This window comes from Methylobacterium sp. D54C (assembly GCF_053345595.1).
This window is the reverse complement of the sequence record NZ_JBKFAK010000010.1, coordinates 113,882-170,251: the sequence shown is the minus strand read 5'-3', so window position 1 is coordinate 170,251 and position 56,370 is coordinate 113,882. Positions and strand designations below refer to the sequence as shown.

The 56,370-nt window shown below is 72.3% G+C and carries 52 protein-coding genes (1 of these 52 running past the window's edge); 22 read left to right on the top strand and 30 right to left on the bottom strand.

From position 1 onward, the window contains the following. Positions 1-33: 33 nt before the first annotated feature. From ACLBYB_RS20020 to ACLBYB_RS20010, 3 genes are all read left to right on the top strand, one after another. On the top strand, positions 34-1,014 hold the full coding sequence (locus tag ACLBYB_RS20020; protein ID WP_447699770.1) for a hydroxyacid dehydrogenase: 981 nt from the start codon (positions 34-36) through the stop codon (positions 1,012-1,014). 369 nt (positions 1,015-1,383) lie between these two features. Then, positions 1,384-3,729: an Orn/Lys/Arg family decarboxylase gene (locus ACLBYB_RS20015; RefSeq protein ID WP_091979049.1), complete on the top strand. Its 2,346-nt coding sequence runs from the start codon at positions 1,384-1,386 to the stop codon at positions 3,727-3,729. After that, positions 3,729-4,307, top strand: coding sequence for a GNAT family N-acetyltransferase (locus ACLBYB_RS20010; RefSeq protein WP_020093947.1), 579 nt, complete (start codon positions 3,729-3,731; stop codon positions 4,305-4,307). Before ACLBYB_RS20015 ends, ACLBYB_RS20010 begins: the two co-directional genes overlap by 1 nt. Before the next feature lie 164 nt (positions 4,308-4,471). Here ACLBYB_RS20010 and ACLBYB_RS20005 read toward each other — a convergent pair whose 3' ends face one another. From ACLBYB_RS20005 to ACLBYB_RS19995, 3 genes are read right to left on the bottom strand one after another with little or no spacing between them, the layout of a single operon-like run. Further along, entirely contained in the window at positions 4,472-5,044 is a 573-nt protein-coding gene (locus ACLBYB_RS20005) for a YceI family protein (protein WP_447699769.1), read from the bottom strand. After that, positions 5,041-5,646 (bottom strand): cytochrome b, encoded by a 606-nt coding sequence (locus tag ACLBYB_RS20000; protein WP_447699768.1) that lies wholly within the window; start codon positions 5,644-5,646, stop codon positions 5,041-5,043. The genes ACLBYB_RS20005 and ACLBYB_RS20000 overlap by 4 nt, the downstream gene beginning before the upstream one ends. A 16-nt stretch (positions 5,647-5,662) precedes the next feature. After that, positions 5,663-6,283 (bottom strand): YceI family protein, encoded by a 621-nt coding sequence (locus ACLBYB_RS19995; protein ID WP_447699767.1) that lies wholly within the window; start codon positions 6,281-6,283, stop codon positions 5,663-5,665. A gap of 101 nt (positions 6,284-6,384) precedes the next feature. On the opposite strand from ACLBYB_RS19995, the gene ACLBYB_RS19990 reads away from it, so the two are divergent. Further along, positions 6,385-7,341 carry a LysR family transcriptional regulator gene (locus tag ACLBYB_RS19990; RefSeq protein WP_447699766.1) on the top strand — a complete coding sequence of 319 codons (957 nt, stop codon included), beginning with the start codon at positions 6,385-6,387 and terminating at the stop codon, positions 7,339-7,341. A gap of 177 nt (positions 7,342-7,518) precedes the next feature. After that, positions 7,519-7,881 (top strand): hypothetical protein, encoded by a 363-nt coding sequence (locus tag ACLBYB_RS19985; protein WP_042670121.1) that lies wholly within the window; start codon positions 7,519-7,521, stop codon positions 7,879-7,881. A 15-nt stretch (positions 7,882-7,896) separates the two neighbouring features. Here the strand turns inward: ACLBYB_RS19985 and ACLBYB_RS19980 are convergent, their stop codons facing one another. The 3 genes from ACLBYB_RS19980 to ACLBYB_RS19970 form a co-directional block, all read right to left on the bottom strand. Then, a complete protein-coding gene (locus ACLBYB_RS19980; protein ID WP_447699765.1) occupies positions 7,897-8,328 on the bottom strand; it encodes a hypothetical protein in 432 nt (143 codons plus the stop codon). Between the two features lie 473 nt (positions 8,329-8,801). Next, on the bottom strand, positions 8,802-9,008 hold the full coding sequence (locus ACLBYB_RS19975; RefSeq protein ID WP_042670101.1) for a hypothetical protein: 207 nt from the start codon (positions 9,006-9,008) through the stop codon (positions 8,802-8,804). Between the two features lie 98 nt (positions 9,009-9,106). Then, on the bottom strand, positions 9,107-9,892 hold the full coding sequence (locus tag ACLBYB_RS19970; RefSeq protein WP_026605050.1) for a spermidine synthase: 786 nt from the start codon (positions 9,890-9,892) through the stop codon (positions 9,107-9,109). 152 nt (positions 9,893-10,044) lie between these two features. Between ACLBYB_RS19970 and ACLBYB_RS19965 the strand changes: the two genes are divergently transcribed. Further along, positions 10,045-10,296: a hypothetical protein gene (locus tag ACLBYB_RS19965; RefSeq protein ID WP_020093955.1), complete on the top strand. Its 252-nt coding sequence runs from the start codon at positions 10,045-10,047 to the stop codon at positions 10,294-10,296. 52 nt (positions 10,297-10,348) lie between these two features. Here the strand turns inward: ACLBYB_RS19965 and ACLBYB_RS19960 are convergent, their stop codons facing one another. The 3 genes from ACLBYB_RS19960 to ACLBYB_RS19950 all read right to left on the bottom strand — a co-directional run bounded on the left by ACLBYB_RS19960 (position 10,349) and on the right by ACLBYB_RS19950 (position 12,555). Beyond that, positions 10,349-10,804 (bottom strand): SRPBCC domain-containing protein, encoded by a 456-nt coding sequence (locus ACLBYB_RS19960; protein WP_042670097.1) that lies wholly within the window; start codon positions 10,802-10,804, stop codon positions 10,349-10,351. Between the two features lie 128 nt (positions 10,805-10,932). Beyond that, on the bottom strand, positions 10,933-11,226 hold the full coding sequence (locus tag ACLBYB_RS19955) for a hypothetical protein (protein WP_020093957.1): 294 nt from the start codon (positions 11,224-11,226) through the stop codon (positions 10,933-10,935). Positions 11,227-11,268: 42 nt separating this feature from the next. Next, positions 11,269-12,555, bottom strand: coding sequence for a Zn-dependent hydrolase (locus ACLBYB_RS19950; RefSeq protein ID WP_447699764.1), 1,287 nt, complete (start codon positions 12,553-12,555; stop codon positions 11,269-11,271). A 471-nt stretch (positions 12,556-13,026) separates the two neighbouring features. Here ACLBYB_RS19950 and ACLBYB_RS19945 point away from each other — a divergent pair, with 471 nt between their 5' ends. Next, a complete protein-coding gene (locus ACLBYB_RS19945) occupies positions 13,027-13,617 on the top strand; it encodes a PAS domain-containing protein (RefSeq protein WP_056533759.1) in 591 nt (196 codons plus the stop codon). Positions 13,618-13,684: 67 nt separating this feature from the next. Here ACLBYB_RS19945 and ACLBYB_RS19940 read toward each other — a convergent pair whose 3' ends face one another. Further along, positions 13,685-14,119 carry a GlcG/HbpS family heme-binding protein gene (locus ACLBYB_RS19940; protein ID WP_012321309.1) on the bottom strand — a complete coding sequence of 145 codons (435 nt, stop codon included), beginning with the start codon at positions 14,117-14,119 and terminating at the stop codon, positions 13,685-13,687. A 116-nt stretch (positions 14,120-14,235) separates the two neighbouring features. Next, positions 14,236-17,541 carry a DEAD/DEAH box helicase gene (locus ACLBYB_RS19935; RefSeq protein ID WP_447699763.1) on the bottom strand — a complete coding sequence of 1,102 codons (3,306 nt, stop codon included), beginning with the start codon at positions 17,539-17,541 and terminating at the stop codon, positions 14,236-14,238. A gap of 321 nt (positions 17,542-17,862) precedes the next feature. Here ACLBYB_RS19935 and ACLBYB_RS19930 point away from each other — a divergent pair, with 321 nt between their 5' ends. Both ACLBYB_RS19930 and ACLBYB_RS19925 read left to right on the top strand, forming a co-directional pair. After that, positions 17,863-20,721: a PAS domain-containing protein gene (locus ACLBYB_RS19930; protein ID WP_447699762.1), complete on the top strand. Its 2,859-nt coding sequence runs from the start codon at positions 17,863-17,865 to the stop codon at positions 20,719-20,721. A 100-nt stretch (positions 20,722-20,821) separates the two neighbouring features. Then, the gene (locus ACLBYB_RS19925) at positions 20,822-21,127 is read left to right on the top strand and encodes a hypothetical protein (protein ID WP_056533754.1); all 306 of its coding nucleotides are present in this window, start codon (positions 20,822-20,824) and stop codon (positions 21,125-21,127) included. A gap of 171 nt (positions 21,128-21,298) precedes the next feature. Here ACLBYB_RS19925 and ACLBYB_RS19920 read toward each other — a convergent pair whose 3' ends face one another. Continuing rightward, entirely contained in the window at positions 21,299-22,378 is a 1,080-nt protein-coding gene (locus ACLBYB_RS19920; RefSeq protein WP_447699761.1) for a DUF2891 domain-containing protein, read from the bottom strand. Between the two features lie 159 nt (positions 22,379-22,537). Here ACLBYB_RS19920 and ACLBYB_RS19915 point away from each other — a divergent pair, with 159 nt between their 5' ends. Beyond that, entirely contained in the window at positions 22,538-23,323 is a 786-nt protein-coding gene (locus ACLBYB_RS19915; RefSeq protein WP_447699760.1) for a CDP-diacylglycerol diphosphatase, read from the top strand. Positions 23,324-23,333: 10 nt separating this feature from the next. On the opposite strand, the gene ACLBYB_RS19910 is transcribed toward ACLBYB_RS19915, so the two are convergent. Together ACLBYB_RS19910 and ACLBYB_RS19905 are read right to left on the bottom strand one after the other, a co-directional pair. Then, positions 23,334-23,861: an AAA family ATPase gene (locus ACLBYB_RS19910; protein ID WP_091927008.1), complete on the bottom strand. Its 528-nt coding sequence runs from the start codon at positions 23,859-23,861 to the stop codon at positions 23,334-23,336. Further along, on the bottom strand, positions 23,858-24,760 hold the full coding sequence (locus tag ACLBYB_RS19905) for a LysR family transcriptional regulator (RefSeq protein ID WP_091927007.1): 903 nt from the start codon (positions 24,758-24,760) through the stop codon (positions 23,858-23,860). Before ACLBYB_RS19905 ends, ACLBYB_RS19910 begins: the two co-directional genes overlap by 4 nt. Positions 24,761-24,930: 170 nt before the next feature. On the opposite strand from ACLBYB_RS19905, the gene ACLBYB_RS19900 reads away from it, so the two are divergent. The 6 genes from ACLBYB_RS19900 (at position 24,931) to ACLBYB_RS19875 (ending at position 32,155) form a co-directional block, all read left to right on the top strand. Beyond that, positions 24,931-26,463, top strand: a complete 1,533-nt coding sequence (locus ACLBYB_RS19900) for an ABC transporter substrate-binding protein (protein ID WP_056533748.1) — start codon at positions 24,931-24,933, stop codon at positions 26,461-26,463. 119 nt (positions 26,464-26,582) lie between these two features. Then, the gene (locus ACLBYB_RS19895; protein WP_042669601.1) at positions 26,583-27,500 is read left to right on the top strand and encodes an ABC transporter permease; all 918 of its coding nucleotides are present in this window, start codon (positions 26,583-26,585) and stop codon (positions 27,498-27,500) included. 10 nt (positions 27,501-27,510) lie between these two features. Continuing rightward, on the top strand, positions 27,511-28,446 hold the full coding sequence (locus ACLBYB_RS19890) for an ABC transporter permease (RefSeq protein WP_447696038.1): 936 nt from the start codon (positions 27,511-27,513) through the stop codon (positions 28,444-28,446). 145 nt (positions 28,447-28,591) lie between these two features. After that, the gene (locus ACLBYB_RS19885) at positions 28,592-30,013 is read left to right on the top strand and encodes a M20 family metallopeptidase (protein WP_447699759.1); all 1,422 of its coding nucleotides are present in this window, start codon (positions 28,592-28,594) and stop codon (positions 30,011-30,013) included. 4 nt (positions 30,014-30,017) lie between these two features. After that, on the top strand, positions 30,018-31,622 hold the full coding sequence (locus ACLBYB_RS19880; protein WP_447699758.1) for an ABC transporter ATP-binding protein: 1,605 nt from the start codon (positions 30,018-30,020) through the stop codon (positions 31,620-31,622). A 188-nt stretch (positions 31,623-31,810) separates the two neighbouring features. Then, positions 31,811-32,155, top strand: coding sequence for a hypothetical protein (locus ACLBYB_RS19875; RefSeq protein ID WP_447699757.1), 345 nt, complete (start codon positions 31,811-31,813; stop codon positions 32,153-32,155). Here the strand turns inward: ACLBYB_RS19875 and ACLBYB_RS19870 are convergent. From ACLBYB_RS19870 to ACLBYB_RS19820, 11 genes are all read right to left on the bottom strand, one after another. Next, on the bottom strand, positions 32,128-32,580 hold the full coding sequence (locus ACLBYB_RS19870; RefSeq protein WP_026605051.1) for a MucR family transcriptional regulator: 453 nt from the start codon (positions 32,578-32,580) through the stop codon (positions 32,128-32,130). The genes ACLBYB_RS19875 and ACLBYB_RS19870 overlap by 28 nt on opposite strands. A 227-nt stretch (positions 32,581-32,807) precedes the next feature. Further along, positions 32,808-33,896, bottom strand: coding sequence for a YeiH family protein (locus tag ACLBYB_RS19865; protein ID WP_447699756.1), 1,089 nt, complete (start codon positions 33,894-33,896; stop codon positions 32,808-32,810). A 177-nt stretch (positions 33,897-34,073) separates the two neighbouring features. Further along, entirely contained in the window at positions 34,074-35,006 is a 933-nt protein-coding gene (locus tag ACLBYB_RS19860) for an ABC transporter permease (RefSeq protein WP_427508993.1), read from the bottom strand. Further along, positions 34,999-35,769, bottom strand: coding sequence for an ABC transporter ATP-binding protein (locus ACLBYB_RS19855; RefSeq protein ID WP_042674808.1), 771 nt, complete (start codon positions 35,767-35,769; stop codon positions 34,999-35,001). The genes ACLBYB_RS19860 and ACLBYB_RS19855 overlap by 8 nt, the downstream gene beginning before the upstream one ends. Before the next feature lie 155 nt (positions 35,770-35,924). Continuing rightward, positions 35,925-37,064 (bottom strand): amidohydrolase/deacetylase family metallohydrolase, encoded by a 1,140-nt coding sequence (locus ACLBYB_RS19850; protein ID WP_447699755.1) that lies wholly within the window; start codon positions 37,062-37,064, stop codon positions 35,925-35,927. A 138-nt stretch (positions 37,065-37,202) separates the two neighbouring features. Next, on the bottom strand, positions 37,203-38,219 hold the full coding sequence (locus ACLBYB_RS19845; protein ID WP_091681003.1) for an ABC transporter ATP-binding protein: 1,017 nt from the start codon (positions 38,217-38,219) through the stop codon (positions 37,203-37,205). Next, positions 38,216-39,229: an ABC transporter ATP-binding protein gene (locus tag ACLBYB_RS19840; RefSeq protein ID WP_100252516.1), complete on the bottom strand. Its 1,014-nt coding sequence runs from the start codon at positions 39,227-39,229 to the stop codon at positions 38,216-38,218. Before ACLBYB_RS19840 ends, ACLBYB_RS19845 begins: the two co-directional genes overlap by 4 nt. Beyond that, positions 39,229-40,203 carry an ABC transporter permease gene (locus ACLBYB_RS19835; protein WP_082558120.1) on the bottom strand — a complete coding sequence of 325 codons (975 nt, stop codon included), beginning with the start codon at positions 40,201-40,203 and terminating at the stop codon, positions 39,229-39,231. The genes ACLBYB_RS19840 and ACLBYB_RS19835 overlap by 1 nt, the downstream gene beginning before the upstream one ends. Beyond that, complete coding sequence (locus ACLBYB_RS19830; protein ID WP_020093982.1) at positions 40,200-41,141, bottom strand: ABC transporter permease; 942 nt, start codon at positions 41,139-41,141, stop codon at positions 40,200-40,202. The genes ACLBYB_RS19835 and ACLBYB_RS19830 overlap by 4 nt, the downstream gene beginning before the upstream one ends. A gap of 266 nt (positions 41,142-41,407) precedes the next feature. Next, the gene (locus tag ACLBYB_RS19825; protein WP_447699754.1) at positions 41,408-42,994 is read right to left on the bottom strand and encodes an ABC transporter substrate-binding protein; all 1,587 of its coding nucleotides are present in this window, start codon (positions 42,992-42,994) and stop codon (positions 41,408-41,410) included. A gap of 479 nt (positions 42,995-43,473) precedes the next feature. Continuing rightward, a complete protein-coding gene (locus ACLBYB_RS19820; RefSeq protein WP_020093984.1) occupies positions 43,474-44,751 on the bottom strand; it encodes a polyhydroxyalkanoate depolymerase in 1,278 nt (425 codons plus the stop codon). A gap of 282 nt (positions 44,752-45,033) precedes the next feature. Here ACLBYB_RS19820 and ACLBYB_RS19815 point away from each other — a divergent pair, with 282 nt between their 5' ends. The 5 genes from ACLBYB_RS19815 to purQ all read left to right on the top strand — a co-directional run bounded on the left by ACLBYB_RS19815 (position 45,034) and on the right by purQ (position 48,521). Continuing rightward, a complete protein-coding gene (locus ACLBYB_RS19815; protein WP_447699753.1) occupies positions 45,034-46,425 on the top strand; it encodes an ActS/PrrB/RegB family redox-sensitive histidine kinase in 1,392 nt (463 codons plus the stop codon). Between the two features lie 46 nt (positions 46,426-46,471). Continuing rightward, positions 46,472-47,071: an ActR/PrrA/RegA family redox response regulator transcription factor gene (locus ACLBYB_RS19810; RefSeq protein ID WP_012321283.1), complete on the top strand. Its 600-nt coding sequence runs from the start codon at positions 46,472-46,474 to the stop codon at positions 47,069-47,071. 114 nt (positions 47,072-47,185) lie between these two features. Continuing rightward, positions 47,186-47,425: a hypothetical protein gene (locus ACLBYB_RS19805; protein ID WP_012321282.1), complete on the top strand. Its 240-nt coding sequence runs from the start codon at positions 47,186-47,188 to the stop codon at positions 47,423-47,425. A gap of 176 nt (positions 47,426-47,601) precedes the next feature. Then, positions 47,602-47,841: a phosphoribosylformylglycinamidine synthase subunit PurS gene (gene purS, locus ACLBYB_RS19800; protein WP_020093986.1), complete on the top strand. Its 240-nt coding sequence runs from the start codon at positions 47,602-47,604 to the stop codon at positions 47,839-47,841. Continuing rightward, positions 47,841-48,521, top strand: coding sequence for a phosphoribosylformylglycinamidine synthase subunit PurQ (purQ, locus tag ACLBYB_RS19795; protein WP_447699752.1), 681 nt, complete (start codon positions 47,841-47,843; stop codon positions 48,519-48,521). Before purS ends, purQ begins: the two co-directional genes overlap by 1 nt. Before the next feature lie 447 nt (positions 48,522-48,968). Here purQ and ACLBYB_RS19790 read toward each other — a convergent pair whose 3' ends face one another. The 5 genes from ACLBYB_RS19790 to ACLBYB_RS19770 form a co-directional block, all read right to left on the bottom strand. Further along, positions 48,969-51,404 carry a penicillin-binding protein 1A gene (locus tag ACLBYB_RS19790; RefSeq protein WP_103985566.1) on the bottom strand — a complete coding sequence of 812 codons (2,436 nt, stop codon included), beginning with the start codon at positions 51,402-51,404 and terminating at the stop codon, positions 48,969-48,971. Positions 51,405-51,574: 170 nt separating this feature from the next. After that, the gene (locus ACLBYB_RS19785) at positions 51,575-52,834 is read right to left on the bottom strand and encodes an N-acetylmuramoyl-L-alanine amidase (RefSeq protein WP_447699751.1); all 1,260 of its coding nucleotides are present in this window, start codon (positions 52,832-52,834) and stop codon (positions 51,575-51,577) included. 136 nt (positions 52,835-52,970) lie between these two features. Then, on the bottom strand, positions 52,971-53,423 hold the full coding sequence (locus ACLBYB_RS19780) for a hypothetical protein (protein ID WP_447699750.1): 453 nt from the start codon (positions 53,421-53,423) through the stop codon (positions 52,971-52,973). Positions 53,424-53,820: 397 nt separating this feature from the next. Then, entirely contained in the window at positions 53,821-54,177 is a 357-nt protein-coding gene (locus ACLBYB_RS19775) for a phasin (protein ID WP_026605054.1), read from the bottom strand. Positions 54,178-54,507: 330 nt separating this feature from the next. Beyond that, on the bottom strand, positions 54,508-55,779 hold the full coding sequence (locus ACLBYB_RS19770; protein ID WP_447699749.1) for a glycosyltransferase: 1,272 nt from the start codon (positions 55,777-55,779) through the stop codon (positions 54,508-54,510). Between the two features lie 124 nt (positions 55,780-55,903). Between ACLBYB_RS19770 and ACLBYB_RS19765 the strand changes: the two genes are divergently transcribed. Next, a protein-coding gene (locus ACLBYB_RS19765) for a glycosyltransferase family 4 protein (protein WP_447699748.1) crosses the window boundary here: on the top strand, positions 55,904-56,370 show its 5' portion. It continues 799 nt past the right edge of the window; 467 of the gene's 1,266 nt are visible here — the first part of the coding sequence; the start codon lies at positions 55,904-55,906; its stop codon lies beyond the right edge, outside the window.

Here is a 56,370-nt window from a genome sequence, read left to right as displayed (position 1 = left end):
TGTCACCCCTCCTCTAGTGCAGAGGTTTTCCCTGTGATCACCGGTCCGTGCCTCATCGTCCAGCCGATCCACACGGCGGGCCTCGACCGGTTGCGCGCGGCCGGCCTGGAGCCGCGCCCGGCGAGCGGGACCGATCCCGAGACGCTGGCGCGCGAGGTCGCCGACTGCGTCGCCGTCATCACCCGCAACACCGGCTTCCCGGCCCGCGCCATCGCGGCGGCGCCGGCCCTGCGGGTGATCGGGGTGCACGGCACCGGCACCGACCACGTCGCCACGGCCGAGGCGACCGGGGCCGGGATCGTGGTGGTGAACACGCCCGGCGCCAACGCCGTCTCGGTGGCCGAGCAGACGCTGGCGCTGATCTTCGCCCTGGCCAAGGCTCTGCCGGAGGCCGACCGCTCGGTCCGGGCCGGCGACGACAGCTTCAAGTTCACCGCCCGGCTGATCGAGCTCGCCGGCCTGACGCTGGGCCTCGTCGGCTTCGGGGCGATCGGGCAGGCGACCGCCCGGCTCGGCGCCGCCCTGGGCCTGCGGGTGCTGGCCTACGGCCCGAGCCGCCCGGACGCGGACTTCGCCAACGCCGGCGCCCTGCGGGCCGCCTCGGTCGACGCGCTCCTGGCGGAATCCGACATCGTCTCCCTGCACGTGCCGCTGACCCCGGGCACACGCGGCCTGATCGGCCGGGACCAGCTCGCCCGGATGAAGCGGGAGGCCTTCCTGATCAACACCAGCCGCGGCGGCCTGATCGACGAGGCGGCCCTGGTGGAGGCGCTGGAGGCGGGCACGATCGCGGGCGCCGGGCTCGACGTCTTCGCCCAGGAACCGCTGCCGGTCGACCACCCGCTGGCCCGCCAGCCCCGGGCGATCCTGACGCCCCATGTTGGCGGCTCCACCGGGGCGGCCCTGATCCGCACCGCCGAGACCGCCGCGACCCGCGTGGTCGACGTCCTCGCCGGCCGGCGGCCGGGCGGGCTGGTCAACCCGGCCGTCTGGGAGCGGCGCCGCGGGGTGTGAGGCCGATCGCGCGTTGCCCGCGGCGGGCCTCCAGTCCCGCCCCGCACCCTGAGGTGTGAGACCGTGTCAGGTCGATCGCGCCGGGCCTTCGTCGTTGCGCGCGCAGCGAAGCGATCCGGTGTCGCGCCACGCTGACCGAGGTCGCGCTGCCCTGGGTCGCTTCGCTGCGCGCGCGATGACCGAGCGGGCCGGATCGACCGGAGCGTTCGACCGGAGATCGTGAGCGTGGGACGCCGCGATCCCGCGTCCCCGACCGCTCGAATCACGCCCGTTCGTCCGGACCGCGACGGCCCGCCGCGCGCCGTGTCATGCAATCGTCGCAGACGGGCCGGAAAGCCACCCGCTGCATCCGAGGCCAGAGAGGGCTCCATGGACTTCCACCGTCGCTTCACGGTCCTGATGTGCGCCCCGGCCTTCGACCCGGACGATCTCGAGGGCGCGCGCGTCAACCAGATCGTGGCGGCCGTGGAGCAGCGCGGCTTCGAGGTGGTGCGCGCCCGGCGCGTCGAGGACGCGGCCATCGCGGTCCAGACCGACGCGGCGGTCGGCTGCCTCGTGGTCGACTGGGGCAAGCGCGGCCTCGATGGCAAGGCCGCCGCCCTCATCGACATGATGCGCCGGCGCGGCCTGGAGATGCCGATCGTCATCATGGTCCGCCGCAAGCGGCTGGAGGACATCCCGGTCGAGCTCCTCGACTTCATCGACGGCTACATCTTCCTCGCCGAGGAGACGCCGGAATTCATCGCCCGCGGCCTCGTCAGCCGGGTCACGCAGTACGCCGAGACCCTCAAGACCCCGTTCTTCGGCGCGCTCGTCGACTACGCCGAGAAGGGCAACCAGCTCTGGACCTGCCCGGGCCACAACGGCGGCATCTTCTACAACCGGTCGCCGATCGGCCGGATCTTCGTGGAGCACCTCGGCGAGGCGATCTTCCGCGACGACCTCGACAACTCGGTCCTCGACCTCGGCGACCTCCTGACCCACGAGGGCCCGGCGCTCAAGGCCCAGAAGGAGGCCGCCAAGATCTTCGGGGCGGAGAAGACCTACTTCGTCCTCAACGGCACCTCGGCCTCCAACAAGATCGTCCTGTCCTCCCTGGTGGCCGAGGACGACCTCGTCCTGTTCGACCGCAACAACCACAAGGCGGCCCACCACGGCGCCCTGTTCCTGGGCGGCGGCATCCCGATCTTCCTGGAGACGGACCGCAATGCCTACGGCCTGATCGGGCCGATCTTCCACGAAGCTCTCGACGAGACCCGGATCCGGGAGAAGATCCGCCGCAACCCGCTGGTGACCGACCCGGAGGCGTGGCGCCGGGAGCGGCCGTTCCGCGTCGCGGTGATCGAGCAGTGCACCTACGACGGCACGATCTACGACGCCCAGGAGATCCTGGAGAAGATCGGCCACCTCTGCGACTACATCCTGTTCGACGAGGCCTGGGCGGGCTTCATGAAGTTCCACCCGCTCTACGCAAGGCGCTTCGCCATGGGGCTGACCGGCCTCGACGAGACCTCGCCGGGCATCGTCGCCACGCAATCGACCCACAAGCAGCTCGCGAGCTTCTCCCAGGCCTCGCAGATCCACACCCGGGACGGCCATATCCGCGGCCAGACCCGGCGGGTCGAGCACAAGCGGCTCAACGAGAGCTTCCTCGTTCACGCCTCGACCTCGCCCTTCTACCCGCTCTTCGCCTCCCTCGACGTCGGCGCCCAGATGATGAAGGGCCGCTCCGGGATGATCCTGTGGGACGACACGATCCGGCTCGGGATCGAGTGGCGCAAGAAGGTCCGGGCGATCCGGCGCGAGTTCGAGGAGAACGAGCGCGATCCCGCGCGGCGCTGGTTCTTCGACCCCTTCGTGCCGGACGTGACGGTGAACGCCGACGGCGCCGAGGTGCCGTGGGAGAGCGTGCCGACGGACGAACTCGCCGCGACGCCGCGCCACTGGGAGCTGAAGCCGGGCGCGCGCTGGCACGGCTTCACCCACGTGGCGCCGGGCTACGCCATCACCGACCCGAACAAGCTCACCGTGCTGACCCCCGGCTTCGACCGGCACACGGGGGCCTATGCCCAGCACGGCGTGCCGGCGCCGATCGTGGCCCAGTACCTGCGTGAGAACCGGATCGTCGCCGAGAAGAACGACCTGAACTCGCTGCTCTTCCTGCTGACCCCGGGGGTGGAATCCTCCAAGGCCGGCACGCTGATCTCGGGCCTCGTCGCCTTCAAGCGGCTCCACGACGACAACGTCCCGCTGGAGGAGGCCATGCCGGAATTCGTCAACCGCCGGCCGAACCGCTACCGGGGCGTGCGCCTGCGCGACCTCTGCGGCGAGTTCCACGCGTTCCACCGGGAGGCCGGCACCTCGACGCTGCAGCGGCGGCAATTCGCCCCCGAGCACCTGCCCGAGATGGTGATGCCGCCCAAGCGGGCCGCCCAGCTGCTGACGCGCAACAAGGTCGACTACGTGCCGATCGCCGAGGCCGAGGGGCGGATCGCCACCACGCTGATGCTGGTCTACCCCCCGGGCATCGGCACGGTGCTGCCCGGTGAGCGCCTGGACGACCGGGCCAAGCCCATGCTCGACTATTTCAAGATGTTCGAGGCGTCCGCCAACCTGTTCCCGGGCTTCGAGGCCGAGATCCAGGGCGTCTACCGCGAGGTCGACCCGGACGGGCGGATCCGCTTCCACACCTACGTGGCGCGGGAGGGCGCCTGATGGAGATCGAGGCCGAGACGCCCGGCCTGCTCCCGGCCCGGTCCTGCCCCGACATCGTCATCCGCGCCTCCTCGGACGCCGATGTCGAGGCGATGGTGGCGATCTACGAGCACCATATCGGCAAGGGCGTGACCGATGTCAGCGTCGCCGAGGAGGACCGGCTGCTCCCCGACGACCTAAAGCGGCGGCGCAAGACCATGCGCAAGAAGCGCCTGCCGCACCTCGTGGCCGACCGGGACGGCGCGGTGGCGGGCTACGCCTACGCGGTGCCGTTCCGGAAGCGGCCGGCCTACCGCTACACCCTCAAGCACTCGATCTACGTGCATCCCGACCACCTGCACGCGGGGATCGGCCGGCGGCTGCTGCCGGCCCTGATCGAGGCTTGCGCGGCGGGCGGCTACCGCCAGATGATCGGCTACATCGACGCCGAGAACGCGGCCTCCCTGCGGCTCCACGAGGCCTGCGGGTTCGAGCGGGTCGGCTACCTGCGGGCGGTGGGGTTCAAGTACGGCCACTGGTCGGACAGCGTCATGGTCCAGCGCGCGCTGGGAACCGGGTCGGAGGACAGGCCGGGGTAGCGGGCCGGGACCGGGCGGCCTCCGACGCCCGGCCGCCGTCATCGCGAGCGAAGCGAAGCGATCCAGTCGCGCCACACTTACGGAGGGCGCGCTGCCCTGGGTCGCTTCGCTGCGCTCGCGATGACGGAGCGCGCGACGTCCGAAGGATCCGACCCGAGCCAACCTCAGTGGCCGGCCGCCGGGTTCGGCGTGGCGACGAGGTCGACCTCGACGCCGACCTCGAGCGCCACCCACTGGCCCGAGGCCCAGGCTCCCTGCCCGACGCCGAACTCGGTGCGGACCAGACCGACGCGCCCCGCGGCGTGCGCGGCGCCGCCCTCGAGGGTCAGGTGGAACGGCAGCGTCACGGGCCGGCTCGTGCCGCGGATCGTCAGTGTGCCGACGGCCGCGTAGTCGCCCTGCCCCTTGTCGACGAAGCGGGTCGCCTCGAAGCGCGCCTCGCTTCCCGCCTTGACGTCGAACCAGTCCTTCTGCGGCAGGGCCTCGTCGCGCTGGACGTCCCCGGTCCGCGCGCTGGCGAGGTCGACCAGCACGAGCGCGTGCCCCGCCTCGGGCTTGGCGGGGTCGAAATCGATGTCGGCCTTGAACCGCTCGAACCGCCCGGTGAACGGGACGCCGACCTGCACGCCGGAGAACCGGATCGCGCTCCTGGCCGGATCCACCGCCCAATCGGCGGCGGCGGCCGGCAGGGTGACGGCCTGGAGAACCGCCAGCAGGCAGAGGTGACGCGCGTTCATCGGGTCGGCTCCACATTGGGGGCGGGTGACAGCCGGCGCCCCGGCAGCATGCGGCGCAGCACGTCGTCGCGCAGGAGGAGGTGGTGGCGCAGGGCCGCCGCCACGTGGACGGCGAGCAGAGCCGCCAGGAACCACGCCCCCAGGGCGTGGACCCGCTTCAGGACGGCCTCGGCGACGGCGGGGTCGGGAACAAGGGCCGCCAGCGGCAGGTGCGGCCAGGGCACGATCCCGTACAGCACCGTCGGGATGTTGAACGGCGACAGCGAGACCACGGCCCAGCCGGTCAGGGGCAGCCCGACGAGCAGCAGGTACAGCAGGTGGTGGGCGGCCGCGGCCGCCCGGCGCTCCCGCGCCGGCATCCCGGCCGGGTGCGGCGGCGGCCGGTGGGTCAGGCGCCAGAGGACCCGCAGGGCCGTCAGCGCCAGCACGGTGATCCCGACGGACTTGTGCCACTGGTAGAGCTGGAACTGACGCAGCGGCGCCAGGGCCGCGTGCGTCATGGTCAGGCCGAGGCCGATCAGGACGAGCACGCCCAGCGCGCTCGCCCAGTGCAGCAGGATCGCCACGGCGGAGTACCGCCGCGCGGAGACCCCGTTCGCCATGGCGGATTCTCCCAGGTCAGTCCTGCTTCTCGAAGGCGCCCGCGATGGTGAGGTGCAGTTCGTCGCCGATCAGCGGCACGTAGGTCTTCACCCCGAACTCGGAGCGCTTGAGCGTGCCGGTGGCCTCGAAGCCGACCGTGTATTTCTTGCTCAGCGGGTTCACGCCGGCGCCGACCAGGGTGACGTCGAGCGTCACCGGCTTGGTCACGCCGTGGAGCGTCAGGTCGCCCGTCACCTTCGCGTGGTCCTTGCCGGCCGGCGCGACCTTGGTCGAGACGAAGGTCATGTCGGGGAACTTGGCGGCGTCGAGCCACTGGTCGCCCTTGAGCTCGTCGGTGAGCTTGGCGCTGGTGGTCGTCACCGAGGCGACCGGGATCTTCACCGAGAGCTTGGCGGCGGCCGGGTTCTTCGGCTGCAGCTCCAGCGTGCCGGACACGTCCGAGAAGCCGCCCGCGTAGTTCGAGAAGCCCATGTGGGAGACGCGCCAGCCGACCTGGGTGTGGCCGGGATCGACCGCGTAGGTGCCGGCCTGGATCTGCGCCGGATCCCGGGTCGGCGGGGTCTGGGCCAGCGCCGAGGTGGCGACCGGGGCGGCGACCAGTAGGGCCAGAAGGCCGGAGGCGAGAATCGACTTCAAGGGTGTCTCCTGCAGAGCAGACGGACGAGCGCGATTCGCTGCGCCGCGGCAGCCGTGTAGACCCGTTCACGGTACCGGTTGAGCCTGCTATCCGGAACCCCATGGTTGCGAGAACGGAAACCTTCCGGGGCGGGCTCGACGATGTGCGGGCCTTCTGCGCCGTCGTGGATCTCGGCACGGTGACGGCCGCCGCAGCGACTCTGCAGGAGACCAAGGGCAGCGTCAGCCGGCGGATCTCCCGCCTGGAGCAGGCGCTGGGCGTCCGGCTGATGGCGCGAACCTCCCGGGCGGTCTCGCCGACCGCCGAGGGCCTCGCCTTCTACGCCAAGGCCCAGGAGAGCCTGACGCTCCTCGACGACGCGGCCGAGACCGCCCGGGACGCCCGCACGGTGCCGGCGGGGCACCTGCGGATCACGACCTCGATCGATTTCGGGATCGAGGTGATGCCCGAGATCGTCGCGAGCTTCCGGGCCGCCTACCCGCAGATCACCGTGGAGATGCTCAACACCGACGCGCGGCTCGACCTCGCGGCCAACCGGATCGACCTCGCCCTGCGGCTGGGCGGCGCGGAGGAGACCGGCTACCGCGCGATGGTCCTCGCGACCCTGGCTCTGGCCCTCTACGCGGCCCCCGCCTACCTGGAGCGCCGCCCGGCCCCGGCGGACCTCGCCGATCTGCGCGACCACGACCTGATCCTCGCCCGGGAACGGATCGGCACGGCCGGGCTGACCCTTTCCGACGGCCGGGGCCGCACGGAGCCGCTGTCCCTGAGCCCGGCGATCCGGGTCAGCGACTTCGCGACCGCGCTCCGTCTCACCCTCGCGGGCGCCGGGATCGGCCACCTCCCGAGCCTCGTGGCCGCCCGGGCCGTGGAGGCCGGGCAGATCGTGCGCGTGCTGAGCCCCTGGGCGACCCGCAGCAGCACCTTGCGCGCCGTCACCCTGGCCGGGCGCGAGCTGCCGGCCCGCGTCCAGGTCTTCCGCGAGCACGTCCGGACCGTCCTGGCCTCGCGTGGATGCCCCCGCGACAGCGCGGGATCAGAAGGCGAATACAGATAAATAGATTTATTTATCTGTATATGCGCTCTACATCGGCCCAACTCGATAAATTTTTACCGGATATCGTAGCGCCCGGTTGAGAGGCTGCGCGCATGCTGCGACGCGGCGGCAAGCTCGGCCGCACGGCCCGGGGCCCCGAGGGTCCGGCCCGCAGCGCGTCACGTCTGGATCTCGGTCATGTCCCTCCGCAGCCGGTGCCTGCGCGCCCTCGTGTTCGCCGGGATCCTGGCGCTGATCGGGACGACCATCGGTCTCGGGACGGCCCGGGCCTCGCTGCCGGCCACGACCCGGATCGTGCTGCAGAAGGCGGGCCGGTACATGCCGACCGACCTGTACCTGCGCCGCGGCGACACCATCGCCCTGCGCAACGGCGACGCGCGCCTGACCCACCACGCCTTCATCGAGGCGGACCGGTTCTCGTTCGACGCCGGCACTCAGGAACCCGGCACCGAGACCCGATTGACCCTGGCCGAGCCGGGCGATTTCGTCATCCAGTGCGGCATTCATCCGAAGATGAAGCTCACCCTCCACGTCGAGTAGGGGTCCGGGAGCCCCTCAGCCGTCGCGGCCGAGTCCGAGACCGCGGATGATGTCGCCGATGGGATCGATCTTCTGCGACGGGGCGGCCGCCGGCGCGGGCTGCGGCGCCGCGGCGGTGACGGTCGGCCGGTCGGATTCGGCGGTGCGGACGAGGGCGGCGTGGCGGAGGCGGGCCGCCCGGTGGACGCCGCGCTCCGTCCCCTTCGCGCGGTGCGCCGCGGTCCTGCGCGGCGGCCCGGCCGGGCGTGCCATCTCGGCGGGGAGCGGGGCGGCCGGCATCGCGGTGTCCGGGACCGCCGCCGCGACCCGCGGCGCCGGGACGGCCGCCAGGGCGCCCGTGGTCTCCGGCGCTGTGAGCTTGGCCGGCGGGTCGACCCAGGCGCTCCGCGTGACCGGTGCGGCGGCCGGCTTCGAGACCGGCGCGGCGTCCGTCACGGTAGGACGCACGGGACGCGTCTGCACCTCGTAATTGCCCGGATGCAGAATATGCGCAGCCGCCACCAGCCCGAATACGGCAACGGCAGTGGTCCCGAGTGTGGAGCGATAGTGTTCCATGGCGGAAAAACGTACCGCCAAGCTCCGGGTTCCGCGCGGTCGAGACGTCGGGGCGCGGTCCGCGCGGCGGGTCGGCCGGCGGAAAGAAAAAAGGCCACTCCCGAAGGAGCGGCCCGAAGTCTAGGGAGGAAACGCCCAAGAAGGGCAGCGGGATCGCGACGCCATCGCCATCCCGCAGTGCAAAGATAGGATACCGCATTGCGGCATGCAACGGATCGGGCGCCGCGGAGGCATGCATATGTACCCGGGTCCGACTGCACACCCATGCGAGCTACGCATGGCGCCACGCCGGCCCACGAGCGGGCCGGGATCTAGGGACGCGATGCCCTTCGGGCGGACCTGAAACCGGGTCCCGCGCGGCGGGTCTAGGCGCCGCCGGACCGGCCGTCCTGGCCGATCAGGCGCTCGACCTCGGCTTCCGCGACGGCGCGCGCCGCGTGCTCGGAGGTGTGCGGGCGGTACGACCCCCGGACCAGCTTGCCGCGGTCGCGGATTGCCCAGGTGAAGTGACCGGGATCATGCCGGCTCGGCCTGACCTCGACCGTGTAGAGATGCCCGCCCGTCGCACCCATGCCGGGAATGTGCGGAGGCGTCCGGCGCCGGGACAGGGGGTGCGACCGTGCGCGGCAGCCCCGTCCTCCGGACCGCCGCAGCCCGCGCTGAAGCCGCCCTAGCGTCCCGGCCGGCGCCGGCCCTGGGCCGGTCCGCGCGGTCTCGGGCCGCCCGCCGCCCGGTCGTCGCCCGGCCTCCCGTCGCTCTGACCCGGGCCCTCGACCCGCCCCTCGGTCCGGGTCCCGAGCCAGACCACGTGCTTCGGGCCGCTGCCCCGGCCGCTCGCATGGACGCGCTGCTCGTCGACCGCGAAGCCGGAGCGCTGCAGGCGGCTCTTGAACTTCCGGTCCGGGGCGCCCGACCAGACGCCCAGGATGCCGCCCGGCCGCAGGGCCCAGCGGGCGCGCTTCAGCCCCCAATTGTCGTAGAGCCGGTCGTTCGCCTTGCGCATCAGCCCCTCCGGGCCGTTGTCGACGTCGAGCAGGATCGCGTCGTAGCGCTCCGGTCCGGCCTGGATCAGGCGGTTGACGTCGGCCTCCTGCAGGTCGACCCGCGGATCGTCCAGGCAGCCGGCGAAGACGTGGGCGAGCGGCCCCCGGGCCCAGGCCACCACGGCGGGCACCAGCTCGGCGACCACCACCTGCGCCTGCGGTCCGAGGCCCTCGAGCGCCGCCCGCAGGGTGAAGCCCATGCCGAGGCCGCCGATCAGGACCCGGGCGCGGGGCCTGTCCTGGAGCCGCGCGCAGGTCATCGCCGCGAGCGCCACCTCCGAGCCGCTGCGCCGGTTGTTCATCAGCTCGATCGTGTCGGCCATGATGGCGAACTCGTCGCCGCGCCGCATCAGGCGCAGGTCGGTGCCGCCGCCGGGCACGGATCCGGTATCGAGATGAACCCAGGGTATCACGCGCGCGTCCTCGTTTGCCGGCGCCCTGTCGTGCGGGCGGTGGAGGGATCGCGGCGAGAGCGGCGCGGCGCGCGGGCCCGGCCGTGCGCGCCGCGCACCCCCGCCCGGCACCGCGCCTTGCCGCGACCGATTCCGGCGGCGTATCAGCACCTATGGCCAAGCGCATCAAGTCGAGACCGCAGGAGCGGGGCTCCGTTCTGTTCGATATCGTCTTCGCGGACGGGTCCCGGGCCTCGAACCGGCGCGTGCCGGCCGAGATCCTCGGCGGCCTCGACGGCGACGAGCCCGCCCGGCAGCTCATCGCCGAGCAGGAGGAGGAGATCGCCCGCAAGGCCGGGCGGCCGGGGCGCGCGATCGAGAGCCTGACCCGCTCGCCGATCGTCAAGCCGAAGCCGGTCGCCTGACCGCGTCGGCCCGGAGCGGCCCGGAGCGGTCCGGAACGGCCGAGACCGGCCGTCAGGCGCTCTCGGCCAGCCGGCGCGCGACCTCCTCGCGCAGGGCCTCGTTCATCGCGGCGAACCGGGCCTGCATGCGCGTCCGCAGCCACGGGAACAGGCCGGGGGCGAGCAGGCCCGCGACGGTCTCGGCCTGGACGAGGCGGACGCCGTCGGCGGTCTCGGTGATCCGGATCTCGTGCTCGCCGATGAGCAGGGGCGGCGTCGGGATGCCGCCGCGCCACGTGAGCCGGCGGCCGGGCTCCCAGCAGGTCACCGTCACCTGGCGCGCCCGGTAGGCGCGGCCGTTCAGGGTCCGCTCCAGGCGCCAGCGCGCGCCCTCGCGCAGGCGGCCCTCCGCCTTGCGGATGTACGGGTTCCAGGCCGGGTAGGAATCGAGGTCCGTCAGCACGGACCAGACCAGTCCGGCCCGCGCGGGGATCGCGATCTCCGTGCTGCTGATCCGAGCGCCCGTCATCCGTCCCTCCCGGCGATCCGGCGACCGTTCGCGCCGGCCGCTCCCGCTCTCCGAGAACGCGCACCGCCCGCTCCGCGGTCCAGACCGCGGCGCAGACCGCGGTTCAGCCGGCGAATCCAGCGCGCGGCTCAGACCGCGCCCTCGACCACCTCCAGCGCCCGCAGGATGGCGAAGCCGATCCGCTCGGCCTCGGCCTCCGCGTCGGCGGGGAGCAGCGCCACGGTCTCGACCCCCGGCTCGTCCTCGGGCCCGACCACGATGCGGATGACGTCGCCCTCGACCGCCGACGGGTCGTGGATCAGGCCGACCCGGTGGCCGGCCCCCGTGCCGAAGACGCGCAGGGGCGCCTGGGCCGGATCGGGCTCCGGCGCCGGGTTGCGGGGGACGCCGAAGGCGGGGCGGATGACGTTGTCGTCGGACATGCGGGAACCCGGTCTCCGTTCGTGCGCGGCCGGCGGCGCGGCTCATTCCGGCCCGGTCCGGGGGCCGGCGAGGCCCGCCGTCGCCAGCACGGCGTCGGCCAGAACCTCCAGGCCGGCCCCGGCCCAGGCCGGCGTGATGCTCTCGGCCTCGTTGTGGCTGATCCCGCCGTGGCAGGGGCAGAACACCAGGGCCGCCGGCACCGCGCGGGCGCAGTAGACGGCGTCGTGGTAGATCGCGGTCGGCATCCGCGTCCAGGCATGGCCCCGCGCCTCGGCCGCCGCCTGCACGCGGTCCACCAGGACCGGGTCGAACGGAGTCGGGGGCGCGCGCCAGAACTCCGCGACCTGGACGGTGACGCCGCGCTCCGCCGCCAGGGCGTCGGCCCGGGCCCGGATTTGCGCGCCCATCGCCTCCAGCTGCGCGGTGTCGCCGTGGCGGGTGTCGAGGCTGAACCAGACCCGGCCGGGCGTGATGTTGCGGCTCGCCGGCTCCGCCCGCAGCACGCCGACGGTGGCGCGGCCGCGCTCCCCGCCGGCGCCGACCGCCGCCTCCGCGATGCCCTCGAGCGACGCGATCAGCGCCGCCGCGGCCATCATCGCGTCGCGCCGGCCCGCCATGGGGCTGCCGGCATGGGCCTCCTCGCCCAGCACGGTGATCTCGTACCAGATCTGGGCGAGGGCCCGGTCGACCACCCCGACGGTGAGCCCGGCCTCCTCCAAGCGCTTGCCCTGCTCGATGTGAAGCTCGAAATAGGCGCCGATCTCCCGCAGGGCGGCCGGGTCCGCCGTCCCCTGCCAGCCGATGCGCTGCAGCTCGTCGCCGAAGGCGTGGCCCGCGAGGTCCCGGGTCGCCAGGATGTCGGCCTCCGGGACGATGCCCATGGCGACGCCGCTGCCGCTCATCGGCGGCGCGAAGCGCGCGCCCTCCTCGTTGCACCAGTTGATCAGCAGGAGCGGGGCCTCGGTCTCGATCCCGGCCTCCTGCAGGGCGCGCATGATCTCCAGCCCGGCGAGGACGCCCAGCGGCCCGTCGAACTTGCCCCCGGTGGGCTGGGTGTCGAGGTGGCTGCCGACGGCGACCGGCTTCCGGCCCGGATCGCGCCCGGGCCGGTGGAAGACCATGGTGCCGACCCGGTCCACGGTGAGCGTCAGCCCCGCCGCCTCGCCCCAGCGCTGGAACAGGGCGCGCCCCTCGGCGTCGCGGTCGGTCAGCGCCTGCCGGTCGTTGCCGCCGTTGGGCAGCGCGCCGATCCGGGCGAGCTCCATCAGGCTGTCCCAGAGCCGCTCCCGCGAGAGCGGGAGGTTGGTGCGGTTCACCGTGCGGTCCATGGCGTCTCTGCTGCTGGCCTCCCGGCGGGATTCCTACCGGAAGGTGCAGGTTACGGCGCAGCGGCAACCCGCACCAGGGCGGGCCCGGCGCGAGCCACGGGCTTCGCGGGCCGGCGGCGCCCGATGGCACCCGATGGCGCCCGACGGTGGAGCGATCCACGGGCCGAAGTGCGGATTCCCGCCGGATCGCGGCGTCTACCGATCATTTGTGATCGAACTGTCCACGCGGCGGCGCTGTGAATCCGGTCTTTGCGCCGCGCCGGAGCGGCCCTGCATTATCGAGAACGGGATTGTCCGGAACCGAAGTCTTGATCATCCGCAATGCAACCCGGTGGCGGGGGGCCGCGACGCCGTGTCAAAAGCCGTTCGCGCAGCCGATACTGGACTTCGGGCTCGCGGACAGCATGTGTTGCGGATCAGTCTGTCCGCCATCGTACAATCGTCGATTGTAGCCAGTTCGGAGGGGATTCCATGGTGCTGGCTTCCACGACAGCCTCGGCCCTGCAGGCCGCCGGATTCATCGGGATCTGGGACACGGACGTCCGGGCCGGCCGGTCGATGCTGGATTCGGGCGCGGCCTCGCTGATGGCGGGGGATCCGGGGCTCGCCGGGACGCCGCTGCCGCTGGACGCGGCCCTCGGCCGGATCCACCCGGCCGACCGGGACTGGGTGTTCGGCCGGATCCGCCACGTCCGCCAGACCGGCGGCCCGGTCTCCCTCGAGTTCCGCGTCGTGACCGGGGCGGGCGAGATCCGCTGGATCCTCAACCGCGGCTGCCTGACGCCCGATTCGGACGGCCTGCTGCGCGGGCGCGGCGCCTACATCGACGTCACGGACCTCCACCGGCACGGGATCCAGTCCGGGGCCATGAACGGAGCCGTGAACAGCCCTATGAACGGCGTCACGCACGGCACCACCGACGGGGCGGACCTGAACGCCGCGGCCGACCACGGCATCCAGATCCACGCGGCGCTGGAGCGCCACGGCGACCCCTATCTCCGCTCGGTCTCGGGGATGCTGCTCCACGGGATCGGCCGCGCGCTGGCGCGGCGCGACCCCTGAAGCGCCCCCCGGGAAGAGGCCCTGGGAAGAGCTCCCGGGAAGAGCTCCCGGGAAGAGCCCCGGCCGCTCAGGTCCGCCAGGGATGGGCCGGCAGCTCGGTCCGGCCGATGGCCTTGGCGCCGGCCTCCGCGACGGTGTGGTCGTTCTCGACCGTCGAGCCGCTGACCCCGATGGCGCCCGACATGACGCCGTCGGCGTCGACGATCGGGATCCCGCCCGGGAAGGTGATCAGCCCGTCGTTGGAGTGCTCGATCCCGTAGAGCGGTCCGCCAGGCTGCGACAGCTGGCCGATCTGGCCGGTCATCATGCCGAAGAACACCGAGGTCTTGGCCTTCTTGTGGGCGATGTCGATCGACCCGACCCAGGCATCATCCATGCGGTGGAACGCCTTGAGGTTCCCGCCGGAATCGACCACCGCGATGCACATCTGGGTGCCGAGCTCCACGGCCTTGGCGCGGGCGGCCGCGATCGCCTTCTCGGCCTGCTCGATCGTCACGTGCATGGGTCACTCCCCTTCGCGTTGTTGGCGCGACAGCCTGTGACGGTTTGAAGCGGTCGATGCAAGATCGACCGCAGATCGGCATCCATCACGCTCGACTGGCGCGCTCGGGCCTTCGCTCAGGCCTCACGTTCCCGGGCGGCGCGGATCCGCTCCAGGAGGTCGGTCGCGAGCGCCGCGCAGGCGGCGGCATCCGGGCAGGGCCGCTTCCACACCACCCGCCCGTCGCGCAGCGCGATCCCCGCCTCGGCGGCCATCGCGGTCAGCGGCCGGTCGGGCCGCAGGTCGGCCGCGACGCCCTGCGGCCCGCCCCGGAGCCGGGCGACGCCCAGCGCGCAGCAGGACGCGCGCAGCCGCGCGAGGTCGAACAGCGCGAGCACTGGCGCGGGGGCCGCGCCGAAGCGGTCCTCGACCTCGCCGGCGAGCGCCTCGATCGCCTCGGGCTCGCGGAGGCGCAGCAGGCGCGTGTAGAGGCTGAGGCGGATCTCGGGCTCCGGAACGTAGTCCTCGGGGATCCGGCTCGGCAGGCCGAGCTCGATCTCGGGGCTCCAGTCCTCGGCGCGCTCACCCTTGGCGGCGGTGAGCGCCAGCTGCAGCAGGTGCTGATAGAGGCCGAGCCCGACGAGCTTGGCGTGCCCCGCCTGATCCTCGCCGACGAGGTCGCCGGCGCCGCGCAGGTCGAGGTCCCGGGCGCTGACCGCGAAGCCGGCGCCGAGGCGGTCGAGGGCCTCCAGGGCGCGCAGGCGCTGCAGCGCCGCCGCCGGCGGGGGCGCGGCCGGGTCGCTGAGCAGGTGGACGGTGCCGCGGCGCTGGCCGCGGCCGACGCGGCCCCGGAGCTGGTGGAGCTGTGCCAGCCCGAACCGGGCGGCCTCCCAGACCAGCATGGTGTTGGCCCGCGGCACGTCGAGGCCGCTCTCAACGATGGCGGTGGCGAGCAGGACGTCGCCGTCGCCCTCCGCGAACCGGACCATGACCTCGTCCATGGCGGAGGGCTTCAAGTCCCCGTGCGCCACCAGGATGTCGAGGCCCGGCACGAGGGCGCGCAGGCGCTCGGCCATGGGGCCGATATCCTCGATCCGCGGGCAGACCACGAAGCTCTGGCCGCCCCGGCGGTGCTCGCGGACGAGGGCCTCGCGGACCGCCTCGGCGTCGAAGGGCGCCACCACGGTCCGGACCGGCTGGCGCAGAGCCGGCGGCGTGGCGAGCACGCTGAGACTCTGGAGGCCGACGAGGGCCGCCTGGAGGGTGCGGGGGATCGGCGTCGCGGTGAGCGTCAGCACGTGGCCGCCATCCGCGAGGCGGCGCAGGTCGGCCTTCATCTTCGCGCCGAAGCGCTGCTCCTCGTCGATCACGGTCAGGCCGAGATCCGCGAACGCCACCCCGCTGCCGGCGAGCGCGTGGGTGCCGACCACCAGCCGGATCGAGCCGTCGGCGAGCCCCGCCCTGACGCGCCTGGCCTCGGCCGGCGCCACGAGGCGCGAGAGCTGCGCCACCTCGACGCCGAACCGGCCGAAGCGGCGGCGCAGCGTCTCGGCGTGCTGGCGCGCCAGCACGGTGGTGGGGGCGATCAGCGCCGCCTGCCGGCCGGAGAAGATCGCCGCCGCGAGCGCCCGGAGCGCCACCTCGGTCTTGCCGAAGCCGACATCGCCGCAGACCAGGCGGTCCATCGGCCGGCCGGAGGCGAGGTCGGCCATCAGCGCGTCGACCGCCGCCCCCTGGTCGGGGGTCGGGGCGAAGCCGAAGCCGGCGGCGAACCGCTCCATCTCGCGGGCCGGCGGCGCCAGGACCGGCGCCTCGGTCTCCCGGCGGGCCCGGGCGGCCTCCAGCATCAGGCGGGCGGTCCGCGCCATGGTGGCCTCGGCCTCCAGGCGGCGCCGCGGCCACGTGCCGCCGTCGAGCTTGTCCAGGGTGACGGCGTCGGGCTCCGACCCGTAGCGCCAGATCCGGTCGGCCTGCGTGACCGGCACCATCAGGATCGCGTCGCCGGCGAAGCGCAGGCGCAGGGCCTCGGAGGGCTCCCCGTCCTGCGCGGCACCCGGCGCGGAGACCGGCTCCAGCCCCTCGAACACGCACAGGCCGTGGTCCCGGTCGACCGCCACGTCGCCGGGGCGCAGGTCGACCTCGCCCATCGGCAGGATCGCACGGGCGGCCCCGGTCACGGCGGCCTCCGGGCCGAACAGGTCGGCAGCCGCGATCACGGTGGCGCCCTGCTCGGGCACCCGGAAGCCGGCCGCCAGCGGGGCCTCCAGGGCGAGGACGTCGCCGGGCGCCGCCTCGGCGACGTCGGCCCAGGCGTCGATCAGGCGGATCGGGCGCTCGGCGATCTTGCCCGCCTGGCGCACGAGGCGTCGGAGCGGCCGGACCGAGCCGGCGAGCACGACGACGTCGCCGGCCTTCAGACGGGCGCGCAGGACCTTGGCGAAGGCCGTGCCGGGCCGGCGCTCCCCGGCGAAGCGCGGCATGGCGCGGGGTTCGCCGGCCGCCTCGGTGGCGGCGAGCCGGCCGCGATCCGCCACGACGGCGCGCCACGCCTCCGGCGTCAGGTAGAGGCCGGTGCCGGGCCCCGCCGGCGCGTCGCGGGTCTTCAGCCGGCCCCGGGCCTCGTCCATCTGCTCGAAGAAGGCGTCGATCCGGGCCTGCGTGCCGTCCTCGACCGCGAGGCGCGCCTCGGGCACGTAGTCGAGGAGCGTGACGAGGCGCGGGTAGTAGCGGTCCAGGCGGTGCTCCTGGCCGGTGAACGGCTCGAAGCTCTGGCCGGAGCCGGGCTCCAGGACGATCTCGGTGGCCGGGTCGATGACGAGTTCGTCGGCCTCCGCCACCGAGCGCTGCGAGATCGGGTCGTAGGAGCGGATCGCGGTGACGCGGCCCGCAGCGTGCTCGATCCGGCAGGGAAGCGGCGCGGCGGCGGGGAACACCTCCACGGTGCGCCCGCGGACGGCGATCTCGCCGGGCTCGTCGACCCGCTCGTCGAGGATGTAGCCGAGGCGCTTGAGGTCGGCGGTCGCGGCCGCGACATCGAGGGGATCGCCGACCCGGAGCGTCACGCGGGCCGAGGCCCAGGTTTCCGGCGGCGGCACGCGCTGCACGAGGGCGGGGGCGGTCGTCAGCACGAAGTCCGGCAGCGCGTCCCGGTCGGTCAGCCAGCGCATCACGGCGGCCCGGGCGCCCATCGTGGCCCGCGACGGCGAGGCGTGATCGAAGGGCAGGCAGTCCCACTCGGGATAGACCGCGACCCGCGCGTCGGGATCGAGCGCCCGCAGGGTCGCGGCGAGGTCCTCGAGGCGGCGGGCGTCCCGGGCGACGTGCACCACCGGCCCGGGCCCCTCGGCGAAGGCCAGGAGCGCCACCGCCAGGGCGCCGGTGGGCATCAGCGGCGCGTCCTCCAGCCCCTGTCGGGCGCCCGCCTTCGTCCTGCGCTTGGCCATGCCTGATCCGAACCCATCCCTCGTGAGCCGGCAACGCCGCACCGGCCCCGCGGGCTCCCGGCCGCGGCGATCCGATCCACAGCCGCCGCGCGGGGCCCGCCCGAGCTCTTCGCGGGGCCCGCGACGGGCGAGGCAGGAAGAGATCCCGGCGGGCGCCCGAAGCCCGGTCGGCCGGACCAGCAAGACTTGAACGGCGCGCGTGAAATCGCACCCCCACCGATGATCCGGCGGGACTGTCTAGTCTTGAACGATCGCGGAATGCTTGCCCTGGTCCCGCCGCCGGACGCGCGATGCAGAGTTTCACTAGGGAGAAGCGAAAGCTTGAGCTATGACGGCTCCGTGTCGCCGAACGAGACAGTATCCCGACCGTCGGGTTTCGAGCCCCAGCATCCCCAGCGGCTCGCCGCCCTGCGCGCCTACGCGATCCTCGACACGCCGCCCGAGCGCGCGTTCGACGAGATCGCCGAGATGGCCGCCCAGGCCTGCGGCACGCCGATGGCCCACATCAACTTCATCGACGCCGACCGGCAGTGGATCAAGGCCGCGTTCGGCCACGCCGCGCGGACGATGGCGCTCGACCTCGGGTTCTGCACCGAGGCCATGGGCGCGGATGGCATCCACGTGCTGCCCGACCTGGCCGCGGAGCCGGAGAGCGCCGCCAACCTGCTCGTGACCGGCGCGCCGCACCTGCGCTTCTACGCCGGCGTGCCCCTGGTGACGCCGGACGGCTGGGCTATCGGGACGCTCTGCGTCCTCGACCGCGTCCCGCGCACGCTGACCGACCAGCAGCGCTTCATCCTGAAGGCGCTCGCCCGGACGGTGATGACGCAGCTGGAATCCCGGAACGCCGAGGCGGCCCTGCGCCGGAACGAGGAGCGCTACCGCTCGCTCTTCGAGTTCATCGATGCCGGCTTCTGCCTCATCGAGGTGGACTTCGCCGGCGGCGACCGGGCGGTGGATTACCGCTTCCTGGAGGTCAACCCCGCTTTCGAGCGGCAGACCGGCCTGCGGGACGCGGTGGGCCGCCGCATGCGGGACCTCGCCCCGGACCACGAGCAGCACTGGTTCGACGTCTACGGCCGGGTCGCCCTGACGGGCGAGCCGGTCCGGTTCGAGCAGGCCGCCGCGGCGCTGGGCCGATGGTACGACGTGCACGCCTACCGGGTCGACGGGCCGGCGCGGAACCGCGTCGCGATCCTGTTCAACGATATCACCGAGCGCCGCCGGAGCGAGATCGCCCTCCGGGCCCGCGAGGCGGAGCTCCGGCTGGTCGCGGACGCGATGCCCGTCCTGATCGCCTTCATCGACCGCGACCTGACCTACCGGTTCGCGAACGCCGCCTACGAGACCTGGACCGGCCAGGCGCCCGAAGCCGTCGTCGGGCAGAGCGTCGGCGACCTCCTCGGCCCCGGCGCGTTCGAGGCGCGGCGCGCCGGCATCGAGCGGGCGCTGGCCGGCCAGGAGGTCCGCGAAGAGTGGGCCTGGACGTTCCCGGACGGGCGGGCCCGGATCGCCGACACCCGCTACCTCCCGCGCCGCGGTCCGGACGGACGCGTCGATGGGTTCTACGTCTTCGCCCACGACGTCTCCGAGCGGAAGCGGAACGAGGTCCTGCTCCGGTCCCGGGCGGAGCACCTGGAGGCGCAGGTCGCCGCCCAGACCCGCGACCGCGACCGGGTCTGGACGCTGTCGCCGGTGCTGAAGCTCGTCGCGGACCGGGACGGGCGGGTCCAGTCGGTGAACCCGTCCTGGAGCCGGGCGCTCGGCTGGTCGGAGGCCGACACCCTGGGCCGGGCCGCCCTCGACTTCGTGGCGGCCCCCGAGCGGGCGGCCGCGCAGGCGGCGCTGCGGCCCCTCTGCGCGGAGACCCGCGTCGAGGATGTCGAACTGGCCTGCCTGACCCGCGCCGGCGACCGGCGGCGGGTGCTCTGGACCGTCGTTCCGGAGGACGGGCTGTTCTACGGCTTCGGGCGCGACATCACCGAGCAGCGCCAGGCCGAGGAGGCGCTGCGCCAGTCGCAGAAGCTCGAGGCCATCGGCCAGCTCACCGGCGGGGTGGCGCACGACTTCAACAACCTCCTGACCATCATCCGGTCGTCCGTGGAGTTCCTGCGCCGGCCGGACCTGGCCGAGACGCGCCGGCGCCGCTACCTCGACGCCGTCTCCGACACCGTCGACCGGGCGGCCAGGCTCACCGGCCAGCTCCTCGCCTTCGCCCGGCGCCAAGCGCTGAAACCCCAGGTGTTCGACATCGGCGCGCGCCTGCGCAGCATCGCCGACATGCTCGATTCGGTCACCGGCGCGCGCATCCGCGTGGCCATCGACCTGCCGGCGACGCCCCGCTACGTGCGCGCCGACCAGAGCCAGTTCGAGACCGCGCTGATCAACATGGCGGTCAACGCCCGCGACGCCATGGACGGGGAAGGCAGCCTGACCCTGCGGCTGGAGGGCGACAGCCCGATGCCGCCGATCCGCGGGCATGCCGGCGCGAAGGGACCGTTCGTGGCCGTGCGGGTCTCCGATACCGGCGCCGGCATCCCGGACGCAGATCTGGGACGGATCTTCGAGCCGTTCTTCACCACCAAGGAGGTCGGCAAGGGCACCGGCCTCGGCCTCAGCCAGGTCATCGGCTTCGCCAAGCAGTCGGGCGGCGACATCGACGTGGCGAGCGCGCTCGGCCGCGGCACGACCTTCTCGCTCTACCTGCCGCAGGTCGCCGCGCCCGCCGCGGCGTCCGAGGCCGACCGCGAGGCCCGCCCCGAGGCGGAGCCGCGGCGGGGCCTGTGCATCCTCGTCGTGGAGGACAATCTCGGGGTCGGGCGCTTCTGCACCCAGATCCTGGAGGATCTGGGCCACGCGCCGGTCTGGGCGAAATCCGCCGAGGAGGCGCTGGCCGAACTCGACCGGGCTCCGGACCGGTTCGACGCGGTCTTCTCCGACGTGGTCATGCCGGGGATGGGCGGCTTCGCCCTCGCCCGGCAGCTCCGGACCCGCCGCCCCGACCTGCCGGTGGTGCTGACCTCGGGCTACAGCCACGTCCTGGCCGAGGACGACGCCCACGGTTTCGCCCTCCTGCGCAAGCCCTACTCGGCCGAGCAGCTCGCCCAGGTCCTCTCCGAGGCGGCGCAGCGGGGCGGGCAGCCGGACGCCCGCGTACGGCCGGACCCCGCCTCCGATTAACAGTCTTCGCCAGAATTCATCGGCGCATCATCCGGAAATCTTCCCGCAGACGGGCTCCGGATGTAGTCTATCCCCATCCACCATCGGGGCCTCGACCGCCATGCCGCTGACCGGACGTTTCTGGTTCCGCCGGACCTGGACTGGCAAGCTGGTCCTGCTCGTCGAGGAGGAGCGCGGGCGCTGGTTCCGGCGCCGCCTCGGCCGCACCTTGCGCTGGCGCGACGCGCGGCTCCTCGATCTGGCCGAGGGGCCCCTGCGGGGGCTCATGACGCTGGAGCGGACCTACCGCGCCGAGTTCGGCCCCGGCGAGCCGCGCCGCCCCGCCGGCCTCACGGCGGTCCCGGGCGGGCTGGCCCTGCCGCGCGGCGGGCCGGAGCCAGGAACAAGGCCGTCCCTGTCGGGTTGACGGCAGGCAAGACAGCGACGGCGTCGCTGTCTTGCAGCCCCTCGTGGGCGTTTCCTCCCTAGACTTCCGGACCGTTCTCCTGAGGGCGGTCCTTTTTTTGTTGTCGTCGGTCAGTCGCCGGGCAGTCGTCGACATGGCCCGCGACGGACAGCTCTCAAGAATCTCTCAGATTTACTTCCCGCCGTCCTGGGCCTCGCCCAGAGCAACGGTCCCGGCACCGGTCTCGGCACCGGCCTCGAGGGCCAGCAGCGCGAAGGTCGCGAGCCAGTGCTCGCCCATGTAGTCGCCGGTGACGTGCGGGAGCCCGGCCGCGAGGTGCGCCTCCGCGGCCGCGCGGAGCGGCGGCCGGCGGGGATCGTCCGGGCCGAGGGACGCGGCGAGCGCGCGGAAGCACCACGCGCGGCTGAGGTTCAGCCCGTCGAGATGGGCGATCTTCCCGTCGGAGCGGTCGGTCACGCCCGCGGGGCGGAACAGGGTCGCGGGCCGGGACGTCGCGAGACCGGGCAGGAACCGGTCGAACCAGGGCGCGAAGCGGGCGGGCGGCAGCAGCCGGCGCATGCACTCCGCCTCGATCAGCGCCGAGGAGAGGAAGTCGTCGCCGCCGGGCTCGCCCCAGGCCGGGCAATCCGCATCCTCCCCGTACCAGCCGACGGCGGTGTCGTGCAGCAGAGTGGTCAGCCCGGCATCCCCCGCGCCCTCCGCGTAATCGGCCGCCAGGCGCAGCGCGAAGGCGGTGTTGAAATGGGTCCCGACCCGCACCGGGTAGGACGCCACCGGCAGGAACTCCGCGAAGCGCCGGACGATCACCGCGGCCAGCGGCGCCAGGGCCTCGGACCAGCGGCGCTCGGGGAGCGCGGCGAGCGCGTCGGCGAGCTTCAGCAGCCAGCCCCAGCCGTAGGGCCGCTCGAAGCCCCGGGCGGTCGGGGCGGCGAAGTAGGCGCATTCCCCCGCCACCGTCGCGGGAGTCAGCTGCGCGTCGAGCCGGGCGCGGATCGCCGGGGCCTGCGGGCCGTCCGGGAACAGCCGCAGCACCCGCGCCAGCAGCCACGTACCGTGGACGCAGGAATGCCAGTCGTAGCTGCCGTGAAAGGCCGGGTGCAGGGCCGCGGGGGTGCGGGCATCCGCCGGCCCGGCCAGGACGTGCCCCGGCTTGTTCGGATATTCGCGGCCGACATGGCCGAGGGCGACGGCGGCGAAACGCGCGGCGATGTCGGGGGTGAGCGTGGGAGTGGGCGTGGGAGTGGGCGTCATCGCGGCATTCCGGCGGGCGTTCTGCGGGGACTCGGCGACCGCCGGCATAGCGGGTTTCCCGGCACGGCGTCAGGGCTCGCGGATCCTTTGCCGGCACGGCCCCGGATCGGCTATCGCGGTGAGGCCGGGCCGGACGCGCCGGCCTCACCGGGAGCCCCCATGCGCCGCGCGCCGCCCGCCGCCCTCCTCGTCGCGGCCCTCTCGGCCGTCGCGGCCCTGGCGGCCGCCGCGGCACCGGCCGCCGCCGCGCCGGACCCGAGCCGCGACGTGCTGTGGGCCGCCCTGAAGACCTGCGTCCTCGCCAAGCGGCTCGCCAACCGGACCTTCCCGTGCCTGTCGGTCGATCTCGGGGACGGTGACCGTCCCGGCTCGGCGGTCCTGCGCGCGCCCGGCGAGCCGACCCACAGCGTCGTCATGCCCACCGACACCGTGCCGGGCCTGGAGGCGCCGGTCCTGCGGGGACCGCGCGGTGCCGCCTACTGGCGGGCGGCCCTGGCGGCGCGGCCGCTCGTGTCGGACGTGCTGAAGGGGAAGCTCACCCCCGCGGAGGTCGGGCTCGCGGTCAACTCGGCCCGGGGCCGCAGCCAGGACCAGCTCCACATCCACCTCGACTGCCTGAAGCCGAGCGTGCTCAAGGCCGTCCGGGCGCACGGCCGGCAGGTGCGCCACACCTGGAGCCGCTTCCCGGTGCCGCTGGCCGGCGACCGGTACTACGCCCTGCGCGTGCCGGAGGCGGAGGCCGCGCAGTTCAACCCGTTCGCGGCCCTGCACACCCTGCCGGGCGCCCGGCCGGACCTGCACCGGACGAGCTTCGCGGCGCTCGCCACGCCCCCGGGCGATCCCGAGCCGGGCTACATCCTGCTGGCCTACCGGGCGCCGAGCGCCAGCGCCGAGGACGTGATGGACCACAGCTGCACCGTCGCTGCGTCCCGCGGCGGCGCTTGAGCGGGCCCGGTCACCGGCTCAGTCCCTCCGCGCGGTAGAAGCCGGCCAGGCCGGCCCCCGCGGCGAGCCGGATCTTGGGCAGGGCGACGCGGTCGAACAGGGCCGCGTCGCGCGCCCGGTTCCCGCGCTCGGTGACGGCGATGTGGCAGATCATCGCCCATTTCACGCTGTCCCGGCCGCCGTCGAGGGCGCCGAGCCGGTCGCGCACGAACCACGACCGGCGCAGGTAGCGGATCAGGCCGGTGGCGGTCGGGACGTCGAGGAGGATCACGCCCGTCGCCCGCTCCAGACGCTGCGGCAGGCACCGGGCATAGGTGCCGTCCATGACCCAGCGCGGCTCGCGGATCGCCGCGTCGTGCAGGGCCTGGAACTCCGCGAAGGGCCGCGGATCCCAGTCGGTGCCCGGCTGGTGGTACAGCCGGTCGAGGTGGACCGGCGGCAGGCCGCGCGCCCGCGCGATGGCGACCGCCAGGGTGGACTTACCGCTGTTCGACGGCCCCAGGATGCAGAGCCGCGGGCCGAGCGCGTCGAGGGTCACGGCGAGCGCGGGGGTGGCAGCGCGTCGAGCAGCTGGCGCAGGAATGCCCGCACCGCCTTCGGCAGCCGCCGGTCGCGCATCGCCTGGATCTTCACGCTCCGGGCGAGGCTCGTCCGGGACTGGATCGGCAGGCTGACAAGCTCGTTGAGCCGCAGGGGCGTCTGCACCGACAGCGCCGACATCAGGGCGATGCCGCGGGAGCGCCGCACGAAGGGCAGCAGCGCCGAGAGCGTGTTGGAGGTCAGCACCGGCTCCACCGCGATGCCCTCGTGCGCGCAGGCGGCGTCGAAGACCTGCCTCAGGGTCGTGTCCCGGGTCGGCAGGGCGACGGGATACTCCAGCAGGTCGACGAGGCGCAGGGCCGGCGCCCGCGCGAGGGGATGGTCGGGCGCGGCCAGCGCCAGCATGTCGACCTGCCCGTCGTAGAGCACCTCGACCTGCGCGGTGGGTGTCAGCGCGAAGGTGATCCCGAGATCGGCATCCCCCACCGACACCGTCTGGGTGACCTGGGCCGGGGGCTGGACCGTGACCTCGAAGCGGATGCCGGGATGGGCCGCGTGAAAGGCCGCGATCGCGTTCGGCACGATGTCGAGGGAGAAGCCCTCCGAGCAGGCGACCCGGATCAGCCCGCGGGCGAGCCCTTCCAGCTCCCGGATCTCGGTGACCACCTGCTCGGAGCGGATCAGCACCTGATGGGCGTGCTGCGCCAGCAGCTCACCGGCCGGGCTCGGCACCATGCCGCGCGGGCGGCGCTCGAACAGCACGCAGTCGAGCTCGGCCTCCAGGTTGGCGATCTGCCGGCTGATCGCCGAGGCCGCGACGTTGAGCTGGGACGAGGCGGCTGCGATCGACCCGGTGCGGGCCACGGCCAGGAAGTAGCGCAGGCCCGTACTCTGCATTATCGTGCTCGGTGCGCTGTATGGTGCCGTGCACATTGCCGATACGGCAACGCAGCACTCGCTAAATTCTACTTGTTGCGATCCCAGATGCACAACACCATGGCAGGGTGAAAAACGCGGCAGCCGCGGAACCGTCCGCCGGGCCTGTCCGCCGCGCCGTCGGAGCCTGCATGCCGCTACGGACCCTCACCCGAGCCGCCACCTTGGCCGCCTCGTTCGCGACCCTGATCGCTGCCCACCCGGCGCTGGCCGGCAAGGCCAACGACACATTGGTCTACGCGTCGGACAGCGAGCCCGAGAACGTCAGCCCGTACCACAACAGCGCCCGCGAGGGCGTGATCCTGGCCCGGAACTGCTGGGACACGCTGCTGTACCGGGATCCCAAGGACGGCACCTACAAGCCGTTCCTGGCGACCGCTTGGAAATGGGCGGACGACACGACCCTCGACCTCACGATCCGCGAGGGCGTGGTCTTCCACAACGGCGACCCGCTCGGGCCGGAGGACGTGGCCTTCACGTTCAACTACGTGCTGACCCCCGAAGCGCGCACGGTCACCCGCCAGAACGTCGACTGGATGAAGTCGGTGGAGGTGACCGGCCCGCACAGCGTGCGCATCCACCTGAAGGCCCCGTTCCCGGCGGCGCTGGAATACCTCGCCGGCCCGACCCCGATCTTCCCGGCCAACTACTTCAAGAAGGTCGGCCTCGACGGTTTCGCCAAGGCGCCGGTCGGCAGCGGCCCGTACCGGATCACCAAGGTCGACAGCGGCCGCGGCGTCTCCATGGAGCGGTTCGACAAGTACTGGGCCGAGAGCCCTCTGGGTAAGCCGAAGATCGGCAAGCTGCAGTTCCGCGTCATCCCGGACGGCGAGAGCCGGATGGCCGAGCTGATGACCGGCGGCGTCGACTGGATCTGGCGGGTGCCGAGCGACCAAGCCGAGCAGTTGCGCGCCGCGCCCAACATCACGGTCCTCAATTCCGAGACGATGCGGGTCGGGTTCCTGCAGTTCGACACGCTGGGCCGGGCGAAGGAGAACTCGCCGCTCAAGGACGTGCGCGTCCGGCAAGCGATCTCCTACGCCATCGACCGCAAGGCGATGGTCGACAACCTCGTGCGCGGCGCCTCGCGGGTGATGAACGCGCTGTGCTTCGTCGACCAGTTCGGCTGCACCGACCAGGGGGTGATGCGCTACCCCTACGACCCCGCCAAGGCCAAGGCGCTGCTCAAGGAAGCCGGCTACCCGAACGGGTTCGAGATCGACCTCGGCGCCTATCGCGAGCGCGACTACGCCGAGGCGGTGATCGGCTATCTCGGCGCCGTCGGCATCAAGGCGCGGCTCAACTACCTGCGCTACGCGGCGTTCCGCGACGCGCTGCGGGCCGGCAAGACCTCGATCGGCTACCAGACCTGGGGGTCGTTCTCGGTGCTCGACGTCTCGGCCTTCGACGGGGTGTATTTCCGCGGCGGCGAGGAGGACCTGACCAAGGATCCGCAGGTGATCGCCGACCTGCAGGAGGGCGACAGCTCCATGGATCCCGAGAAGCGCAAGGCCGCCTACGCTAAGGCGCTCCAGCGGATCGCCGCGCAGGCCTACGCCCTGCCGATGTTCTCCTACTCGACCAACTACGCCTTCACGTCGGACCTCAACTTCACCGCCCAGCCCGACGAGGTGGCGCGCTTCTACGCGGCGTCGTGGAAGTGACGGCGGTGGCCGTAGCGCGCCGCGCCCCCTCTCCCGTGCGGGAGAGGGCACCCGCGATCCGGCCGGGTTCCGAAGGCGGCAGCCGATCCGGTCCGCATCGCCGAAAGGGAGCCTGAGCCATGCTGGCCTTCACGTTCCGGCGCGTGCTGGTCGCCCTGGCGGTGGCCTTCACGGTCTCGGTGGCGAGCTTCCTGCTCCTCCACCTCTCGGGCGACCTCGCCACGGCCATCGCCGGCCCAGAGGCCACCGGGCCGCAGATCGCCCAGATCCGCCAGGATTACGGCCTGGACCAGCCGCTGCTGACCCAGTTCCTCACCTGGGGCTGGCGGGCGCTGCACCTCGACTTCGGCAACTCCTTCTATTTCCGTGAGAGCGTGATCGACCTGCTGGCCGCCCGCCTGCCGATCACCCTCTATCTCGGCATCATCGCGCTGGCCGTGGCGCTGTTCGTGGCGATCCCGCTCGGCGTCGTCGCCGCGGTGAAGCGGGACACGTGGATCGACCGGACGGCGCTCGCCGTCTCGGTGCTCGGCCAGGCGATGCCGAGCTTCTGGTTCGGCCTGACGCTGATCCTGATCTTCTCCGTCAACCTCCGCTGGCTGCCGGTCTCGGGCAACGCCACGTGGAAGAACTTCGTCCTGCCCGCGGTGGCGCTCGGCTACTACGCGATGCCCGCCGTGATGCGGCTCACCCGCAACGGCATGCTGGAGGTGCTGGCCTCCGACTACGTCCGCACAGCCCGCGCCAAGGGGCTGCCGCCCCGGAAGATCCTGGTGCGGCACGCGCTCCGCAACGCCGTGATCCCGGTGATCGCCCTGTCAGCGGTGCAGTTCGGCTTCATGCTCGGCGGCTCGATCGTGATCGAGGCGGTGTTCTCGCTCCAGGGCCTCGGGCAGCTCGCCTGGGAATCCATCGCCCGCAACGACTTCCCCGTCGTCCAGGCGATCGTGCTGGTTCTGGCCATGATCTACATCGGCCTGACGCTGGCGGCCGACCTCCTGAACGCCTTCCTCGACCCGCGCCTGCGCCAGTCGTGAGGATCCGCCGATGAGCCTCCCCCCCGACACGGCGGCACTCGCCGCCCCGGCCCTGCCCCCGGACGCGCCGGTCGCGCTCGCGCCGGTCCCCTCCCCCACCCGCCTGATCCTGCGGCGGGGCCTGCGCCACACCGGCTTCCTGATCGGGGCCGGGATCCTCGGGCTGATCGTGCTGGCGGCGCTCGCCGCCCCGCTCATCGCGCCGCACGACCCCTACGCGCAGGACGTGTCCCGCCGGCTGATCCCGCCGGTCTGGCAGGCCAAGGGCACCTGGGAGCACGTGCTCGGTACCGACAAGCTCGGCCGCGACTACCTGAGCCGCCTGCTCTACGGCGGCCAGATCTCCCTCCTGATCGGGATCTCGGCGGCGCTGATCTCCGGGCTGATCGGCACGACGCTGGGTCTCTGCGCCGGCTATTTCGGCGGCTGGGTCGACTCGGTGGTGAGCTACGTGGTGACCACCCGGCTCGCCATGCCGGTGGTGCTGGTGGCGCTCGCCATGGCGGCGCTGGTCGGCGGCTCCCTGAAGGTGGTGGTGCTGGTGCTGGGCTTCCTGCTCTGGGACCGCTTCGCCGTGGTGACCCGGGCCGCGACCCAGCAGATCCGCAACCAGGACTTCATCTCGGCCGCCCGCGCCGCGGGGCTGACCGACCTGCGCATCATCCGCCAGGAGATCCTGCCCAACATCATGAACGCCCTGATCGTCGTGGCGACCCTGGAGATGGCCCACGCGATCCTGCTGGAGGCCGCCCTGTCGTTCCTCGGACTCGGCGTGCAGCCGCCCCTGCCCTCCTGGGGCCTGATGATCGCCGAGGGCAAGCAGTACATGTTCTTCCAGCCCTGGGTGATCACCATCCCGGGCGTGGCGCTCCTCCTCCTCGTGCTGGCGATCAATCTCTTAGGTGATGGCCTGCGCGACATCACCGCCCCCGAGGCGCGCAACTGATGCGCCGCCGTCTCTGCGAGCGGAGCGAAGCAACCCAGCGGCGCCACGCTTGCCGCGGTCGCGCCTCTCTGGGTCGCTTCGCTGCGCTCGCGATGACGGGTGGGGCCGCCAATCCCTCTCAGACACCCTCCTCCGGGATCACACCATGACGCGAGACGCCGCCATCGCGCGCGCCACTGACAGCTTCGATTCGGGCGCGTTCCTCGCGCTCCTGCGGAAGGCCGTGGCGATGCCGACCGAGAGCCAGGCCCCCGGCCAGGAGGCGGCGCTCCGCGCCTATCTCGACGCCTTCATCGCGCCGCTCGTCGCCCGCCTCGGCTTCGAGACCCCGAAGATCTTCCCCAACCCCGACGGGGTGCACGGCCCGTTCCTGATCGCCGAGCGGCGCGAGGGCGCGGACCTGCCGACCGTGCTGATCTACGGCCACGGCGACACGGTGCGGGGCTACCCCGAGCAGTGGCGCGAGGGCCTGGGCCCCTGGGAGATCGTGGTCGAGGGCGACCGCTGGTACGGGCGCGGCACCGCCGACAACAAGGGCCAGCACGTCCTCAACCTCGCCGCCCTGGAGCAGGTGATCGCGGCCCGCGAGGGCCAGCTCGGCTTCAACGTGAAGCTGCTGATCGAGATGGGCGAGGAATCGGGCTCCCCGGGCCTGCGGCCGTTCTGCCGCGAGCAAGCCGAGGCCCTCCGGTCCGACGTGCTGATCGCCTCGGACGGGCCGCGCCTCAACGGCGAGCGCCCGACCCTCTTCCTCGGCTCCCGCGGCGCCTACAATTTCGAGCTGAGCCTGAACCTGCGCGAGGGCCCGCACCATTCCGGCAACTGGGGCGGGCTGCTGCGCAACCCCGGCACGGTGCTGGCCTCGGCGATCGCCTCGATGGTCGACGCCCGCGGCAGCATCCTGGTGGATGCCCTGCGGCCGCCGCCGATCCCAGAAGGGGTGCGCGCGGCGCTCGCCGACATCCGCGTCGGCGAGGACCCGACTGCACCCACGATCGACACCGACTGGGGCGAGCCGGGCCTCACCCCGGCCGAGCGGGTCTTCGCCTGGAACACGCTGGAGGTGCTGGCCTTCAAGACCGGCGACCCGGACGGGCCGCTCAACGCCGTGCCGCCCCACGCCAAGGCGACCCTGCAGCTGCGCTTCGTGGTCGGCACCGACTGGCAGAACCTCATCCAGAACGTGCGCGCCCATCTCGACGCGCACGGCTTCCCGATGATCGAGGTCCGGCCGGCCCGCGCCGCGGAAGTCTTCCAGGCGACGCGGCTGCCCGTGGAGGATCCTTGGGTCGAGTGGGCGCTCCAGTCGATCGAGGCGAGCAGCGGAAAAAAGCCGGCGCTGCTGCCCAATCTCGGCGGCTCGCTGCCGAACGACGCCTTCTCGGAGATTCTGGGCCTGCCGACCCTCTGGGTACCGCATTCCTACCCGGCCTGCCGCCAGCACGGGCCCGACGAGCACATGCTCGCCTCCGGCACCCGCGAGGGCCTGGCGATCATGGCCGGCCTGTTCTGGGATCTGGCCGAGGCCGGACCCGACATCCTCCGCCGCCGCACAGCGAGGGCCTGACACGATGAGCGAGCCGGTCGTCCGCATCCGCGATCTGACGATCGCGCTCCCCAAGGGCGCCGATCGCCCGCACGCGGTCGAGGGCCTGAACCTCGACCTCGAGGCCGGGAAGATCCTGTGCGTCGTCGGGGAATCGGGCTCGGGCAAGTCGATGAGCGCCTACGCGCTGACCGGCCTCCTGCCCCGGGCCCTGAAACCGACGGCCGGCACGATCCTGTTCGAGGGCCGGGATCTCCTGACCCTCGACGAGCCCGCGTGGCGGTCGCTGCGGGGCCGGCGCATCGCCATGGTGTTCCAGGAGCCGATGACGGCCCTGAACCCGGTGATGCGGGTCGGCGACCAGATCGCCGAGATGTTCGAGGCGCACAACCTGCTCACCCGCAGCGAGCGCTGGGCCCGGGCAGTGGCGCTCGCCACCGAGGTCGGGCTTCCCAACCCCGAGGAGGCGGTGCGGGCCTACCCGCACCAGCTCTCCGGCGGCCAGCGGCAGCGGGCGATGATCGCCATGGCGCTGGCGCTGGAGCCCTCGGTGCTGGTCGCCGACGAGCCGACCACGGCGCTGGACGTCACCACCCAGGCCCAGATCCTCCGGCTGATCCGCGACCTGCAGCGGAAGCGCGGGATGAGCGTCCTGTTCATCACCCACGATTTCGGCGTGGTGGCGGAGATCGCCGACCACGTGGCGGTGCTCCAGCGCGGACGGCTGGTCGAATCCGGCACCGCCGAGGCCGTGCTGCGCAATCCGCAGGCGCCCTACACTAAGGCGCTGCTCGCCGCCGTCCCGAGCCTGACGCCGCCGCCGCGCTCAGCCCTGGAGGCGGCCCCGGTCGCGCTCTCCGTGAACCGGTTGTCCAAGACCTATTCCGGGCGCTCCGGCCTGTTCGGCAAGCCGCGGGTCGTCGCGGCCGTCAAGGAGGTCTCGTTCGACGTCCGCCGCGGCGAGACCCTGGGGATCGTCGGTGAATCCGGCTCCGGCAAGTCGACCACGGCGCGGCTCGCGATCCGGCTGATCGAGCCCGACGGCGGCACGGTCCGGCTGGGCGAGCTCGACTACACGGCGCTCAAGAGCGGCGACCTGCGCGACAAGCGCAGCCGGATCCAGATGATCTTCCAGGACCCGTTCGCGTCGCTGAACCCGCGGCGCACCGTGGAGCAGATCATCACGGCGGGCCCGATCGCCCACGGGGTCCCGGCCGCCGAGGCCCGGGAGCGGGCGCGCAGCCTCCTCGACCTCGTCGGTCTCGATCCGAAGGCCGCCGCCCGCTACCCCAACGCCTTCTCGGGCGGGCAGCGCCAGCGCATCGGCATCGCCCGAGCGCTCGCGATGGAGCCGGACGTGCTGGTGGCCGACGAGGCGGTCTCGGCGCTGGACGTCTCGGTCCAGCGGCAGGTGCTGGACCTGCTGGAGGACCTGAAGCAGAGATTGTCGCTGGCGATGCTGTTCATCACCCACGATCTGCGGGTGGCCGCCACGATCTGCGACCGGATCGCCGTGATGCACCGCGGCGCCATCGTGGAGATGCGGGGCACCGCGGACCTGTTCGCCGCGCCGGCGCACGCCTACACCCGCACCCTGCTCGCCGCGGTGCCGGGTGCGCGCGCCTCCTGAGCCGTTCCGGCCCCGGACGGGCCAATCTGGGACGCAGAGACAAGTTTTTTGGACGGGACCGCCCTGTCCGGATCCTGCAAGTTCAGTAGGATAGCGCCGTTGTCGAGGGTGGAGCACCCCGGCGGATCCACGGCTGCACCCGCTATCCGTCCCCGCCCGCACCTCGCACGGGGACAGGGTTATCGAGCGTGTCGATCTCAGACAAGACCGACGACATCCGGCCGAACCGCAAGCGCAGCGAGACGAATCTGCCGCCGGTGCTCCGCCGCGGGCGCGAGCACCGGATCGTGCGCTGGATCGGCGCCGCGAACCGCAAGGCGCCGCGCCCCGCGGAGGGGCCCGCGGCTGCGGACAACCGGGTGATCAAACTGAGCTGGGCCGACACGTTCGGCCGCCCGGGCCGCGCCGAGCCCGGCCGATCCGAGCCGGCCCCCGCGCAGGTGCTGCCGTTCCTGGGGCGGCGGAGCGAGACCGCGCCGCGCGCGGCCCCGCGCCGCGCCGCCGATCAGCCGCCGGTGCCCGTCCTGCGCTGATCGACGCGCCCGCCGGGCACGCCGAGGCCGATCGCCTTCGCCAGCGCGGAGCGCTGCGCGGCGTAGCCCGGCGCCGTCATCGGGTAATCGTCCGGCAGACCGTAGCGCTCGCGGTACCGCTCCGGCGTCAGGCCGTGGGCGGTGAGGTGGCGCTTCAGGGTCTTGTAAGTCCGGCCGTCGATGAAGCTGACGATCCCGTCCTCCTGGACCGACTTGCGGATCTGGGCCGGCGTCGGCCGCTCCACGGCCGGCTCGACCGCGGCCGCCGGCGCCTGCCCGTCGAGGGATGCCAGGGCCGCGTGCACGCTCGCCATCAGCTCGGGCAGGGCCGTCGGCGGAACGGAATTGTTCGAGACGTAGGCGGCGACGATCTCGCCCACCAGCGTGACCAACCTGAGGCTGTTCTCGGGATTCTTTTCAGGCACTGCGCGAGTCCACACGAAGCTTTCGACGACGATGCCTGCGGTTCCAAAGCAAAAACCGCGTATGTGTCAAGACGGTCTTGACTGAGGGATGATCACCCGAAGCGCTTTTCGGTGCGGATGGGCCGGATCGCCGGCGCGAAAGGCTCCGGTCACCTGCACAAAGGTGCCGATGGAATGCCTGTTACACGGGTCGGGAGCCCGCGCGGCGGGAAAGACCGCGCGCGGCGTCACCCGATCCCGAGGGCGCGGATCAGCGTCAGGCTGAGGGCGATCAGGACCGCCAGGGAGGCGGTGACCGCGAGGGTGACCCGGCCGCCGACCCGGGCCAGGACCCGGACGTCGACCCCGAGGCCGAGGGCGGCCATGGACAGGACCGTGAGCACGCCGGCGAGCTGGGTCAGCGGCTTCACCGCCGGGTCCGGGACGAGGCCCAGGGAGCGCAGGGTGGCCAGCGCCAGGAAGCCGAGGATGAACCAGGGCACCAGCTTGGTGAAGCCCGGACGGGACGGCGCCGGCGGCGCCCCCGCTGCCTGCGGCAGACACGGGGCGATCAGCGAGAACACCACCACGACCGGGCCGAGCATCAGCACCCGCACCAGCTTGACCAGGGTGCCGACTTGGGTCGACAGCAGGCTCACCGGGACGGTCGCGGCCAGGACCTGCGGCACCGCGTAGACGGTGAGCCCCGCCAGCACCCCGTACTGGTTGTCGGTCATGCCCGCGAGGGGCACGAACAGCGGCAGCCCGAGCACCATCAGCACGCCGAGGACGGCGGTGAACGCGATGGCGGCGGCGATGTCCTTCGCCTCCGCGCCGATCACGGGTGCCACCGCGGCGATGGCCGAGTTGCCGCAGATGGCGTTGCCGCAGGCCACCAGGATCGCCATCCGGGCCGGCAGCCCGAGCGCCCGGCAGATCGCCACGCTGGCGGCGATGCCGAGCACCACGGTCCCGACGATGCCGGCCAGCAGCGCCGGGCCGGAGGCGAGGATCGCCCCGAGGCTCAGGGAGGCGCCGAGCAGCACCACGGCGACCTCGAGGAGCTGCTTGGCCGAGAAGGCGATGCCGGTGCGGAACCGCGCCGGGGGCGTCCAGGCGGTCCGCACCGCGATGCCGATCAGGATCGCCAGGACCAGGGCCTCGATGTAGGGGTGACCGGCGACCCGCTCCTCTACCGCCTGTGCGGCCATCGCCACCGCGGTGATCACCGCGCACAGGCCGATGCCGGGCAGGACCGAGGCGGCCGTGTCCGACCGGCCACCCCGGTCGGGGCGGGCCGGCGTCGGGGCCGTCTTGGATGGGGCGTCAGGGCTCACGGGAACGGGCTCCGGGGGTCGTCGGCGGAGCCTATAGGAAGAAAACGTTCGCCGCACCGTCGCAACAGAGAAGTTCGATCTCTATTCGAGCAACATGCGAGAAGACACGTCTCCGCAGAGATCGGGGCCGGCCTCGGGCGGAGCGCGGCCGGAGCGCTTCGCCCGGCCCGCGGCCGCTCAGGCCTGCATGCCCCAGCGCTGGACGGTGCGCCGCTCGATCGTCTGGAAGATCAGGTTCTCGACCACGAGACCGATCAGGATCACGGTGAGCAGCCCGGCGAACACGTTCGGGATGTCGAGCATGTTCTTGTTCTCGAAGATGAACCAGCCGAGGCCGCCCGCCCCGGACGACACCCCGAAGACCAGCTCGGCGGCGATCAGGGTGCGCCACGCGAAGGCCCAGCCGACCTTCAGGCCGGTGAGGATCGACGGAAAGGCCGCCGGGATCAGGATCTTGCCGATCAGCCGCGGGCCCGACAGTCCGTAATTGCGCCCGACCATCTTGAGCGTGCGGCTGACCGACAGGAAGCCCGAATGGGTGTTGAGGGCGATCGCCCAGGTCACCGAGTGGACCAGCACGAAGATCAGGCTGCCGTTGCCCAGGCCGAACCAGATCAACGCCAGGGGCAGGAGCGCGATCGCCGGCAGCGGGTTGAACATCGACGTCAGCGTCTCGAGCAGGTCGGTCCCGATCCGCGACGCGATGGCGACGCCGGTGAGCACGGTCGCCAGGGCGACGCCGGCGGCGTAGCCCATGAGCAGCACCTTCAGCGAGCTCCAGGCCCGGGCCGGCAGCGTGCCGTCCGCGATGCCCCGGAAGAAGGCCTCCACGGTCGCCGTGAAGGTCGGGAACAGGAGGTCGTTGTCGAGGTAGCGCCCGTAGGCCTCCCAGATCCCGGCGAGGAGCACGAGGATCACGACCTTGCGCAGCCACGCCTGGTTGTAGAGCCGCTCGGCGACCGACAGCGGCTTCTCCACCACGGTGGCGCCGTGGGCGTGGCCGGTCTCGCGCACGATCTCGGGCCGGCCGGACGGCGGCAGGGCCGCGAGGCGCGGCGCCGGGCCCGTCCCGGCCAGCGGGGCGCCGCTCAGGGCTTGCGCGCTAGACATTCTCCGCCTCCTGGATCTCTTCCGAGAACAGCATGTGCTGGATCCGGCCCTCGAGCTGCAGCGCCGCCTCCGGCGATTCGGCGCTGTTGAGCTCGGCCTTCACCTCGCCGGGATGGGGCGAGAGCAGCAGGATGCGCGAGCCGACCTTGATCGCCTCGGGGATCGAGTGGGTGACGAACAGGACGGTGAAGCGCGTGCCCTCCCACAGGGCGAGCAGTTCGTCCTGCATGCGTCGCCGGGTGAGCGCGTCGAGCGCCGCGAAGGGCTCGTCCATCAGCAGGATGTCGGGCTCCATCGCCATGCCGCGGGCGATGGCGACGCGCTGCTTCATGCCGCCCGACAGGGTGTGGGGGTAGCTGTCGGCGAATTTCGTGAGGTTGACCTTGTCGATGTAGAGGTTGGCCCGGTCCAGGGCCTCGCGGCCTCTCAGCCGGCCCGAGGCCTCGAGGGCGAAGACCACGTTCTGCCGGACCGTCTTCCACGGCAGGAGCTGGTCGAATTCCTGGAACACCATCATCCGGTCGGGACCGGGCTCGGTGACCGGGCGCCCCTTCAGGCGGATCTCGCCCTCGGTCGGCGCCATGTAGCCGCCCACCGCCTTGAGCAGGGTCGACTTCCCGCATCCCGACGGCCCGAGCAGGACGAACCGGTCCCCGGGCCAGACCCGGAAGCTCACCCGGTAGGTGGCCGTGACGAGGTGCTCGGGCGTCTTGTAGCGGAGCGTGACGCCGTCGACCTCCAGCAGAGGTTGACCCGTGTCCATCCATCCTCCCTGGCGCCGCGGTTTGAACCGCGTTTCGCTGAGGGCCGGAGATGGTCCGTCCCTCACGGGAAAGTGTATCGGCCCGCGGAAGAGGCTGTAAAGGTCGATATTTTGTATGCGATGGGATCTTCGTCCCGATCGTCAGGCCCGACGGGTCAGGCCGGGTGCCACCACCGGCCCTTCAGCACCACGCCCTCGGCGGTGATCCGCCGGTCGCCCGTCATGTGCTCGCCGCGCGTGTCGACGTAGTCGAACGCGCCGTCCCGCACCGCCAGCACCGTGGCGTCGCCGAGCGCTCCGACCTTCAGGGTCCCGTACTCCATCCGCTTCAGCGCCACGGCGGCGTTCACCGTGGAGGCGGCGACGACCTCGGTGAGGCTCATGCCGAGGCAGAGCATCTTCGACATGGTGGTGACCTGGTCGAAGGCCGGCCCCTCGATGCAGAGCTGGTGCACGTCCGACGAGATCGTGTCGGGCAGGAAGCCCCCCGCCAGCATGGCCCGCGCGGTCCTGAAGGCGAAGGAGCCTTTGCCGTGGCCGATGTCGAACAGCACGCCCCGCGCCCGCGCCTCGCGGAGCGCCGGCTTCACGGCGCCCTGGGCCGTGATGGGCGAGTTCGGGAACGGCCGGAACGCGTGGGTCAGCACGTCGCCGGGCCGCAGCATGGCCAGCACCTCCTCGTAGCTCGGCGGCGGCTCGTCGATATGGGCCATCAGCGGCAGGCCGGTCTCCTCCGCGACCTGCAGGGCGATGTCGAGGGGCGCGGTGCCCTGGTCGCCCGAAGCGTGGCGCCCGACCCGGACCTTGATGCCAACGATCACGTCCCGGTTGGCGTCGGCGACCTCGACCGCCTCCCGGGGCGCCATGAGCCGCGGATCCTCGCTCTCGCCGACCATGATGGTCTTCGAGAAGCCGAAGATGCCCGCGAAGGAGACGTGCAGGTAGGCGAGGATCCGCGCCTGCGACCGCTCGATCACGTGGCTGCGGAAGCCCGCGAAGTTGCCCGGCCCGGCGCTGCCAGTGTCGACCGAGGTTGTCACCCCCGAGGTCCGGCAGAAATCGTCGGCGTCGATGCCGAGCGAGGTGCCGCCCCAGTAGACGTGGGTGTGCAGGTCGATCAGGCCCGGCGTGACGATCGCGCCGGCCATGTCGCGGACCTGCGTGCCGGGGCCCGCCGGCAAGTCGCGGCCGAAGCCCGAGACGCGGCCGTCCGCGAAGGCGACGTCGCAGATCCCGTCGTGGTTCTGCGACGGGTCGATGACCCGGGCGCCCTTCAGGATGAGGTCGTGCTGCACGAGAGACTCCGGATGTGGTTCGCGGGAATCCGACCCGTCCTCGCGAGCGGAGCGAAGCGAAGCGACCCAGGGATCCGCCACGCTCGGGGATCGCGCGCTGCCCTGGGTCGCTTCGCCGCGCTCGCGAGGACGGCGCCGTCAGGCCGCCCGGGCGGGGGCGGCCGTGTCGTTGAGATGGCAGGCGGCGAGATGGCCGGCGCCGACCGCGTCGAGGCCCGGCACCTCGGTCCGGCAGCGGTCGAAGGCGTGCGGGCAGCGGGTGTGGAAGCGGCAGCCGGAGGGCGGGTTGATCGGGCTCGGCACGTCGCCCTTGAGCACGATGCGGGTGCGCCCGGCCCCGGGCTCGGGGATCGGCACCGCCGAGAGCAGCGCCTGCGTGTAGGGGTGCTTGGGCGCGAGAAAGAGATCGCGGCGCGGCCCGATCTCGACGATCTTGCCGAGATACATCACCGCCACCCGGTGGGTCATGTGCTCGACGATGGCGAGGTCGTGCGAGATGAACAGCATCGCGAGGTCGAGCTCGCGCTGCAGGTCGCGCAGCAGGTTGACGATCTGCGCCTTCACCGAGACGTCGAGGGCCGAGACCGCCTCGTCGCAGATGATCAGGTCCGGCTCGGCGGCGAGCGCCCGGGCGATGCCGATGCGCTGGCGCTGCCCGCCGGAGAACTCGTGCGGGAAGCGCCCCAGCGCCTCGCGCGGCAGGCCGACCCGCTCCATCAGGCTGGCGAGGCGGGATTCGAGGTCGGCGGCGTTGCGGGCCAGCCCGAAATTGCGGATCGGCTCGGCCAGGATCGCCCGCACCCGCATCCGCGGGTTGAGCGACGAGAACGGGTCCTGGAACACCATCTGGATGTGGCGCCGCAGGGGCCGGAGCGCTCCGGCCGAGAGGTCGTCGATGCGGCGCCCGTCGAGCACCACTTGGCCGGCGGTGGGCGCGTAGAGGCGCATCAGCGCCTTGGCGACGGTGGACTTGCCGCAGCCGGACTCGCCGACGAGCGAGAGGGTCTCGCCCCGGGCCACCGTGAAGGACAGGCCGTCCACCGCCTTGAGCACGCGCTTGGACTGGCCGAACAGGCCGCCGCCGAGGGCGAAGTGCTTCTTGAGGTCGTTGACCTCCAGCAGGGTGCGGGCGGCGGGTGCGGGCGTGGCGCTCATGCCGCGAGGGCGTCCTTCGGCGCGTAGTGGCAGGCGGCGAGGTGGCCCGGCGCCTTGGGCTCCAGGGCCGGCGCGTAGGCGCGGCACAGGTCGGTCACGTCCGGGCAGCGCCCGGCGAAGACGCAGCCCTCGATCCGGCCCTTCAGGCTCGGGACCATGCCGGGGATCTCGGCGAGCCGCGCGTCGGCCCCGTGCTCGACGGCGCCGAGCTTCGGCACCGCCCCCATCAGGCCGCGGGTGTAGGGGTGGCGCGGCGAGCGGAACAGCTCGCGGACCGGTGCCTCCTCGACCTTGCGGCCGGCATACATCACCACCACCCGGTCGGCGACCTCGGCCACGACGCCGAGATCGTGGGTGATCAGCATGATCGCGGCCCCGACCCGGGCCTTCAGGTCGCGCATCAGGTCGAGGATCTGGGCCTGGATGGTCACGTCGAGCGCCGTGGTCGGCTCGTCGGCGATCAGGAGCTTCGGCGAGCAGGCGAGCGCGATGGCGATCATCACCCGCTGGCGCATGCCGCCGGAGAGCTGGTGCGGGTATTCCCGCACCCGGCGCCGCGGCTCGGGGATGCCGACCAGCGTCAGCATCTCCACAGCCCGCTCCTCGGCCTCCCGGCGGCCGAGCCCCTGGTGCAACCGCAGGGTCTCGCCGATCTGGCGGCCGACCGTCAGCACCGGGTTCAGCGAGGTCATCGGCTCCTGGAAGATCACGCTGATGTCGTTGCCGCGGATCTTGCGCATGGCGCTGTTCGGCAGGTCGAGGAGGTTCCTGCCCTCGAACTTGATCGCGCCGGCGATGCGGGCCGGCGGCTCGGGCAGGAGCCGCAGGATCGACATCGAGGTCACCGACTTGCCGCAGCCGGACTCGCCCACGATCGCCAGGGTCTCGCCCGACTGGATCGCGAACGAGACCCCGTCCACCGCCCGGTTCACCCCGTCGGGGGTGCGGAAATGGACCTGCAGGTTCTCGATCGACAGGAGGGGGGTGCCGCTCATGCTGCCGGTCCTCATCAGACGTCTTTCGCCATGCGGGGGTCGAGGGCGTCGCGCAGGCCGTCGCCGACGAGGTTCACGGCGAGCACCGTCATAGAGAGGAAGATGGCCGGGAACAGGATGATGTAGAACTTCACCTGCCAGAGGGCCCGGCCCTCGGCCATGATGTTGCCCCAGGAGGGCGTCGAGGGCGGCACGCCCGCGCCGATGAACGACAGGATCGCCTCGGTGATCATCGCGGAGGCGCAGATGTAGGTCGCCTGCACGGTCATGGGCGCCAGCGTGTTGGGCAGGATGTGGCGCCAGATGATCGCCGGCATCCGGGTGCCGGTGGTGACCGCCGCCTCGACGTAGGGCTGCTCGCGCAGCGACAGCACCACGCCGCGCACGAGGCGGGCGACGCGCGGGATCTCCGCGATGGTGATCGCGATGATCACGTTCTGGACCGAGCCGCGGGTGAGCGCCATCAGCGCGACCGCGAGCAGGATCGGCGGGATCGACATCATGCCGTCGACGACCCGCATGACGATCCCGTCGAGCCAGCGCACCATGCCGGAGACGAGGCCGACCGCGAGCCCCGCGACCGAGGCGAGGAACGCCACCGAGAAGCCGACCAGCAGCGAGACCCGGGCGCCGTAGACCACCCGCGAGTAGACGTCGCGGCCGAGCATGTCAGTGCCGAACCAGTACTGCGCCGACGGGGCCCGGGTGCGCTTGGCGGGCGCCAGGGCGGTCGGGTCGACGGTGCCGAGATAGGGGGCCAGCACCGCCATCAGGAAGACGATGAGGAGCAGCACGCCGCCGACCACGATGGTCGGGTTGCGGCGCACATAGGTCCAGACCCGGCCCCGGCGCTTGCGGGCCGGGATGACGTCGGGCAGCGGCGCCGCGACGGCGAGGCCCGGCGGTGGGGGCGCCTTGGGGGTGATCCCCTCGGGCGGGGCGCCCGCCTGCGGGGCGCTGCTGGGGAAGGGCGCGACGGTCGCGGTCAATAGCGGATCCTCGGGTCGAGCACGGTGTAGAAGAGGTCGATGGCGAGGTTCACGAGCACGTAGACGAAGCTGAACAGCAGCACGACGCCCTGGATGACCGGGTAGTCGCGCCGCAGGATCGCGTCGACGGTGAGGCGCCCGAGGCCGGGGATCGCGAAGACCGTCTCGGTCACCACCGCACCGCCGATCAGCAACGCGATGCCGATGCCGATCACGGTGACGATCGGCACCGCGGCGTTCTTGAGGGCGTGGACGAACAGGACCGGCCCCTGCGACAGCCCCTTGGCCCGGGCCGTGCGCACGTAATCCTGCTGGAGCACGTCGAGCATGGTCGCGCGGGTCACCCGGGCGATCAGCGCGATGTAGACGAGGCCGAGCGTCACCGCCGGCAGGATCAGGTTGGACAGCCAGGGCCACACGCCCTGCTCGATCGGCGTGTAGCCCTGCACGGGCAGCCAGCCGAGCTCGAGGGCGAAGACGTAGGCCAGGATGTAGCCGACCACGAAGACCGGCACCGAGAAGCCCGTCACGGCGAGCCCCATCACGAGGCGGTCGATCAGGCTGCCGGCCTTCCAGGCGGCGACGACGCCCAGCGGCACCGCCACCACGATGGCGAAGACCAGGGTGACGAGCATCAGCGAGACGGTGGGCTGCACCCGCTGGCCGATCATGGTGGTGACCGGCAGGTTGGTGAAGATCGAGGTGCCGAGATCCCCGTGGAGGATCTGCCAGGACCATTCCCAGAACCGCACCAGGAACGGCCGGTCGAGGCCGAGCGTGGCGCGGATGCGGGCGACGTCGTCGGGGGTCGCCTGGTCGCCCGCGATGATCGCCGCCGGGTCGCCCGGGGCGAAGTAGAGGAGGCTGAAGACGAACAGCCCGACCACCGCCATGACCGGGATGGTGGCGAGGATGCGCCTGCCGATATAGCCGAGCATGGGGCCTCGCTAGGCTGTGGGCGGGAGGGCGCGGCGGGTGCGGCCGCCCCTGCCCCCCTCGCGGGTGCCGACCTTCACGCGTCCGGGTCGGGCGCGAACGCCGGCGGCGGAGCGCGACGCGCCCCCTCTCCCGTGCGGGAGAGAGACAGGAGAAGGGACCCGCGCCCGGTCCCGCGACCGCGTTGCCGAGCGCGGTATCCGAAGCCGGGAGCCCGCCCGAGAGACCGGGCGGGTCGGGCAACCCGACGTGGCGAGAGCGGGCGCCATCACGCCTTCGACACGCCCCAGGTGAAGGGGATCGGCCCCTTCACGATGCCCGAGACGTTCTTGCGCCACGCCTGGTAGCCGAGGAAGAACCCGGTGGGCACGTAGACCACGCCCTCGCAGGCGGCGGCGTTGACCTTGTCGATGGCGGCCTTCTCGGCGGCCGGGTCGGCGGCGTCGAACCACTCGGCGATGGCGGTCTCCACCGGCGGGATGTTCGGCCAGCCGAACCACGCCTTGTCGCCACTCGCCCGCACCGCCGGGTAGCCCGCCGGATTGATGCAGTCGGCGCCCGCGTGCCAGGTGTGGAACATGTTCCAGCCGCCCTGAGACGGCGGCGCCTTGGAGGCCCGGCGGGTGCCGGTGGTGCCCCAATCGGTGGCGACGAAGTCGACGTTGAAGCCCATCTTCTTCAGGAGGTCGGCGGTGATGTCGCCCTGCGCCTTGGTGATCCCCTGGTCCTGGGCCACGATGCAGACCACCGGCTCGCCCTTGTAGCCGGCTTCCTTGAGCAGCTTCTGGCCGAGCTTGATGTCGCCCTTGCCGACATTGCCGCCGCCCGCCTCGCTGTAGAGGGGCGTCCCCGGCGTGAAGAAGCCCGGCAGCGTCTTCCACAGGCTGTCGTCGTCGCCGACGATCGCCCGCATGTAATCCTCCTGGCTCATCGCGGTCATGACCGCCTGGCGGATCTTCGGATTGTCGAAGGGCGGGTGCAGGTGGTTCATCCGGAACGACCCGACATTGCCGAGCGGGTCGGCGATGTCGACGTTGAGGTTGCTGTTCTTGCGCAGCAGCGGCACGAGGTCGGAGATCGGGTTCTCCCACCAGTCGACCTCGCCGTTCTGCAGGGCCGCCGAAGCGGTGGCGGCGTCCGGCATGATCACCCACTCGACACGGTCGACCAGCATGCGCTTGCCGCCCGCGAGCCAGGAATTCGGCTCGTCGCGGGGCTTGTAGTCGGTGAAGGTCTCGAACACCGCCCGGGCACCCGGCACCCACTCGTTGCGGACGAACTTCATCGGGCCCGAGCCGACATACTCGGTGATCTGCGTGAACGGGTCGGTCTTGGCGATCCGCTCCGGCATCATCAGCGCCATCGGCGCGTTGGTCTTGCCGAGCGCGTAGAGCAGCTTCGGGAACGGCTTCTTCAGGCGCCACTGGAAGGTCCTGTCGTTGGTCGCCGCGAGGTCGTCCTGGATGCCGCGGATCATCAGGCCGATCGGGTCGCGGGCCATCCAGCGGGTGAGGCTCGCCACCACGTCCTTGGCGAGAACCGGCTCGCCGTCGTGCCACTTCAGGCCGGGGCGCAGCCGGAAGGTCCAGGTGAGCTTGTCGCCCGAGACCTCCTCGGACTCGACCATCTGGCGCTGCGGCTTCAGCTGCGCGTCGACGCCGTAGAGCATGTCCCAGACGAGGGTGCCGGCGTTGCGCACCACGTACTGGGTCCCCCAGATCGGGTCGAAATTCGCGAGGTTCGCCTGCGGCACGAAGCGCAGGACCTTGCCCCCCTGCGCTAGGGCCGGCCGCGCGAGCTGCGGCGCAGCCAAACCGAGCGCAGCCGAACCCTTGAGAAAGGTCCTGCGGTCCATCGTCTTCTCCCTGGCGGTGCGGATCTCAAGCATCGGTCGCCGGCCCGCACCTTGCGGGCGAGTTTGAACGGTTCTGATGCGCGGGCGCAATGGCCCGTGGTGACAACGACGTCCGGGCGCGCGTCCGCATCGCCGCCGGCCTCGGGGCGACGGCGGCATGGAGAGGGGCTGTGTCGGTGCGGCTCGAACTCACGGGCCGCGTCTCGCAAGGCCCGCGCCAGCCCGGCCGGCACTGCGTTATGTATTCATGATCGCGGAGCGCGCGGCGTCTCGGTCGACATGTCCCGCACCGTCATCGCGAGCGCAGCGATGACGGCTATGCCGACTTCATCGATCGGAAACGGGATCGCACAGCGTTTCGCAGCTTGGGATCGAGCGTGAGGCCGGAGATCCCCTCGCCCTTCGGCCTGCGCTGTGTGAGTCCGCGAGCCCCCCGCGGAGGAGGGCCAGCCGGGGCGGCGGGCACCGGAATGGACGCCTCAGCCCACCTGCCGCAGGTGGCCGCCCCGCGCGCCCGGAACCGCCTGCATGGCGCGGATGAAGGCCGCGATGCGGGGGGCGATCACCGACCGGTAGCGCGAGCCGTTGAACACCCCGTAATGGCCGACGCCGGCCTGGAGGTGGTAGGCCTTGCGCGCTTCCGGAAGGTTCGGCGTCAGGTCGAGGGCCGCCTTGGTCTGGCCGACGCCGGAGATGTCGTCGTTCTCGCCCTCGACCGCCAGGATCGCGCAGCGGCGGATGGCGCCGAGATCGACCGGCGTGCCGCGGTGCGTCATCTGTCCCGTCGGCAGGGCGTGGTCGACGAACACGGTCTGCACGGTCTGGAGGTAGTACTCGGCCGTCAGGTCCATCACGGCGAGGTACTCGTCGTAGAACTCGCGGTGCTTCTCGGCCGAGTCGCCGTCGCCCGTCACCAGATGGTCGAACATGTCCGAATGGGCGGTGACGTGGCGGTCGAGGTTCATCGCCATGAAGCCCGACAGCTGCAGGAAGCCCGGATAGACCCGGCGCCACGCGCCCGGGTAGATCGGCGGCACGAGGCTGATCGTGTTCTGCTCGAACCACTTCTGGCCGCGCTCCTGCGCGAGGCAGTTCACCGCGGTGGGCGAGCGGCGGGTGTCGATCGGGCCGCCCATCAGGGTCATGGAGGTCGGCACCGCCGGCTCGTCGGCCGCCTCCATCAGCGCCACCGCGGCGAAGACCGGCACCGCCGGCTGGCACACCGCCATGACGTGCAGGTCCGGCCCGAGGACCGCGAACATCTCCTGCAGGTAGTCGATGTAGTCGTCGAGATCGAACTGGCCCGCGAAGAGCGGCACCATCCGGGCGTCGGTCCAGTCGGTGATGAACACGCGATGGTTCGGCAGCATCGCCTCGACGGTGCCGCGCAGCAGCGTGGCGTAGTGCCCCGACATCGGCGCGACGATCAGCAGCTTGGGCTGCGGCTCCGCGGGGGCCGCCGGGAACGCGCGGTCGAAGGCGATCAGGCGGCAGAACGGCCGCTCCCAGACCACCCGCTCGGTGACCGGGACCGCCGCGCCGTCCACCACCGTCTCGGTGAAGCCGAAGGCGGGCTTGCCGTACTGGCGGGTGACGCGCTCGAACATCTCGCAGCCGGCGCTGACCGCGCGGGCATAGGGTCCGTAGGCCAGGGGATTGCCCGGCATCTGCAGCCCGTAGCGGGTGAGGTCGGCGGCGACGCGGGCGGGTGCCATCAGGGCGCGCGCGCCCTCGTACAGGGAATAGGCCAGCAGCATCGTCACCTCGCGGTCTCGCTCCGGCCGCGGGCATCGAGCCGCGCGGCCCATACCCCCTGCAACCCGAGTCGGTAGGATAATGCTCCACCCTGAACGCGGGCGGAACATCCCGGAGCTGCGGCGACTTGCCTGTGACCACGTCCGCGGGCGATCGTCCGCCAGCGACGACGTGTCCGGGGCGGTGAGCCGGGATTCCCATCGCCGCGTCATGCGAAGGGAGTCCACGGGACGCCGCGCCGGCGGGTCCGTCCGGCGACGCACCGATACAGCCCATTACAGCCCATGCCCGATACCGATCTCAGCGGCCTCGGTCGCGACGCGCGACACCTGCGGCTCGACACCTTCGTCCGCCTGCGCTGGCTCGCCATCACGGGCCAGAGCGCGGCGGTCGTCGGGGCGCAGTTCGGCCTCGGCCTGCCGCTGCCGTTCGGCTGGTGCTTCCTAGTGATCGCCACCTCGTCTTGGCTGAACCTCGCCCTGCGGATCCGCTTCCCGGCGAGCTACCGGCTCAGCGACGATTCCGCGGCCCTGCTTCTCGCCTTCGACATCGTGCAACTCGCGGCCCTGCTGTTCCTCACGGGCGGGCTCCAGAACCCGTTCTCGCTGCTGTTCCTCGCGCCCGTGCTGATCTCCGCCACCGCCCTGCCCCCCGAGCGGACCCTGGCGCTGGGCCTCCTAGCGGTGGGCCTCGCGACGCTGCTCGCCCTGGTGCACCGGCCCCTGCCCTGGTTCGCGGACGGGCGGATCGAGCTGCCGTTCCTGTACGTCTCCGGCGTCTGGACCGCGATCCTGCTCGGCACCGCCTTCACGGGCGTCTACGCGTGGCGGGTCGCCGAGGAGACCCGGCTCCTCGCCCAGGCGCTCGCCGCCACCGAGCTGGTGCTCGCCCGCGAGCAGCACCTGTCGCAGCTCGACGGGCTCGCGGCCGCGGCTGCCCACGAATTGGGCACGCCGCTGGGCACGATCATGGTGGTGACCAAGGAGCTGATCCGCCAGCTCGGCCCCACCGCCTCGCCGGCGGTGGCGGAGGATCTCAACCTGCTGCGCGAGCAGGTCGACCGCTGCCGCGGCATCCTCGGCAAGCTGACCTCCCTCGACGGGGACGGGGCCGGGGCCGGCTTCCTGGAGACGGTGACGTTCAGCCACCTCGTGGAGGAGCTGGTGGCGCCGCAGCGGGCACTCGGCGCTGCCCTCGCCGTCACCAGCGCCGGCGAGGGGCCGGAGCCGGCGTGCCGGCGCAACCCGGGCGTCATGTTCGGGCTCGCCAACATCCTCGACAACTCCGTCGACTTCGCCGAGGCCGGCGTCACCGTCGAGGGGCGCTGGACGCCCGACCGGGTCTGGATCGAGATCCGCGACGACGGCCCGGGCTTCTCCAGCGAGGTGCTGCTGCGGGCGGGCGAGCCCTACGTGACCACCCGCAGCCACGACCGGCCGCAATCCGGTGGGACCGTGGGGGCCGGCCTCGGCCTCGGGCTGTTCATCGCCAAGACCCTGATCGAGCGCTCGGGAGCGCAGCTCGCCCTGATGAACGTCGCGGCGCCGGACGCCCACGGGGCGATCGTGCGCGTCTCCTGGGCCCGGCACATCTTCGAGCGCGGCGCCGCGCCGCGACATTCTCCGGAACTCAGTATCCGCGCCCCCCTGCCACCGGGCGATGCCGTACCTATATGAGGGACAGACCAAGAACCCGACGACGAAAACCCGAAAGGAGTGCCGGATGCTCACGCAGCCCGGGACCTCGGCGGCGACCGACCCCGCCGTGATCAACGATGCCGATCCGCTGGCCGCCTTCTCCGACCGCAGCCTGCTGATCGTCGACGACGACAAGCCCTTCCAGACCCGCCTCGCGCGCGCCATGGAGAGCCGCGGCTACCACGTGCAGGTGGCCGACAGCGTCGCGGACGGCGTCTCCGCCGTCGAGGCGCGCGCGCCCGCCTTCGCGGTGATCGACATGCGCCTCGGCGACGGCAACGGCCTCGACGTGATCGCCCGCCTCAAGGAGCGCCGGCCCGAGGCCCGCGGCGTGATCCTCACCGGCTACGGCAACATCGCCACCGCGGTCACCGCGGTGAAGCTCGGCGCCTTCGACTACCTCGCCAAGCCCGCCGACGCCGACGAGATCCACGGCACGCTGATGGCGCAGCCGGGCGAGCGGGCCGACCCGCCCGAGAACCCGATGTCGGCCGACCGGGTCCGCTGGGAGCACATCCAGCGCGTCTACGAACTGTGCAGCCGCAACGTCAGCGAGACCGCCCGGCGCCTCAACATGCACCGGCGGACCCTGCAGCGGATCCTGGCCAAGCGCGCGCCGCGCTGAGGCCGGACCGCTCCGGCGCCGTCCGGTCGGTTGCATCGCCCCACCTCTGTGGGCTAGCTGCGCGGGTCCCGGACGGTTCGTCCGGGGCCCGAAATCTTTTCGAGGGCGGATCTCGTGAACGGGCGCAACGCCATCACCATCATCAGCATGATGGTCCTCGTCGGCACCGAGGTGTTCGCCGTGGCCATCGCGGCGGGCTGGGCCATCGCGGGCATCTTCGATCTCGGCGACCGGGTCGGGCACGTCCTGATGGGGCTGTTCAGCCTGTTCGCGGCCTGGATCATGCTCCAGCTCTGGCGCCGGGCGACCAGCATCGAGCCCCTGCGGGGCCCGGCGCCGGCGGCGCATCGCTGAACGAGCGCCTGCGGACGGCTTCTTCGTTCAAGTTGCATCCAGCGGCGGAATGATCCCTATGCGTGCGGCGTGTTCGACAGTGCGCCGGCCTTCCTGTTAGAAGCGACCGGCGCCGGTCTGTGTGACGTTGTCGCAGGTCACACCCCCGTCCTGACACGCGTGAGACCCGTAGATCCATGAAAGCCCGTATCATCGTCACCCTGAAGACCGGTGTGCTGGACCCGCAGGGCAAGGCGATCGAGGCCGCCCTCAGGTCCCTCGGCATCGAGGGCGTCGACGGCGTCCGGCAGGGCAAGGTCTTCGACATCGAGGTGTCGGCGGCCGACGGCGCCGCCGCCGAGGCGACGCTGCGCACGGCCTGCGAGAAGCTCCTGGCCAACACCGTCGTCGAGAACTACGCGATCGAGATCCTCTGATGCGCGCCGCGGTCGTCGTCTTCCCGGGTTCCAACCGCGAGTCGGACGTCGTCCGGGCCCTGCGGCGCTCCGGCGCGCAGGTGAGCCTCGTCTGGCACGCGGACCACGCGCTCCCCGCCGGCACCGACCTCGCCGTCCTGCCCGGCGGCTTCTCGTACGGCGACTACCTGCGCTGCGGCGCCATCGCCGGCCGGGCCGCCGCCATGGACGCGGTCCGGGCCCACGCGGCCCGCGGCGGCCTCGTGCTCGGCATCTGCAACGGCTTCCAGATCCTGTGCGAATCGGGCCTGCTGCCCGGCGTGCTGATGCGCAACATCGACCGGCGCTTCATCTGCCACCGGCAGACGCTCCGGGTGGAGCGCACCGATACCCGCTTTACCAGCGCCTACACGCAGGGCCAGGTGATCAACGTCTGCGTCGCCCACGGCGAAGGCAACTACTTCGCCGATCCCGAGACGCTTGCGCGGATCGAGGGCGAGGGCCGGGTCGCCTTCCGCTACTGCGACGCGACCGGCGCGATCACCGTCGAGGCGAACCGCAACGGCTCCCTCAACGCCATCGCAGGCGTCCTGTCGGAGACCGGGAACGTCCTCGGGATGATGCCGCACCCGGAGAACTTCGTCGAGGATCTGGTCGGCGGGACCGACGGGCGCGGGCTTTTCGACAGTCTGGCGGCCTGAGATCGACGCGCGAAAACGCGTCTTAACTTCGCATTAAGGTTTTCGAGGCATAAACAGGCATCCAGTGATCTGGATGTCGAGTTGGACATGTTGGTCCGCTCTGTTTTGATGCCTCCCTGATGACTCCTCGAGCCGCTCCCTCCGGGGCGGCTTTTTTCTGTGCGCCTGCGGAGCGCGACGCGGGTCGGTGCCGAGGGGCGGGTCTCGCCCGAGAACGGCCCGCGCGGACATGGCCGCCCCGCCATCCGGCCCTTCGGACAAAGCTGCGCGCTCCCGGACGGCGTCGGTCACGGTCGCGGGCCGCTCGACCCGGCGATGCCCCGTCCGTCGCACCGTCGCCCCGGATCCGTACGCGAAAGCCCAGGCCGGAGGACCCGACCTGGGTTAATAGCGATCTTGGCCGGAAGCCCTCTCGGCAGAGAGGGAGTTGGGCGGGGGCGAGCCGCCTCAGTACAGCCCGCCGGCCTGCGCGGCCCGGTCGGGATCGGGCGCGACCGCCGCCGGGGCGGCCGCCTGGCCGCCACCGCCGCCGGAGGACGGCGCCGAGTAGGAATCCGGCGGCGCGGTGCCCGGCTTGAACGCCTCCAGGATCGTCCCGGCGCCCTCCCCCGAGCCGGCGCGGGTGCCGCTCGCGAGGTTGATGCGGATCAGCTTGATCCCCGGGGGCACACGGAACGGCGTCGGCGGCTTGTCCTTGAGGGCCGTCTTCAGGAACTCCAGGGCGATCGGCGCCGCCAGGCCGCCGCCGGTGGCGCGGTCGCCGAGCGAGCGGGGCTTGTCGAAGCCGATATAGATGCCGACCGCCAGGTCCGGCGAGAAGCCCACGAACCACGCGTCCTTGGCGTCGTTCGTCGTGCCGGTCTTGCCGGCGAGCGGCTTGCCGATCTGCTTCAGGATCGTGGCGGTGCCGCGCTGGACCACGCCCTCCATGATCGAGACCATCTGGTAGGCGGTTAGCGGGTCGAGCACCTGCTCGGAATCGTCCACCAGCTTCGGCTCGTCCTGGCCCGACCACTTCTCGGCGTCGCAACCGATGCATTTTCGGTTGTCGTGCCGGTAGATCGTCTCGCCGATGCGGTCCTGGATCCGGTCGATCAGGGTCGGCCGGATGCGCCGGCCGCCGTTGGCCAGCATCGAGTAGGCGGTGACCATGCGCATGACCGTGGTCTCGCCCGCGCCGAGCGACATGGGCAGCACCGGCAGCATGTCGTCGTAGACGCCGAAGCGGCGGGCGTACTCGGCGATGAGCGGCATGCCGACATCCTTGGCGAGCCGGACCGTCATCAGGTTCTTCGAGTGCTCGATGCCGTAGCGCAGGGTGTGCGGGCCGCCCGACTTGCCGTCGTAGTTCGAGGGCGTCCAGGCCTCCTGGCCGGGGCCGGCCTCGATGGTGATCGGGGTGTCCTGGATGATCGAGGCGGGGGTGTAGCCGTTGTCCAGCGCCGCCGAGTAGACGATCGGCTTGAACGAGGAGCCGGGCTGGCGCATCGCCTGGGTGGCGCGGTTGAACTCGGATTCGTCGTACGAGAAGCCGCCGACCATCGCGTGGACGCGGCCCGTATTCGGGTCCATGGCCACGATGGCGCCGGAGACCTCGGGCTTCTGGCGCAGGCGGAACTGCCCGCGGCCGCCGTCCATCGCCTCGACGTAGACCATGTCGCCGGCCTGGAGGTTGGCGCGGCCGGCCCAGCGCATGCCCTCGGGGGTGATCACGCCGGTCTCGCGGTCCTTGCCGACCTGGCCGGAGGCCTCGCGCCGGGGCTGCAGGCCGATCTGCACGCCGCCGCCGCCGTTGCCCAGCACCACGGCGAGCCGCCAGGGCGCCACGTCGCCGAGCGCCGGAACTTCGGCCGCCGCCATGCCCCAGTCGCGCCCGGTCAGGTCGACCTTGGTGACCGGACCGCGCCAGCCATGGGCCTGGTCGTAGCGCACGAGGCCGTCGACCAGCGCCTTGCGGGCCCAGGCCTGCATCTTCGGGTCGAGGGTCGTGCGCACCGAGAGGCCGCCCTCGTAGAGCTTCTTCTCGCCGTAGCGCTCGGAGATCTCGCGGCGGACCTCCTCGGTGAAGTAGTTGGCGTTGGCGGCGTTCGGGAAGGCGACGCGCGGGTTGACGCCGAGCGGCATCTTCTTGGCGGACTCCGCCTCCTCCCGGGTGATGTAGCCGTTCTCCGCCATCAGGCGGATGATCTCGTTGCGGCGGTCGAGGGCCGCCTGGGTCTTGCGGTAGGGGTGGTAGTTGTTCGGACCCTTCGGCAGGGCGGCGAGGTAGGCCGCCTCGTTGATGGTCAGCTCGTGGACCGACTTGCCGAAATAGTCGAGCGCGGCGGCCGCGACGCCGTGCAGGTTGCGGCCCGGCACGATCGTGCCGAGGAAGATCTCGTTGAGGTAGAGCTCGAGGATCTTGTCCTTCGAGTAGGCCGCCTCGATGCGGAGCGCCAGCAGCGCCTCCTTGATCTTGCGGTCGTAGGTCTGCTCTGAGGAGAGCAGGAAGTTCTTGGCGACCTGCTGGGTGATGGTCGAGGCGCCCTGCCGCTTGCCCGACTTGGCGTTGGTCAGGAAGGCGCGCACGATCCCCTCGGGGTCGATGCCGCCGTGCTTGTAGAAGTTCTTGTCCTCGGCCGACAGGAAGGCCGCCACGACGATCTTCGGCATCGCCTGGATCGGCAGGTACAGCCGGCGCTCGCGGGCGTACTCGGCCAGCAGCGAGCCGTCCGCCGCGTGGACGCGGGTCATCACCGGCGGCTCGTAATTGGATAGCGCGGCGTGGTCGGGCAGGTCCTGGCTGTACTTCCAGTAGAAGTAACCGCCCACCGCCGCGCCGACCACGAACAGCACCGCGGCGGCGCTGAACAGGATCCCAAAGAAACGGAGGATCAGACGCATCCGGTGTTCCGCTCGTCGCTGGCCCGGCCGAATGCCGGAATCGGCTCATCCGGCGCGTGCACCCCGCGCGCTGCGCGGCCGGCCCCCGGACGGTCCCGTGAGACCCCCTCGGAATGCCGGTTTCGGCGGCCGTGCGACGGGGCGTCGGACGTCCCGTATCGACACTCTATCTATGGTGAAACTGGGGCGGCGGCGGCCGCGCGGCGCGTCGGGGCCGGCCGGCCGAGCGTGGCGCGGTTGGTGAAGAACTGGTCGATCGCCTTGGCCATGGAGCCGGTGACGTCGGCCCGCCACTCCGGCGATTGCAGCATCTCCAGGTCGCGCTTGCTGGAGAGGTAGCCGAGTTCCACGAGCACGCTCGGCACGTCGGGGGAGCGCAGCACCACGAAGCGCGCCTCGCGGTGGGGCTTGGCGCTCATCTTCATCACGGGGGCGAGCTGGCCCATCAGCGTGCGGGCGAAGCCCGACGAGAAGCCCCGCGTCTCGCGCAGGGTCAGCTCCTGCAGGATGTCGGCGATGTCCGGCGGCGCCTCGGCGGCGTCGACGCCCGCGGCGGAATCCGCCCGGTTCTCGCGCTCGGCGAGCTTGGCGGATTCGGCGTCCGTGGCCTTCTCGGAATTGGTGTAGATCGTGGCGCCGCTCACCTGGGGGGCCGCCGAGATCGAGTCCGCGTGGATCGACACGAACAGGTCGGCTCTGGCGTCGCGGGCGAGGCGCACCCGCTCGGCCAGCGGCACGAAAACGTCGCGGTCGCGGGTCATCCGGACCCGGTAGCGGCCGCCCGCCTCCAGCTTCGCCACGAGGGCCTGGGCGAAGCCGAACACGATGTCCTTCTCGAACACGCCGCCCACCGCGATGGCGCCGGGATCGGTGCCGCCGTGGCCGGCATCGACCATGATCAGCGGCCGCTGGTCGGCGGGCTCCGGCGGCGCGGCGCGGGCCTGGGCGGGGGCGGGATCGGCGGTGGCGGCGGCCTTGCGGAACGCGTCGCGGTCGGCGCGCTGCAGCGGGATCGTGAGCAGCACCGCGCCGTCGCGCGGCCGCGTCGCGGTCTCGATCTTCCCGACGATGGCGGGCGCGGTGAGGTCGATCACGATGCGGGACCGCCCGGGCGCGAACAGGCCGTAGCGGAAGCTCTGCACGAGGCCGTCGCGGCGGCTGCCGGTCCCGGAATCGAGCTGGAAGTTGACCTCGGGCAGGTCGATCACCGCCCGGTCGGGCCGCTCCATCACGAAGCCGCGGGCCTCGACGGCCCGGGACAGCGTCAGGGTGAGGCGCGTGGTGCCGGCCTGGCTCGCGACGTCGGCCCCGATGGCGACGGCCGGCTTCTCGCCGTTCTGCGCGGCAGCCGGCATCCCCGCCAGCGCCGGCAGGAGCGCGACGGCGAGGCGGAGCCATGCGGAACGGATCAGGCGCGCGCAGTTCGGCATCGGTCCGGTGTCGTCTCCCGTGCCCTCCGTTAAGGCATGGGACCGGCTTGGTTAACGGGCCGTTGCCGCCGCGGGTTCGATCGGGCCGGCCTTGTGGCCGGGATGCGACAAGTCCCGGCCGCCCGCGCGCAGCGCCTCAGCGGTACGCGACGACCCGGCTCGCCTGCCCGACCACCGTGACCCAGCAGGTCAGGGACGCGTCGGCGGCCCGCTGGACCTCGCCGACCTGCAGGCGGATGACGTCGGCCGGCGAGCGGGCACCCGAGAGCGCCCGCAGATGCGCGACGGCCGCCTCGCCCTCGCCGCGCACGTAGCGGGCGATGATCGAGCCGATCTCGACGACGTCGAGGCGGTCGGGGGTGAAGCTGATTCGGTTCGCGGCCGCGGCGAGTCCCAGACCCGCGCCCGGCACCGGCGGGGGGGCGATGTCGATCACCGCCCCGGTTCCGGACTCGGCTTCGGACCGGGCTTCGAACTCGGCTTCGGACGTCGTCGTAGCGGCTGTGGCCACCGGGTCGGACGGGACGTCCACCGCGCCGTCGGGCGCGGTCTCGGCTTCGGACGCCCCACCGGGTGCCGCGGCGGTCATGACCGCGTCCTCCGTCTCGGCGCCGGTCCGGACGGCCTCGGCGGAGTGGTCAGGCGATTGGTCAGGCGCTGTTGCGGGTGCTTGAGCGGGTTCATCCGCCGCGATCGGGACGTTCGCGGCCGGGATCTCGGGGTTGGCCGACGCGTCCTGCAACGGCTGGGGCGTCCCGGCGGGACGGCTCCTCGGTCGACGCGGCTTTCCCATCGCGCGATCTCCTCCTGTCGGCGTCGGCCCATCCCGACGGAACGGCGGCCGGAGGTCGTGCGCGGCCGGCTCGCCGGCGGTGTCGGCGCCGGGCCCGTGACGCCCGGGCGTCAGAGCGGGGGATCCGGCGGGCCTGGACGGCCCTGCCGGATCCCGGTCTTCGTGCCCCGATCGCGGACCGGGGCGGCCGGCCTCAGCGGGCGGCGGCGTTCTGCGCCAGGGTGCCGTAATCCTTGGCCTGGGCCTGGAGGGCGGCGAACTGGCTGCGGACGAACTCGGACTGGAGCTCGAACGCCTCGCGGAGATCCTTCGTGCGCACCAGCTTCTGGGCGAAGTCGAAGGTCGCGTTGGCGTTGGCCTGCGCGTGATCGAACCCCTTCGCGACCGCGGCGCTGAGGGTCGACTGGAAGGTCTGGCCCGAGGCCTGGACCTGCTCGGCGGCCTTCACGGCGTTCGCCATCATGGTGCCGACGGCGGTCCGGGCCTGATCGACGCTCTTGTCGGCGAAGTCGCGCATCTCGGTCGGGATCTCGAAGTTCGGGGTCTGCATCGATGTCTCCAGCATCATCCTTGGAGCGGGACGCCGCATGCGTCCGCATTGACGCCCCTCTATATGTTGCACTGCAACAAGAAGTCAAGTGCAGGTTCGGGGCGCACTCACGGATCCGGAGGCCCGATAAAGTTCCGATCCGATGATGTCACGAAGTCATCGGCACGGTGCCGCTGCCCGATAGCAGGTTGCGAGCAAGCTACACCATTGACTCAGTCGGCTATGATTGCTGATCCCAGCGGAAACCCGATTGGCAAAAAACTATCTCCCTGTCCAGATGGGCGCGAACGGATCGTGAATTCTTCTGGTATACCAAGCGCATCGGAGGAGTCAGGACCGTTGATCCAGGGCGAGCCGGGACGGATGCTGCATCGCACCGGCCGCCGATTCGGCCAGGCCGGCATAGAGTGCGCGGAGCGACGCCGTGTGCGCCGCCAGACCCATCGGGGCCACCCGGAAGAGGCGGCGCGCCTCGGCCCCGAGGGCGGCCGCCAGGGCGTCGTTCCGGAGCGCAGCGAACGCCTCGGCGAGGGGCGCGATCTCCGGCGCGACCACGAAGCCGGTCCGGCCGTGCCGGACCTTCTCGGCGGCGCCGGAGCGGTCGGAAGCGACGACCGGGATGCCGGCCGCCAGCGCCTCGTAGACCGTTAGCGGCCCGGTCTCGTACCAGCGGGAGGGCGCGGCGAGCGCCCGGGCGCGGGTCCGGAGCGTCGCCCAGACCGCCTCGGGCCGCTGCCAGCCGATCACCTCCACGCCGTCCCGGGCGCGCAGCTCCGCCTCCAGCGGCCCGGCGCCGATGAACAGGGCCGGGAGCCCGGCGGCGCGGGCGGCGTCGGCCACGAGGTCGGCGCCCTTCTCCCGGGTGAGGCGCCCCACATAGGCGATAGCGTCGCCACGGGCGGGCTCGGCCGCCGGCCCCTCCGGGAGCCGGACGGGATTGTCGATCCTGTGATGCGTCAGGGCGTAGCGGCCGAGGAGGGCGCCGAGCCGCTGGCGGCTGGCGTCGCAGACATGGACGACGTGGAGCGGGCGGCGCCGGCTGGCCCGGCCGACGACCTGACGCAGCGCCGCGGCGCGGGCGACGCGCACGGCCTTATGCACCCGGCTGCGCGGGTCGCAGGGCGCCGCCAGGCAGGCGGCCGACAGGGGCGCGAGCCCGCAGGGCTCGGCCCGGTCGAAGCGGTAGTAGACGCCGTTCGGGCAGACCAGGGCGTAGTCGTGCAGCGTGACGACCAGCGGCACCCCGGTCTCCGACAGGACCGGGACGATCGCCGGCGACAGGGTCCGGGTCCACTGGTGCAGGTGGATGCAGTCCGGCGGCACCGCGAGGCCGGCGAGGGCGGCGGCGAGCCGGCGGGCGGCGGCCGCGTGCCAGATCCCGGCGGCCGCGGCCCGCGCGGCGCCGAGCGACCAGATGTCGGGCAGACCGAGGTCGATCCGGCGGATGCCGGCATGGTCGAGGAGCGGGTCGACGGGACCCGGGATCGCCTGGATGTAGGTGACGCCGAGGCCGGCCTCGGCGAGCCCGCGGGCCGATTCGAGCGCGACCTTCTCGGCGCCGCCGCTGGCGGCCGCGAACTCGGCCAGGATCACGACGTGCACGGTGAACCCTCCCGGGGATCGATCGCTCTCGCGCGCCGGGAGGATGGGGCAGACCGGTTTACGGGCGATCAACCGCGGCCGGATACAGCTGTCGGTCCCGGATCGCAGCGGCGGAAGTCCTGACGTGCACGTCGTCCTCGTCGCAGACCACGCCGCGATCAACGGCGGCCAGGCCAAGGTCGCCATCGAATCCGCCCTGGGGCTCGCCGCCCGGGGGGTCCGCGTCAGCCTGTTCGCCGCGGTCGGCCCGGTGGACCCGCGGCTCGAGCCGGCCGGCGTCCGGGTGGTCTGCCTGGACCAGGACGACGTCACCACGGCGCGCAGCAAGCTCGCCTTCGCGGCCCAGGCGATCTGGAACGGGCCGGCCTGCCGCGCCCTGGCGGCGGAACTCGCCGCCTGCGATCCCCGCGACACGCTGGTCCACGTCCACGCCTTCGCCAAGGCGCTGTCGCCGTCGATCGGCACCGCGCTCCGGGCCTCGGGGCTGCCCTGCCTCTACACGATGCACGAGTTCTTCCTCGTCTGCCCGACCGGCGGCTTCTACGCCTACCCGGCGCAGCGGATCTGCCACCGCACCCCGATGTCGCCCGC

Bases quoted from the DNA above. Each gene is read 5' to 3' on its own strand.
- ACLBYB_RS19890 (WP_447696038.1), top strand. From the start codon at position 27,511: ATGAGCCTCCCCCCCGACACGGCGGCACTCGCCGCCCCGGCCCTGCCC.
- ACLBYB_RS19950 (WP_447699764.1), bottom strand. From the start codon at position 12,555: ATGGACCGCACGGTGAACCGCACCAACCTCCCGCTCTCGCGGGAGCGG.
- ACLBYB_RS19845 (WP_091681003.1), bottom strand. From the start codon at position 38,219: ATGAGCGCCACGCCCGCACCCGCCGCCCGCACCCTGCTGGAGGTCAAC.
- ACLBYB_RS19790 (WP_103985566.1), bottom strand. From the start codon at position 51,404: ATGCGTCTGATCCTCCGTTTCTTTGGGATCCTGTTCAGCGCCGCCGCG.
- ACLBYB_RS19900 (WP_056533748.1), top strand. From the start codon at position 24,931: ATGCCGCTACGGACCCTCACCCGAGCCGCCACCTTGGCCGCCTCGTTC.
- ACLBYB_RS19945 (WP_056533759.1), top strand. From the start codon at position 13,027: ATGGTGCTGGCTTCCACGACAGCCTCGGCCCTGCAGGCCGCCGGATTC.
- ACLBYB_RS19860 (WP_427508993.1), bottom strand. From the start codon at position 35,006: ATGTCTAGCGCGCAAGCCCTGAGCGGCGCCCCGCTGGCCGGGACGGGC.
- ACLBYB_RS19840 (WP_100252516.1), bottom strand. From the start codon at position 39,229: ATGAGGACCGGCAGCATGAGCGGCACCCCCCTCCTGTCGATCGAGAAC.
- ACLBYB_RS19780 (WP_447699750.1), bottom strand. From the start codon at position 53,423: ATGACCGCCGCGGCACCCGGTGGGGCGTCCGAAGCCGAGACCGCGCCC.
- ACLBYB_RS19815 (WP_447699753.1), top strand. From the start codon at position 45,034: ATGCCCGATACCGATCTCAGCGGCCTCGGTCGCGACGCGCGACACCTG.
- ACLBYB_RS19935 (WP_447699763.1), bottom strand. From the start codon at position 17,541: ATGGCCAAGCGCAGGACGAAGGCGGGCGCCCGACAGGGGCTGGAGGAC.
- ACLBYB_RS19855 (WP_042674808.1), bottom strand. From the start codon at position 35,769: ATGGACACGGGTCAACCTCTGCTGGAGGTCGACGGCGTCACGCTCCGC.
- ACLBYB_RS19885 (WP_447699759.1), top strand. From the start codon at position 28,592: ATGACGCGAGACGCCGCCATCGCGCGCGCCACTGACAGCTTCGATTCG.
- ACLBYB_RS20010 (WP_020093947.1), top strand. From the start codon at position 3,729: ATGGAGATCGAGGCCGAGACGCCCGGCCTGCTCCCGGCCCGGTCCTGC.
- ACLBYB_RS19895 (WP_042669601.1), top strand. From the start codon at position 26,583: ATGCTGGCCTTCACGTTCCGGCGCGTGCTGGTCGCCCTGGCGGTGGCC.
- ACLBYB_RS19940 (WP_012321309.1), bottom strand. From the start codon at position 14,119: ATGCACGTGACGATCGAGCAGGCCGAGAAGGCGATCGCGGCCGCCCGC.
- ACLBYB_RS19775 (WP_026605054.1), bottom strand. From the start codon at position 54,177: ATGCAGACCCCGAACTTCGAGATCCCGACCGAGATGCGCGACTTCGCC.
- ACLBYB_RS19905 (WP_091927007.1), bottom strand. From the start codon at position 24,760: ATGCAGAGTACGGGCCTGCGCTACTTCCTGGCCGTGGCCCGCACCGGG.
- ACLBYB_RS19830 (WP_020093982.1), bottom strand. From the start codon at position 41,141: ATGCTCGGCTATATCGGCAGGCGCATCCTCGCCACCATCCCGGTCATG.
- ACLBYB_RS19825 (WP_447699754.1), bottom strand. From the start codon at position 42,994: ATGGACCGCAGGACCTTTCTCAAGGGTTCGGCTGCGCTCGGTTTGGCT.
- ACLBYB_RS19810 (WP_012321283.1), top strand. From the start codon at position 46,472: ATGCTCACGCAGCCCGGGACCTCGGCGGCGACCGACCCCGCCGTGATC.
- ACLBYB_RS20005 (WP_447699769.1), bottom strand. From the start codon at position 5,044: ATGAACGCGCGTCACCTCTGCCTGCTGGCGGTTCTCCAGGCCGTCACC.
- ACLBYB_RS19985 (WP_042670121.1), top strand. From the start codon at position 7,519: ATGTCCCTCCGCAGCCGGTGCCTGCGCGCCCTCGTGTTCGCCGGGATC.
- ACLBYB_RS19925 (WP_056533754.1), top strand. From the start codon at position 20,822: ATGCCGCTGACCGGACGTTTCTGGTTCCGCCGGACCTGGACTGGCAAG.
- purQ (WP_447699752.1), top strand. From the start codon at position 47,841: ATGCGCGCCGCGGTCGTCGTCTTCCCGGGTTCCAACCGCGAGTCGGAC.
- ACLBYB_RS19920 (WP_447699761.1), bottom strand. From the start codon at position 22,378: ATGACGCCCACTCCCACGCCCACTCCCACGCTCACCCCCGACATCGCC.
- ACLBYB_RS19915 (WP_447699760.1), top strand. From the start codon at position 22,538: ATGCGCCGCGCGCCGCCCGCCGCCCTCCTCGTCGCGGCCCTCTCGGCC.
- ACLBYB_RS19960 (WP_042670097.1), bottom strand. From the start codon at position 10,804: ATGACGGGCGCTCGGATCAGCAGCACGGAGATCGCGATCCCCGCGCGG.
- ACLBYB_RS19975 (WP_042670101.1), bottom strand. From the start codon at position 9,008: ATGGGTGCGACGGGCGGGCATCTCTACACGGTCGAGGTCAGGCCGAGC.
- ACLBYB_RS19955 (WP_020093957.1), bottom strand. From the start codon at position 11,226: ATGTCCGACGACAACGTCATCCGCCCCGCCTTCGGCGTCCCCCGCAAC.
- ACLBYB_RS19880 (WP_447699758.1), top strand. From the start codon at position 30,018: ATGAGCGAGCCGGTCGTCCGCATCCGCGATCTGACGATCGCGCTCCCC.
- ACLBYB_RS20015 (WP_091979049.1), top strand. From the start codon at position 1,384: ATGGACTTCCACCGTCGCTTCACGGTCCTGATGTGCGCCCCGGCCTTC.
- ACLBYB_RS19965 (WP_020093955.1), top strand. From the start codon at position 10,045: ATGGCCAAGCGCATCAAGTCGAGACCGCAGGAGCGGGGCTCCGTTCTG.
- purS (WP_020093986.1), top strand. From the start codon at position 47,602: ATGAAAGCCCGTATCATCGTCACCCTGAAGACCGGTGTGCTGGACCCG.
- ACLBYB_RS20000 (WP_447699768.1), bottom strand. From the start codon at position 5,646: ATGGCGAACGGGGTCTCCGCGCGGCGGTACTCCGCCGTGGCGATCCTG.
- ACLBYB_RS19990 (WP_447699766.1), top strand. From the start codon at position 6,385: ATGGTTGCGAGAACGGAAACCTTCCGGGGCGGGCTCGACGATGTGCGG.
- ACLBYB_RS19785 (WP_447699751.1), bottom strand. From the start codon at position 52,834: ATGCCGAACTGCGCGCGCCTGATCCGTTCCGCATGGCTCCGCCTCGCC.
- ACLBYB_RS19820 (WP_020093984.1), bottom strand. From the start codon at position 44,751: ATGCTGCTGGCCTATTCCCTGTACGAGGGCGCGCGCGCCCTGATGGCA.